General features: G+C 28.6%; 54 protein-coding genes, 2 pseudogenes and 2 riboswitches. Of the genes and pseudogenes, 39 read left to right on the top strand and 17 right to left on the bottom strand.

Features of this window, described 5'->3' with window-relative positions; genetic code table 11:
• The 7 genes from BUB83_RS16550 to BUB83_RS16575 all read left to right on the top strand — a co-directional run.
• On the top strand, window positions 1-1,592 hold a 1,592-nt coding region (locus BUB83_RS16550; protein WP_143160576.1), incomplete at its 5' end, for a right-handed parallel beta-helix repeat-containing protein.
• A gap of 248 nt (window positions 1,593-1,840) precedes the next feature.
• Window positions 1,841-3,067, top strand: coding sequence for a nucleotidyltransferase domain-containing protein (locus BUB83_RS16555; protein ID WP_073339787.1), 1,227 nt, complete (start codon window positions 1,841-1,843; stop codon window positions 3,065-3,067).
• 133 nt (window positions 3,068-3,200) lie between these two features.
• Window positions 3,201-3,482: a lasso peptide biosynthesis PqqD family chaperone gene (locus BUB83_RS16560; protein WP_073339789.1), complete on the top strand. Its 282-nt coding sequence runs from the start codon at window positions 3,201-3,203 to the stop codon at window positions 3,480-3,482.
• A 107-nt stretch (window positions 3,483-3,589) separates the two neighbouring features.
• Window positions 3,590-5,545, top strand: coding sequence for an asparagine synthase-related protein (locus BUB83_RS16565; protein WP_073339792.1), 1,956 nt, complete (start codon window positions 3,590-3,592; stop codon window positions 5,543-5,545).
• A gap of 155 nt (window positions 5,546-5,700) precedes the next feature.
• Window positions 5,701-5,835 (top strand): hypothetical protein, encoded by a 135-nt coding sequence (locus tag BUB83_RS22790; RefSeq protein WP_278336943.1) that lies wholly within the window; start codon window positions 5,701-5,703, stop codon window positions 5,833-5,835.
• Window positions 5,836-6,172: 337 nt separating this feature from the next.
• A complete protein-coding gene (locus tag BUB83_RS16570) occupies window positions 6,173-7,129 on the top strand; it encodes a phosphoenolpyruvate carboxykinase (ATP) (RefSeq protein WP_073339794.1) in 957 nt (318 codons plus the stop codon).
• Window positions 7,129-7,596, top strand: coding sequence for a lasso peptide biosynthesis B2 protein (locus tag BUB83_RS16575; protein ID WP_423231149.1), 468 nt, complete (start codon window positions 7,129-7,131; stop codon window positions 7,594-7,596). The genes BUB83_RS16570 and BUB83_RS16575 overlap by 1 nt, the downstream gene beginning before the upstream one ends.
• 27 nt (window positions 7,597-7,623) lie before the next feature.
• Here BUB83_RS16575 and BUB83_RS16580 read toward each other — a convergent pair whose 3' ends face one another.
• Both BUB83_RS16580 and BUB83_RS16585 read right to left on the bottom strand, forming a co-directional pair.
• Entirely contained in the window at window positions 7,624-8,511 is an 888-nt protein-coding gene (locus BUB83_RS16580) for a metallophosphoesterase (protein ID WP_073339800.1), read from the bottom strand.
• Window positions 8,508-10,223: an ABC transporter ATP-binding protein gene (locus BUB83_RS16585; protein WP_073339802.1), complete on the bottom strand. Its 1,716-nt coding sequence runs from the start codon at window positions 10,221-10,223 to the stop codon at window positions 8,508-8,510. Before BUB83_RS16585 ends, BUB83_RS16580 begins: the two co-directional genes overlap by 4 nt.
• Before the next feature lie 242 nt (window positions 10,224-10,465).
• Here BUB83_RS16585 and BUB83_RS16590 point away from each other — a divergent pair, with 242 nt between their 5' ends.
• From BUB83_RS16590 to mmsB, 21 genes are all read left to right on the top strand, one after another.
• Window positions 10,466-11,089 carry a TetR/AcrR family transcriptional regulator gene (locus tag BUB83_RS16590; protein WP_073339805.1) on the top strand — a complete coding sequence of 208 codons (624 nt, stop codon included), beginning with the start codon at window positions 10,466-10,468 and terminating at the stop codon, window positions 11,087-11,089.
• 12 nt (window positions 11,090-11,101) lie between these two features.
• Window positions 11,102-14,389, top strand: coding sequence for a glycoside hydrolase family 2 TIM barrel-domain containing protein (locus BUB83_RS16595; protein WP_073339807.1), 3,288 nt, complete (start codon window positions 11,102-11,104; stop codon window positions 14,387-14,389).
• Window positions 14,390-14,481: 92 nt separating this feature from the next.
• Window positions 14,482-16,884, top strand: coding sequence for an alpha-galactosidase (locus BUB83_RS16600; protein ID WP_084133640.1), 2,403 nt, complete (start codon window positions 14,482-14,484; stop codon window positions 16,882-16,884).
• A 308-nt stretch (window positions 16,885-17,192) separates the two neighbouring features.
• Window positions 17,193-18,233, top strand: coding sequence for a DUF7309 domain-containing protein (locus tag BUB83_RS16605; RefSeq protein ID WP_073339810.1), 1,041 nt, complete (start codon window positions 17,193-17,195; stop codon window positions 18,231-18,233).
• A gap of 163 nt (window positions 18,234-18,396) precedes the next feature.
• Window positions 18,397-18,484: riboswitch (cyclic di-GMP riboswitch) on the top strand.
• Between the two features lie 59 nt (window positions 18,485-18,543).
• On the top strand, window positions 18,544-18,888 hold the full coding sequence (locus tag BUB83_RS16610) for a DUF192 domain-containing protein (protein ID WP_073339811.1): 345 nt from the start codon (window positions 18,544-18,546) through the stop codon (window positions 18,886-18,888).
• Window positions 18,889-18,906: 18 nt separating this feature from the next.
• Window positions 18,907-19,077, top strand: a complete 171-nt coding sequence (locus BUB83_RS21715; protein WP_143160578.1) for a Flp family type IVb pilin — start codon at window positions 18,907-18,909, stop codon at window positions 19,075-19,077.
• 111 nt (window positions 19,078-19,188) lie between these two features.
• Window positions 19,189-19,707, top strand: a complete 519-nt coding sequence (locus BUB83_RS16615; RefSeq protein WP_073339813.1) for an A24 family peptidase — start codon at window positions 19,189-19,191, stop codon at window positions 19,705-19,707.
• Entirely contained in the window at window positions 19,704-20,084 is a 381-nt protein-coding gene (locus BUB83_RS16620) for a TadE/TadG family type IV pilus assembly protein (protein ID WP_073339815.1), read from the top strand. The genes BUB83_RS16615 and BUB83_RS16620 overlap by 4 nt, the downstream gene beginning before the upstream one ends.
• Before the next feature lie 95 nt (window positions 20,085-20,179).
• Window positions 20,180-21,133: a TadE/TadG family type IV pilus assembly protein gene (locus BUB83_RS16625; RefSeq protein ID WP_200801493.1), complete on the top strand. Its 954-nt coding sequence runs from the start codon at window positions 20,180-20,182 to the stop codon at window positions 21,131-21,133.
• Between the two features lie 8 nt (window positions 21,134-21,141).
• Window positions 21,142-21,855, top strand: coding sequence for a Flp pilus assembly protein CpaB (cpaB, locus tag BUB83_RS16630; protein WP_073339817.1), 714 nt, complete (start codon window positions 21,142-21,144; stop codon window positions 21,853-21,855).
• A gap of 28 nt (window positions 21,856-21,883) precedes the next feature.
• Complete coding sequence (locus BUB83_RS16635; protein WP_073339820.1) at window positions 21,884-22,729, top strand: CpaE/TadZ family protein; 846 nt, start codon at window positions 21,884-21,886, stop codon at window positions 22,727-22,729.
• Between the two features lie 76 nt (window positions 22,730-22,805).
• The gene (locus tag BUB83_RS16640; RefSeq protein ID WP_084133641.1) at window positions 22,806-24,239 is read left to right on the top strand and encodes a TadA family conjugal transfer-associated ATPase; all 1,434 of its coding nucleotides are present in this window, start codon (window positions 22,806-22,808) and stop codon (window positions 24,237-24,239) included.
• Between the two features lie 2 nt (window positions 24,240-24,241).
• Window positions 24,242-25,219, top strand: a complete 978-nt coding sequence (locus BUB83_RS16645; RefSeq protein WP_073339822.1) for a type II secretion system F family protein — start codon at window positions 24,242-24,244, stop codon at window positions 25,217-25,219.
• 13 nt (window positions 25,220-25,232) lie between these two features.
• Window positions 25,233-26,147: a type II secretion system F family protein gene (locus BUB83_RS16650; RefSeq protein ID WP_200801494.1), complete on the top strand. Its 915-nt coding sequence runs from the start codon at window positions 25,233-25,235 to the stop codon at window positions 26,145-26,147.
• Window positions 26,148-26,291: 144 nt separating this feature from the next.
• On the top strand, window positions 26,292-27,311 hold the full coding sequence (locus tag BUB83_RS16655) for a sugar ABC transporter substrate-binding protein (protein WP_073339825.1): 1,020 nt from the start codon (window positions 26,292-26,294) through the stop codon (window positions 27,309-27,311).
• On the top strand, window positions 27,301-28,830 hold the full coding sequence (locus BUB83_RS16660) for a sensor histidine kinase (protein ID WP_073339827.1): 1,530 nt from the start codon (window positions 27,301-27,303) through the stop codon (window positions 28,828-28,830). Before BUB83_RS16655 ends, BUB83_RS16660 begins: the two co-directional genes overlap by 11 nt.
• On the top strand, window positions 28,827-30,386 hold the full coding sequence (locus tag BUB83_RS16665) for a response regulator transcription factor (protein WP_073339830.1): 1,560 nt from the start codon (window positions 28,827-28,829) through the stop codon (window positions 30,384-30,386). Before BUB83_RS16660 ends, BUB83_RS16665 begins: the two co-directional genes overlap by 4 nt.
• A gap of 14 nt (window positions 30,387-30,400) precedes the next feature.
• Window positions 30,401-31,456, top strand: coding sequence for a sugar ABC transporter substrate-binding protein (locus BUB83_RS16670; protein ID WP_073339832.1), 1,056 nt, complete (start codon window positions 30,401-30,403; stop codon window positions 31,454-31,456).
• 177 nt (window positions 31,457-31,633) lie between these two features.
• The gene (gene chvE / locus BUB83_RS16675) at window positions 31,634-32,701 is read left to right on the top strand and encodes a multiple monosaccharide ABC transporter substrate-binding protein (protein WP_073339834.1); all 1,068 of its coding nucleotides are present in this window, start codon (window positions 31,634-31,636) and stop codon (window positions 32,699-32,701) included.
• A 187-nt stretch (window positions 32,702-32,888) separates the two neighbouring features.
• Entirely contained in the window at window positions 32,889-34,436 is a 1,548-nt protein-coding gene (gene mmsA / locus BUB83_RS16680) for a multiple monosaccharide ABC transporter ATP-binding protein (RefSeq protein ID WP_073339836.1), read from the top strand.
• A gap of 14 nt (window positions 34,437-34,450) precedes the next feature.
• Window positions 34,451-35,638, top strand: coding sequence for a multiple monosaccharide ABC transporter permease (mmsB, locus tag BUB83_RS16685; protein WP_073339839.1), 1,188 nt, complete (start codon window positions 34,451-34,453; stop codon window positions 35,636-35,638).
• Between the two features lie 79 nt (window positions 35,639-35,717).
• On the opposite strand, the gene BUB83_RS16690 is transcribed toward mmsB, so the two are convergent.
• Both BUB83_RS16690 and BUB83_RS16695 read right to left on the bottom strand, forming a co-directional pair.
• On the bottom strand, window positions 35,718-36,230 hold the full coding sequence (locus tag BUB83_RS16690) for a hypothetical protein (protein WP_073339841.1): 513 nt from the start codon (window positions 36,228-36,230) through the stop codon (window positions 35,718-35,720).
• Between the two features lie 16 nt (window positions 36,231-36,246).
• Entirely contained in the window at window positions 36,247-36,960 is a 714-nt protein-coding gene (locus tag BUB83_RS16695) for a YjjG family noncanonical pyrimidine nucleotidase (protein ID WP_073339843.1), read from the bottom strand.
• A gap of 401 nt (window positions 36,961-37,361) precedes the next feature.
• On the opposite strand from BUB83_RS16695, the pseudogene BUB83_RS22995 reads away from it, so the two are divergent.
• The 4 genes and pseudogenes from BUB83_RS22995 to BUB83_RS16710 form a co-directional block, all read left to right on the top strand.
• A pseudogene (locus tag BUB83_RS22995) lies at window positions 37,362-37,598 on the top strand (YkgJ family cysteine cluster protein); the annotation flags it as partial.
• Window positions 37,599-37,760: 162 nt separating this feature from the next.
• Window positions 37,761-37,853, top strand: a pseudogene (locus tag BUB83_RS23000) (SEC-C metal-binding domain-containing protein); the annotation flags it as partial.
• Between the two features lie 176 nt (window positions 37,854-38,029).
• Window positions 38,030-38,773 (top strand): MerR family transcriptional regulator, encoded by a 744-nt coding sequence (locus BUB83_RS16705; protein WP_073339847.1) that lies wholly within the window; start codon window positions 38,030-38,032, stop codon window positions 38,771-38,773.
• Window positions 38,770-39,291, top strand: coding sequence for a cysteine hydrolase family protein (locus BUB83_RS16710; protein WP_073339849.1), 522 nt, complete (start codon window positions 38,770-38,772; stop codon window positions 39,289-39,291). Before BUB83_RS16705 ends, BUB83_RS16710 begins: the two co-directional genes overlap by 4 nt.
• A 32-nt stretch (window positions 39,292-39,323) precedes the next feature.
• Here the strand turns inward: BUB83_RS16710 and BUB83_RS16715 are convergent, their stop codons facing one another.
• A complete protein-coding gene (locus tag BUB83_RS16715; RefSeq protein ID WP_073339851.1) occupies window positions 39,324-39,722 on the bottom strand; it encodes a DUF4363 family protein in 399 nt (132 codons plus the stop codon).
• A 19-nt stretch (window positions 39,723-39,741) separates the two neighbouring features.
• On the bottom strand, window positions 39,742-40,452 hold the full coding sequence (locus BUB83_RS16720) for a DUF421 domain-containing protein (protein ID WP_073339854.1): 711 nt from the start codon (window positions 40,450-40,452) through the stop codon (window positions 39,742-39,744).
• Between the two features lie 152 nt (window positions 40,453-40,604).
• A riboswitch (guanidine-I (ykkC/yxkD leader) is annotated at window positions 40,605-40,701 on the top strand.
• Window positions 40,702-40,789: 88 nt separating this feature from the next.
• Here BUB83_RS16720 and BUB83_RS16725 point away from each other — a divergent pair.
• Entirely contained in the window at window positions 40,790-41,176 is a 387-nt protein-coding gene (locus tag BUB83_RS16725) for an ACT domain-containing protein (RefSeq protein ID WP_073339856.1), read from the top strand.
• Window positions 41,177-41,267: 91 nt separating this feature from the next.
• Here BUB83_RS16725 and BUB83_RS16730 read toward each other — a convergent pair whose 3' ends face one another.
• Window positions 41,268-41,555, bottom strand: a complete 288-nt coding sequence (locus BUB83_RS16730; RefSeq protein WP_073339859.1) for a putative quinol monooxygenase — start codon at window positions 41,553-41,555, stop codon at window positions 41,268-41,270.
• 451 nt (window positions 41,556-42,006) lie between these two features.
• On the bottom strand, window positions 42,007-42,885 hold the full coding sequence (locus BUB83_RS16735) for a DMT family transporter (RefSeq protein ID WP_073339860.1): 879 nt from the start codon (window positions 42,883-42,885) through the stop codon (window positions 42,007-42,009).
• Between the two features lie 334 nt (window positions 42,886-43,219).
• Between BUB83_RS16735 and BUB83_RS16740 the strand changes: the two genes are divergently transcribed.
• A complete protein-coding gene (locus BUB83_RS16740) occupies window positions 43,220-47,218 on the top strand; it encodes an AAA domain-containing protein (protein ID WP_073339862.1) in 3,999 nt (1,332 codons plus the stop codon).
• A 97-nt stretch (window positions 47,219-47,315) separates the two neighbouring features.
• Here the strand turns inward: BUB83_RS16740 and BUB83_RS16745 are convergent, their stop codons facing one another.
• The 5 genes from BUB83_RS16745 to BUB83_RS16765 all read right to left on the bottom strand — a co-directional run bounded on the left by BUB83_RS16745 (window position 47,316) and on the right by BUB83_RS16765 (window position 52,315).
• Window positions 47,316-47,726, bottom strand: coding sequence for a bacteriohemerythrin (locus BUB83_RS16745; RefSeq protein WP_073339864.1), 411 nt, complete (start codon window positions 47,724-47,726; stop codon window positions 47,316-47,318).
• 212 nt (window positions 47,727-47,938) lie between these two features.
• On the bottom strand, window positions 47,939-48,913 hold the full coding sequence (locus BUB83_RS16750) for an NrtA/SsuA/CpmA family ABC transporter substrate-binding protein (RefSeq protein ID WP_073339866.1): 975 nt from the start codon (window positions 48,911-48,913) through the stop codon (window positions 47,939-47,941).
• A complete protein-coding gene (locus tag BUB83_RS16755; protein WP_073339869.1) occupies window positions 48,900-49,661 on the bottom strand; it encodes an ABC transporter ATP-binding protein in 762 nt (253 codons plus the stop codon). Before BUB83_RS16755 ends, BUB83_RS16750 begins: the two co-directional genes overlap by 14 nt.
• A gap of 1 nt (window position 49,662) precedes the next feature.
• Entirely contained in the window at window positions 49,663-50,412 is a 750-nt protein-coding gene (locus BUB83_RS16760; RefSeq protein ID WP_073339871.1) for an ABC transporter permease, read from the bottom strand.
• 307 nt (window positions 50,413-50,719) lie between these two features.
• Complete coding sequence (locus BUB83_RS16765) at window positions 50,720-52,315, bottom strand: methyl-accepting chemotaxis protein (protein ID WP_073339874.1); 1,596 nt, start codon at window positions 52,313-52,315, stop codon at window positions 50,720-50,722.
• Window positions 52,316-52,588: 273 nt separating this feature from the next.
• On the opposite strand from BUB83_RS16765, the gene BUB83_RS16770 reads away from it, so the two are divergent.
• A complete protein-coding gene (locus tag BUB83_RS16770; RefSeq protein ID WP_073339876.1) occupies window positions 52,589-52,798 on the top strand; it encodes a diguanylate cyclase domain-containing protein in 210 nt (69 codons plus the stop codon).
• On the opposite strand, the gene BUB83_RS16775 is transcribed toward BUB83_RS16770, so the two are convergent.
• A complete protein-coding gene (locus BUB83_RS16775; protein ID WP_073339879.1) occupies window positions 52,778-53,089 on the bottom strand; it encodes a nucleoside triphosphate pyrophosphohydrolase in 312 nt (103 codons plus the stop codon). The genes BUB83_RS16770 and BUB83_RS16775 overlap by 21 nt on opposite strands.
• Before the next feature lie 232 nt (window positions 53,090-53,321).
• A complete protein-coding gene (locus BUB83_RS16780; RefSeq protein WP_084133643.1) occupies window positions 53,322-54,026 on the bottom strand; it encodes an AraC family transcriptional regulator in 705 nt (234 codons plus the stop codon).
• 163 nt (window positions 54,027-54,189) lie between these two features.
• Between BUB83_RS16780 and BUB83_RS21375 the strand changes: the two genes are divergently transcribed.
• Window positions 54,190-54,366 carry a double zinc ribbon domain-containing protein gene (locus BUB83_RS21375; RefSeq protein WP_200801495.1) on the top strand — a complete coding sequence of 59 codons (177 nt, stop codon included), beginning with the start codon at window positions 54,190-54,192 and terminating at the stop codon, window positions 54,364-54,366.
• Between the two features lie 38 nt (window positions 54,367-54,404).
• A complete protein-coding gene (locus BUB83_RS16790; RefSeq protein WP_073339881.1) occupies window positions 54,405-54,590 on the top strand; it encodes a hypothetical protein in 186 nt (61 codons plus the stop codon).
• A gap of 60 nt (window positions 54,591-54,650) precedes the next feature.
• Here the strand turns inward: BUB83_RS16790 and BUB83_RS16795 are convergent, their stop codons facing one another.
• Both BUB83_RS16795 and BUB83_RS16800 read right to left on the bottom strand, forming a co-directional pair.
• Window positions 54,651-55,250, bottom strand: a complete 600-nt coding sequence (locus BUB83_RS16795; protein WP_073339884.1) for a hypothetical protein — start codon at window positions 55,248-55,250, stop codon at window positions 54,651-54,653.
• A gap of 126 nt (window positions 55,251-55,376) precedes the next feature.
• On the bottom strand, window positions 55,377-55,700 hold the full coding sequence (locus BUB83_RS16800) for a bacteriohemerythrin (protein WP_073339886.1): 324 nt from the start codon (window positions 55,698-55,700) through the stop codon (window positions 55,377-55,379).
• An 87-nt stretch (window positions 55,701-55,787) separates the two neighbouring features.
• On the opposite strand from BUB83_RS16800, the gene BUB83_RS16805 reads away from it, so the two are divergent.
• Both BUB83_RS16805 and BUB83_RS16810 read left to right on the top strand, forming a co-directional pair.
• Window positions 55,788-56,198 carry a molybdenum cofactor biosynthesis protein MoaE gene (locus BUB83_RS16805; protein WP_073339887.1) on the top strand — a complete coding sequence of 137 codons (411 nt, stop codon included), beginning with the start codon at window positions 55,788-55,790 and terminating at the stop codon, window positions 56,196-56,198.
• 59 nt (window positions 56,199-56,257) lie between these two features.
• The gene (locus tag BUB83_RS16810) at window positions 56,258-56,533 is read left to right on the top strand and encodes a protease inhibitor I42 family protein (protein ID WP_207649346.1); all 276 of its coding nucleotides are present in this window, start codon (window positions 56,258-56,260) and stop codon (window positions 56,531-56,533) included.
• The last annotated feature ends 369 nt before the right edge of the window (window positions 56,534-56,902 follow it).

Here is a 56,902-nt window from a genome sequence, read left to right on the forward strand (position 1 = left end):
CTCATGAATGGGGATGTGGAATTGTTTTTAAAGGTGGTAAAGACTTAGAAATGGATAATATAACAGTGACTAATGTTACTGGATATGGAATATATACAGAAAGTGGAACCAATAGTAACAGATTTGACGCAGTATATACTAAGAATGTAGTTTCAGGGTCTATATCAGAAAGTGGTATTATGATAGAAAGCAATAAAAATAGTAGAACTAAAGAAGTTTACAATATAAGTAAATGTGGTGAACAGTTTGAATTAGGATACACATTAGGATATCAGGGTTATCCATATCTAAAAAATAAAGAATACACTTCTTATTTCTATGATGAGAATATGAACTTTGTAGAAAAGAAAGATTGTATTCAATTCAAAAAAGTGGATATACCTAAAGAGGCTAAATATGTTCATTTTGTTTTTCCACAAGATAAAGTGGAAAGTAATCTAGGTTATTGTGCATGGATTTCGAATTTTAAACCGCCTAGAAATGTAATACTTCATGATTGCATAATAAAAGAAAATAGAAGCTTAGGATTAGCATTTTGTGGAGGGCAACAATGGACGATAGAAAATAATATTTTTGAAGGTAATGGAGGTAACGCTCCTAGTTTTGCGGTGAATTTTGAAGATGGTTGGGAGCTAATGCAAGATGTAATATTTAAAAATAACAAATTTATAGACAATGATAGAGACTTGGTAGTTTGTGCTGGTGATAATTTAAAGTTTGAAGAGAATAAATTTACAGAAAGAGTATTGATATGGCCTAGAGCTACCAATTATAAATTTGATGGAAATAATTTCAATGGAGGTTCAGTTAGCTATGGATCAAATGATGGTAAATGTATAATTAATGGTAACTATTATAATAGTACAAGTATAGGGACATCATCCGTAGCAAACAAAGTGATTAATTATATGTTGTTTAATGAAACTATAATTGATTCAACAATTTATTTAGCTAAAGGAACTAGGCTAATTAATTGTGATATAAAAGCTAAGAATACTAAATTTTTAATAAAAAATGCTTCTATTGAAAATAGTATTATAGAAGTTAAATCTGCTGATATTGATAATTCAAAATTTAAAAATAGTAAGATAACAGGTGCAAATTGGAATTTGAGATATAGTCATTATTCTGAAGACTGTGAAATAATAGATTCGAATTTTGATTCACAAGGTGATGATAAAATATACTTTAAAAATAGTAAGTTTACTAATAGTAAAATAAGATATAGTACTTGGGGTCCACCATCTGAAGTTACATTTGAGGGATGTAATATTTTAAATGATTCGGATGTTTCATTTATTGAATTATCTGCAGGTAGAGCAGAATTATTGACTTTAATAAATAATAAAATTAATAATAAATCTAGTAAACCAATCATAAGTATTTTTGACACTAGTTACACTACACCAAATGGTAATATAGTTTTAGAAAACAATGAACTTATTCAAGAAAATTATCCTTATATATTTAATGGGAGGGATATTAATAAGGGGATTGTAAATTTTACCGATAAAAATAATTCTATAACTGGGGCAGAAATGTTGAATCCTAAATATCTTAATAATCAGTATTTTAATATTAATAAAAACTAATATGTTGTAATAATATAATGTGGAAGCTAGTCGAGGGTAATTCCTCGACTGGCAAAAGCATTAGCTGTAATGAAAGATTATGAAATTATTAAATATTTAAAATTCCAGTTAATTTATATGTTTCAAATTAATGAAGGAATGTTATAATATATATATTTACATTTAATGTAAAAAAAGGTATAATTATTATGTTGTTTAACTATCGAGTTATTGATAATCCATTATCTAAATACAAGGGGAGAGTGAACATGAATGCTGCACAAATCCAACTTATAAACTTTTTATCTGCTGCTATACATGATGAAAGATTAGACATTGATCAAGTGAAAAAGATCAATTTCAAATCAATAATAGATGAAGCAGAAGCGCATAATATTAAAGGTTTGGTATACTCCGCTATTAATAAAAACAATATATCAAAATACATCGACAAAGAGCAATTAGAACAGTGGAAAAAAGAGACCTTCTTCACAGCTGTATATCAGATACAACATATCAAGCAGATTTCTCATGTATTAGAAATATTTAATAAAGAAAAAATTCCTGTAATAGTACTTAAAGGCCTTGTTATAAGAGATATATATCCTAAACCAGAATTAAGAACTATGTGTGATGCAGATATACTAGTGCATAAAGAAGATTTAGATAAAGTTAAAAAGCAATTATTAAAGCTTGGATATATAGAATATGGGATAACAAAAGCACATATCGTATTTGAACATATTAAGTATCCACCTATAGAAGTACATTGGTTTTTGACATATGAAGATTTTTTTAAGAAAAATGTCCTGTGTGAAAATGAAATATGGAAAAAAACAATGAAAGTTAAAGTTGGAGGGACAGAAGCATTATCTCTTTCATTTGAAGATATAGCGGTTCATTTATGTTTGCATATGGCAATACATAGTGCAAGTAGTGGTTTTGGAGTCCGCCAACTTTGTGATTTGGTACTGTTAGTTGAAAAAAAAGGTGATTTAATAGATTGGTCAAGCTTTGTTAATAAGATAAGAGAATATGGAATTGACAAATTTACTATGGCAATATTTACTATTTGTAGAATTTTATTTAATATGACTGTACCAGAAGAATTAAATAGTATTAAGTTAGTTAAAAGAGAACTTTTAAATTTATTGATTGATGATATTTTTGAATCTGGTGTTCATGGTAATAGAACCTTATCAAAAATGTTTAGTAATAAAATGGCTTATAATTCACATGATAAAGTGGGTAACAATAGTTGGGGTATATTAAAAAGATTTATAATGTTTGTATTTCCACCTATTAATAAACTATCAGATAGATATGCTTATGCCAAGAAATATATTATTTTACTACCTATAGCATGGATTCATCATTTTTTTAGTGGAGTTTTCAGTAAGGAATATAGTTTTTTTAGTAAGATAAAGTTCTTAGTATCAACAGTACATATTTCTAAGAAAAGAAATAAAATACTTAAAGGACTGGAGTTAATATAATTTACAGTAGGTCATAATTAATAAATATGATAAAACAAGAGCATATACGTAACTGTAAAAAATAACTAAATAAGTAAAAAGTTAAATAAATATTATGTGAATATGAAAACACTAGGAAGATGGAGGTATAAAAATGATTAATATTAGTATGAACACAATAGTTGAACAAAGGGAAGGAATAGATACTACAGATATAGATGGCGAAAAGGCCATGATGGATCTAGAAAAAGGACAATATTTTATGCTGGATAGCGTTGGAAGTAGAATATGGGAAATTATTAGTAAACCTTGTGCTGTAAAACAAATATTATTAGAATTAATGAAAGAATATGATGTTGATGAAAAAACTTGTGAAGAAGGTACAGTTGAATTTCTAGAGAAACTTAACGAGGATGGACTTTTAGTAACTAAATGAAAGGTTTTCTTTGAAAATAAATATAAGGTTAAGAATTTAACTAAACAAGAAAAATTGAAATTATTAGCTTAATAAACAAAAAATGAAGAGCATTAGGGGATGAGAAGATGTCTGCAATTTTCGGAGTTATAAACTTTAATGGAGATAGTGTTTCAGAGAATGTAGAAATTGGAATGACTAATAGATTAAGTAAATATAAATTAGATTCCATAAAAGTTATACATAGAAAGGGTATGCTCATGGGTTGTGGAATGCAATACATTACAGCAGAATCTCTAAATGAAGTCTTACCTTATTATGATGAAAGTAGTGGACTAGTAATTACTGCAGATGCAATTATCGATAATCGCGTAGAATTGTTCTCTTTACTCAATATATCTAATGATATTCAAAACAATATATCAGATAGTCAATTGATTTTGATGTCATTTAAAAAATGGGGACATAAATGCACAAAGTATTTAATTGGTGATTTTACATTTGCTATATGGGATGAAAAAAACAAAAATTTATTCTGCGCCAGAGACCATGTTGGTAAAAGGACGTTTTACTACTACTATGGAGAAGATTTTTTTGCTTTTGCCACAGTAATTAATCCTATATTTGAAGTTTTAAACAAAAGACCTGATTTGAATGAAAAATGGATTGCAGATTTTTTAGTTCTACCACTAGTTGTTCAGGAAATACAGAATAATGAAACTGTGTATGAAAGTATTTATCAATTACCACCAGCTAGTCATCTTGATTTGCATAATAAGGAAATTACTATACATAAATATTGGAATCCGCTAGAAGAGATAAAACCATTAAAATTAAAATCAGATAAGGAATATGTAAAGGCTTTTAATGAAGTGTTCTATGAGGCTATTAATTGTCGCTTGCGTAGCACTGCTGAAGTTGGGGTAATGATGAGTGGGGGATTAGATTCTGGTTCAGTTGCTTGCATAGCAGCTAAACAATTGAGTAAAAAAAATAAGAGGTTAAAAGCTTTTAGCTCAATCCCTATGAAAGAATATAATAATAATTTACAAAATGGTATTATTGCAGATGAAAGTAAATATATTAAATCTATAGTTGATTTATACAATAATATTGATTTGACATTGTGTAGAAGCGAAAATGAAAATTCTGTCACTAATATTGGATTCTTAATTGATATTTTAGAACAGCCACACAAGATTATAGAAAATTTATTTTGGTACAACCATATTATAGAAAATGCTTGTAAAAATAATTGTAAAATACTGCTAAATGGACAGTGCGGTAACATGACTATTTCCTATGGGTATTTTATGCCACATGTTCTCTCTTTGTTTAGAAAAGGGAAAATATTTAATGTTATTAAAGAGATAAATGGGTATAGCAATTTGTATAGAATACCTAAAAATCATGTTGTAAAAAAAACACTTAAAGCTGTTATGCCTTATAGTATAAGAAAGTTTATGACTAAAAACATTTATAAAAATAAAGACATATTTGAAATGAGTCTTATAAATCAACATTTAATTAGTAAATGGAATTTAGAGAGTCGCATAAAAGATAATGGATACTATAATTATCCATTTAGATATATTGATAGTAAAGAATTGCAAAGAAACGTAGTTGATCCTGTAGCGCTATCACAATTGGCATTAGTAGAAACAAAACTTTCTTTAGCTCATGGCATAGTAGAAAGAGATCCAACATGTGATAAGAGAGTTATAGAGTTTTGTCTTAGTTTGCCAAGTGGACAGTTTGTAAGAGCAGGAAAGGAAAGAACTCTTATACGTAGAGCAACTGAAGGTGTTTTACCAGATAAGATAAGACTTAATTATGAAGAAAGAGGACGACAGGGCGCAGATTGGGTACAAAGGCTACAGCCACATTGGCAAACAATTAGTGATCACATGGCAAACGCGTTAGACAATGATGCAATTAGTAAATACATAGATGTTGATAAAACAAGAAAATGCTTAGATTCTATTGGCAATTGTATGGATGAAAAATCTTCTCAAAATGTAAGAATGCTTATAATTATTCTCATTTTTTCGGAATTTATAGATAAATATTTTGACGACAATTAATTATTTAATAATACCTATAGCTTGTTATATTTTTAAATATTATTTGAATTATGATAAAGAATATGTATTTAAAATTTAGCAAGTTTATATAAAATTAAAACGACATAGTAATATAGTTGATAATATACTGTGTCTAATACAAAGGAGGTGCTAAAATGAAAAAGAAAGTTTGGTGTAAACCAGAAATATTAGTATTAATGGCTAAAGATACACAACATGGAGGACAAAGATACGATCATCCAGATGGACCATGGACTGGAGAGAACAAGGATACTAGATCATTCTCGTAATTAAATTATTTAAATATACCCCAAAGTCATAGAATTTTGGGGTGTATTTAATAATCTTCTGTAAAATAGTTGCTATTTACACACCTAATAATTACAAAAATATCATTATAGAACAATTGAGATTTTAAAATATTTTTGTGGTTTATTATTATTTAAACTTAATGGAAAAGTGATACTAAAATTAAGTAGATAAATTATAAAAGAATTAGCAAATCTAATATTATGTATTAAATATATAGTAATAAAATGTGTAGTCATAGATAATGGGAAATCAGTTTTGTAATGATATTTAATTTAATATATTAGAACATTAATAAATGTTAATGGAGAAATTTAAATGAATTTAAAAGATGGAAATATAAATGTATATAACTATAAAGCTTATGGATTGAATATCCAATCTGAAATTATGCTACCAGAGTTATTGTTATCTGATAATAATCAATATATTGACGTAAATATATTATACGGAGTATTACCTCAAGAAATATCCAAAGAAATAGATAATGGTAAACACTTTGAGTTTGGAAAAGAAAAAATGTGGTTCTGTATAAATAATATTGCAAAATATTATATATCTAATGGAAATACAATAATAGTAGAACCTTTTGAAAATGCAAATCAGCATAATGTGAAAGCTTTTTTGCTTGGCAGTGCATTTGGTATGCTATTAATTCAAAGAAATACAATAGCTATTCATGGAGGCACTATTGTAATTGATGGACAAGCGTTGGTGATTACAGGAAACCAAGGAGCGGGTAAATCCACATTAACTTCTGCATTTAGGGATAAAGGATATTCTTTTATGTCTGATGATGTTTCTGTTTTAGGCAAAAGAAAAGATTTAACCCATATTATTTATCCAGGATATCCACAACAAAAACTTTGCAGAGACGCTATGGAAAAAATGAATTATCATCTTAAAGATTTTAAGAGAATAGATGAGGGAAGAGACAAATACGCTATACCTGTACATAAAAACTTCATAAAACATACTGTGTCGTTAGGAGCAATTTGTGAAATAACTATAGGGGAAAAGGAATATGTAGAAATTGAGGAGATTACAGGAACAGAGAAGCTTAAATTACTTTTAAAAAATATTTATAGAGTAGAAGTTACACAATATACTGGAATAAATATAGATTATATGAAAAATTGTATATACATTGCTAAGGAAATTCCTTTCTTTAAAATTAAAAGGCCAAAAGATAAGTTTTCTGTTGAAGATCAAATTACAGTTATAGAAAAAGCTTTAATAGAGAAAAATAATGTGATAGAGATGGTTCAAAGATGATGACCTTATCCACACTAACTAGAAAGTCAAAAAGCTTTCTAAGTATAAGGTGGTCAGATAAACTATTGTTCTTCAAAGCCTATATTATAACGGGTATAGCAAGAATGGCAATTTTATTTTTAAAATTTAATATAGTTAAGAAATATATGGGTAACCCTAAAACTGAATCGCCTTATATTCTAGATAAAGAAGTATATCGAAGTGCTAAAAAAGTTTCATGGGCTGTAAACCAAGCAAGTAAATATACTCCGTGGGAAAGTAGATGTCTAGTTAAAGCTATTACAGCCCAAAGATTACTTAAAAAGAAGGGGATTTATAGTACAATTTATCTTGGCGTAAATAAAGATGAAAGTAATAAAATGAATGCCCATGCTTGGTTAAGGTGTGGAGAGTTATTTGTAACTGGGGGATATGAGAAAAACGATTTTAAGGAAGTAGCAAAGTTTTCAAACTATAGTCAAAAATGACTCTAAATAAGATGGTAAAATACCAAATTATTTAGAGTCATTTTTTAATTTAATCACCACTAATTCAGGCCTATTAAAAATTCTTAAATTTATAGAACTATTTCCAAGGCCCCTACCTACAATCATCGTTGAATCATCAATTTCGTATTTACCACCGTAGTATTTTGGGAAAAATTCTACATCAGGAGATAAAAGCCCACCTACAAAAGGAATATTTACTATACCTCCATGTACGTGACCTGCCAATACTAAATCTGCGCCCCAAGTTGAGTATTCTTCAAAGTAAAAGGGGGTATGTGCAAGGACTATATTAAATTTATCCTTCTTTAATTGAAAATAACTGTTTTGAAGATCTTCAGGTGTAAGTTGAACTGCTACATTGGGATTATTTCTATATTCTTTATTATAATAGCTCATGGGTAATACTAAGCCATATAAATTAATATGTTGTTCTTTTTTTATAAGTTCTATTTTTGAGTTGTTTAGAATAATTACTCCTAAATTTTCAAGTTTTTTTATATATTCATTTAACCAATTATCATTAAGTCTGTTTAATCTCATTTCTAGTATTTCTTCATGATTACCATATGTATAATAGATAGTATATTTTTGAGTTAAATTTTGGCACAATTCTAAAAATACAGTACCATCATCATTAGAAGCATTTAGCATATCACCTGTTACCACAATAATATCAGGGTTTATTTTATTTATTTTTGATATAAGCCTTTTATTATTTGTGCCAAAGCTTTTACTGTGTAAATCAGTTAATTGAAGAATTTTCATATCATTAAATTCGCTAGGTATTTTATTAGACTTAAGAGTAAAAGTCGAAATTTTCAATCCATTATTTGAAAACCAATAGAAAATTAATATAATAGCTATGAAGGAGATTAAGCGAATCATACTTTTCATACTGTTTCTACTGCAACTTCAGATTCTTGGAATTCTTCAGAAACTTTGGTATTATATGATACACTCAAAATACCGTCTTTTAGGGTTAATATTTTGTTACAAATATCTAAAGCAGAAGGTCTGTGGGTTATTATCAAGCAAGTGGGTTTGTTTTTTAAGTTTTTAATGGATTGAAGCAGCTTCATTTCGGTATCACCATCTAAAGCGGAAGTGGCCTCATCTAAAATGAGTACAGGTTTCTTACGTATCAAAGCTCTAGCAATAGCGATTCTTTGAACTTGTCCTTCTGAAAGGCCTACTCCTCTCTCTCCAATTTCTGAGGAAAATTTGTCTTCAAGATTTTCAATAAAATCTAAGGCGCAAGCTTGTTTAGCAGCTTCATAAATTTCGGAGAACGATACAGGGTTTATACCATAACTTATGTTATCCTCAATGGAGCCAGAAAATAATGTATTTCCTTGAGGAACATAGGAAATCATATGTCTAAAATCCCTATTGACATTTAATTTTTCACCATTTTGATTTATTAATAGTTCACCATCTGTAGCATGTATAAATGATAGTAATAATCGTATTAATGTGGTTTTACCTTCCCCAGAAGTACCTACTAAAGCAACTATATCCCCTTGATTAATTTTAAAAGATACATTTTTTAGAATAGGCAAGTTTTCTTTGTATTTAAAGGAAACATTTTTAAATTCCATGTTCATAGGTTTATCTATTTTAAACAGATTTTCTATAGTTGTATCCTCTAAAGTCATTTTTTCAATATCCATCAATCTTTCAGTAGCACCATAGGAGTTAATAATTTGTGGTAAGGAGTAAGCAAACATTATAAAGGGACCTTGAATGTTACCAAATAGCTGTAATAGTGCGGTTAAGGTTCCAAAAGCATCAGTACCTTTAGAAAGATTCATTGCACCCCAATAGAAAACAGCAAAGTATCCACCCCATGCACCTATTTGAATAAATGTGTTGGAAAAAGCATTGATTTTACTTCTTTTTAATAATAATTTAAGTTTTTTATTTTGAAGATTTTTTAAAGATAACATATTATTTTTTTCTTGAGTGAAGGATTTTACTATGGTTATATTTTGTAATGTTTCTTGAATGAAGGTTCTGTATTTAACCTCTTGGTCTTGTATATCAATGTAAACTTTTTTTTGTCTTTGTCCATAAAATTTACCTATGAAAATACAAACAGGAAAAATTATTATGGATAATATTGCCATAGTTGGTTCTAAAAATAACAGAGTTGCAAAGGCGGTAATAAGCATGACGAAAAAAGATATCATACTAGGTAGAGTGTCTGTAAGCACAGAGGATACAGTTCCCACATCATTAGTTATTTTTGTCAGAAGGTTCACGCTATGATGTTTTGAGTGTTCTATCCATTCACTATAGGTAACATGTTGATAAAGCGTTGATTGAGTATTGTTGGATATCTTACCTGAGCAATAAGTAGTAAGTATAGAGTTTAAAGTACTAAAAGCAATATCACTACATAGTAGCATTGCAAAAATAATTATCCATTTAATAATTAATTCTTTGTTTCCTAAAGTTGCTGAATCAATAAGTGATTTAGAAACTACAGCTCTATATACATTCAATATTGATGAAACTGAACCAATAAGTATAATCAGTATTAAGTTAAATTTAACTGGTTTTACTTGCGACAAAAGCCATTTTGTTTCTTTTAGTATTTTTTTCATTAATTTTCTCTCCTTTTAGAATAATGTACAAAAACAGCTATTGAATAAAAAAGAAATTATACCATTTAATGGTAACATATTTTTGCTTTTTTTCATATATCTTTTAGAAAAAATGAGATATATTATTCAAGGTAATAATTTAAACCTACTGATACTATCAATTTGTATCTGTATATGATAGAATTAAATAAAATGATAGTGATACTATCATTTGTGCAATAGACAATGAGGTGAGATTAGCTATGAAAAGTAATAAAGAAAAAAGACAAGATAATATTAAGGAAGAGGCACGAAAACTCTTTATTAAAAAAAATATAGAACAAGCAACTTTTGCAGAAATTGCTAAGAATTCTAAGGTTGGAGAAGCAACTATTTATAGGAATTATCCCAATAAAGGAGAATTGGCTATGGTCGTTGCTATGGATTATGTCACAGATTTAGTTAATGATTTAGAAGAAAGACTTTCAAATAAAAAAGATACACACATAGTTAAATTTGAAAAATTACTAGATTATTATATTGAAGTGTTTATTAATAAGCCTGACTATTTTATTTATATGGAACATTTTGACAATTTTATAGCTCACAGTAGTGAAAAACCTAGTGATTTTAATGAGTATGAAAAAAGTTTATATAATATTGTAAAAGTTCTTTGTGATGTTTATTCCGGTGAAAAGTTAGACAATAGTATTGATGCTAATATAAATGTTGAGATGGCAGTGTATACTTTTAATATTACATTTATAAGTCTTTGCCAAAAATTATTATTAAGGGGTAAAATAACATCCACAGATTTGAGATTCGATGCTATTGATGAGTTGAAATTGATGAAGAAGATTTATATAGATTATCTTAAAGTTAAATAAAGGAGAATTGCCATGAAAAAAGATTGGAATAATCCAGAAATTATCGGCATAAACAAAGCTAAGCCTAGGATGGAGGCACAGGGATATGATTCTATTAATTCATATCTGAAAAAAAAGAATGATAGAAAGTTTTTAAATGGAGTTTGGAAGTTTAATTATTGTAATAATTATAAAGAAAGACCAGAAGATTTTTATAAAAAAAATCTTGTAGTTAAAGGATGGGATGATATTAATGTTCCAAGCGTATGGGAGACACAAGGGTATTCAAAACCTTATTATTTAGCTTTTGATTATCCTCCAGTTTTAGATAAAAGAAAAAAACATATACCAAATTTATTTGAAGATAAAATTCCGGTAGGGATTTATAGAAGAACATTTGATATAAATAAAAATTGGTTGAATGATTACGTATACATACATTTTGGGGCGGTAAAATCTGCTTTTTATCTTTATATTAATGGAGAAAAAGTAGGTTATTCTCAAGGGTCTATGACACCGGCAGAATTCTTGATTAATGATTATGTGGTTGAAGGAGAAAATCAAGTTACAGTTGAGGTGTACAAGTATAGTGATGGAACTTATTTAGAAGATCAGGATATGTGGTTTTTAGGGGGAATATATAGAGACGTATACTTGTACCATGAATCAAAGGAAAGAATATGGGATATTTATCTTTATAATACCTTTGATGATGAATATAAGAATGCTACGCTTTATGCAGAAATTTTGGTTCAAAATAAAGGTCCTGTCCCCGCTAAATGTATCATTTCTAGAAAAATTGAAATTTATATATCCACTAATAAAAATGAACTTGGTTATAAGTTGATGGAAGATAAATTCAGTTATTTACAATCAAAGTTAATAAATAATGAGGAAATTGGTGAAAAACAATTAGTAAAACTACGGGGACAGGTACTGAATCCTTTAAAATGGAATCATGAAACGCCCAACTTATATTATATAACAGTGGTTCTAAAAGATGAGAATGAAAAAATATTACAGGTAAAGGGTAGCAGATTTGGATTTAGAGTGGTTGAAATAAAGAAGTGTAAATTTCTTATTAATGGAGAACCAATTATTTTTAAAGGAGTTAATAGGCATGAATTTAGTCCTGATACTGGTTGGTATGTGGATAAAAAGTTGAGGGAGAAAGATATTAATATTATGAAACAACATAATATTAATGCTGTTAGAACAGCGCATTATCCAAATGACCCTCATTTATATGAATTATGTGATGAATATGGACTTTATGTAATTGATGAGGCAGATGTTGAAACTCATGGGGTTAGACGTAAAAACATACCAGGGGACAATCCTATCTGGACAAAAGCGGTAGTGGATAGAATGAATAGAATGGTTTTTAGGGATAGAAATTATCCTTGTATTATAATGTGGTCCTTGGGAAATGAAGCTGGCTACGGAGAAAATTTTCACATTATGAAGCAAGAGGCTATGAAAGTAGATGCCACAAGACCTTTTCATTATGAAGGGGATATGGATTTAAAGGTATCAGATGTATTGAGTTTAATGTATCCTTCACCAGAAAAAGAAACTAGATTTGGTGAATTAGAAGATATAAAAATTAGTTTATTTCAAAATATTTTAAATCAATTAGCTGCGGATCAAAAGGGTTTTACTAAAGACCAATATAAGGATAAACCTATTATGAATTGCGAATTTGCACATGCAATGGAAAATAGTTTGGGGAATTTTAAAGAGCATATGGATGTATTTGAAAAATATGATAATTGGTGTGGGGGATTTATTTGGGATTTTGTTGACCAGTCTATTAGAAAAAAACAACAAAATGGTAAAGATGTTTGGACCTATGGTGGGGATTATGAGGAAGAAAAACACAGTGGACAATATTGCGCAAATGGTATAGTAAGTGCAGATAGAGAGCTACACCCATCTATATATGAAGTGAAAAAAGTTTATCAAGATTTTTCTATTTATAAAAGTGAAGAAAAATATATACTCAAAAATAAAAGATTTTTTACGGATTTGAATTTGTATAAACTACATTATTATTATTTAGAGGACGGGAAAGAAATCTTAAGAAAAGAAATTCTATTACCCAGTATTCAACCATCAAAATTATTTCAACTAAACATTGATTCTATTGAAATGAAAAAAGACAAAACTTATCATATTATTTTTTCTATGACATTAAAAGAAAAAACTCTTTATGAGGAAAAAGGTTATGAAGTTGGTTTTGAACAATTTGTGCTACAAGAAAAATTTGTAAATTCTAAAAATTATGGGGGACAGGACCTGGTATTTAATAGTGGAAATCAACGGGGACAGGACTTAACAATTAATAAGAAACAGCAGAATCAACGGGGACAGGTAATAGTGATTGAGGATGCCAAGGAGTACTCTATAAATTCAAATAACACGGAATATACAATTAACAAAGAAAATGGATTGATTGATGAAATAAAAATCAATGGAAATATAGTGGTGAACAATCCAATAAAGATGAATTTTTGGAGACCCATTACGGATAATGATATAGGATTTGGTAATTTTAATCCTATAATTAGAAAAATGTATGAGGAAGGACCTTTCAAAAAACTTACTTATAATCCTCCTAAAGTTCATAAAATTTTAATAGATGAAAAGGTAGATAAATTAGATAAATTAGATAAAATGGACAACAAAAAACATATTTTCAAAAATATAAGTGAAAATATAAGTGGGGACAGGTCTTTTAGGATAAAAGTTATATATAAACACAAACTTTTCAAAACATTAGCTTTGATCTACACAATAGATAGCTCAGGAAAAATAAATATTACAACTATGGCTGAACCTAAAAAAGAAATGATACGATTAGGTTTTACTGCTCAGTTAGATGAAAAATATAATAAAGTTGAGTGGTTTGGTCGAGGAGAGCATGAAACTTATTGTGATAGAAAACTAGGTGGTAAATATGGTATTTATTCAAAATCTGTAGAAGAAATGCATCACGAATATATGAGACCGCAAGAAAATGGACTAAGAACTGATATTTACAATTTATCAATATCAAATAATAGATACAAGCTAAATGTAAAAGCAGTAGATAAAAAAATTAGTTTTAGTACTTGGCCTTATAGAATGAAAAGTATAGATGATGCAACTCATTCTTATATGCTAGGAACAGAAGATGTGGTTACTTTGAATATTGATGGATTTCATCGTGGGGTTGGCGGAGATGAGCCAGGACAGTTATGTTTATTAGATAAATACAAATTACATAAAAACAAATTTTATACTTATTCGATAGAGTTAAGTATAAGTGAAAATAAATAATAATTCTGATTTGAATAATAAATTTTAATTAAAATTAATCAATACAAATCAATACTAATCAACACTAATTAATACTAATGGGGGGAATTATAATGGCAATAATTTTTAATGAAAATAATAAAGAGTTTCATTTAATAACAGAAAATACAAGCTATATCATGAAGGTATTAGAAAGTGGACACTTGGGACACTTGTATTATGGAGAAAGATTAAGGCACAAAAGCAATTTTGATAATTTGTATTTAAGTTTTTCGCTTGATATCGGCAACTCTGTTTCTTATAGTTCTGAAACAAAAGATTTTAATTTGAATGTGGCATTACTTGAATATCCTACTTATGGAAAAGGAGATTACCGTAGTCCAGCACTTGAATTATTATTTGAAAATGGAAATTCCACAGCAGATTTTAAATATGAAAGTCATAGTATTAATGAAGGAAAATCTCCATTAGTACAATTACCATCAACTTACAATAATGAAAAAGATGCAGAAACACTTCAGATTAATTTATACGATTATGTGGAGGATGTAAGACTTGAAATTTCTTATTCTGTATTTTCAGAGGCAGATATAATAACTAGAAATGTTAGAATTATTAATGGAAATAAGCAAAAAGTAAGAATAAATAAAGCTATGAGTATGAATTTAGATATGTTCACTGAAGATTATTCAAATTATGAAATCATAACCTTAGACGGGGCTTGGATTAGAGAAAGACATATTAATAAAAGACCATTAAGCCAAGGTATTTTTAAGATAGATTCGAAAAAAGGAGTAAGTGGTTCTGATCACAGCCCATTTATTTGTATAAAAAAATCAGAAACAAATGAAGAAAAAGGAGAATGCTATGGATTTGCATTAGTTTATAGTGGAAATCATGAAGCATCACTGGAACTGTCCCCACATCTTTTAACTAGAATGCAAATGGGAATCAATTCTTTTGACTTTAATTGGTTACTAGAGCAGGGACAGGACCTTCAAACTCCAGAAGTTGTTTTAACTTTTTCTAGTGAAGGAATGAACAAAATGAGCCAAAACTTCCACAACATAATTCAGAACAATTTAGTGCGAGGAGAATGGAAGCATAAAGAAAGACCAGTGCTTATAAATAATTGGGAAGCAACTTATATGGATTTTAATGAAAAGAAAATTTTAAATCTTGCAAAGGAATCTAAGAAATTAGGAATAGAATTATTTGTATTAGATGATGGATGGTTTGGAAAAAGAAATGATGATAAATCAAGTCTTGGAGATTGGTTTGTTAATAAAGACAAGTTGCCAAGTGGAATTGATGGATTAGCAAAAAAAATAAATGATATGGGACTTCAATTTGGTATTTGGGTAGAGCCGGAAATGATTTCTTATGATTCTCAATTATTTAAAGCACATCCACACTGGGTTATGAGATTGCCTGAGAGAGAATTATCCATGGGAAGAAATCAAGCAGTACTAGATTTAGCTAATCCAGAGGTATGTGATTATATTTACGAATGCTTGGCCAAATTATTTAAAGAATCTAATATTTCATATGTAAAATGGGATATGAATAGAAATTTTTCTGATATATATTCAAATTATTTACCAAAGGAAAGACAAAGAGAGATTACTCATAGATATGTATTAGGCTTATACGGAATTTTAGAGAAATTGAATAATGAATTCCCTCATATTTTATTTGAAAGTTGTGCTGCTGGGGGAAATAGATTTGATATGGGGATGCTTTATTATATGCCTCAAACTTGGACAAGCGATAATACAGATGCAATTGAGCGGGTTTATATTCAAGAGGGAACAAGCTTAGTATTTCCTCCATCAACTATGGCAGCACATGTTAGCGGTAATGTAAATCATCAAGTAATGAGAAGTACTCCAATAGAAACAAGATTTAATACTGCAGCCTTTGGTTTGCTTGGATATGAACTTGATGTAACTAAACTTACTAATTTTGAGAAGAAAATTGTTACAAAACAAATAGAGTACTATAAAAAACATAGGAAACTTCTACAATTTGGTACTTTTTATAGAGAGAAAAGCTTTTTTAATAGCAAATGTACTAGTAACAGCAATAGTAGTAGTGATAATGTAGCTATTTGGTCAATGGTATCTAGGGACAGGGATGAAAGCTTTATAGGGTATTATCAAAAATTAGCTAAACCTAATCCAAGCTATGAGAAAATTTATCCTCTAGGATTAAAGGATGAAAGTTATTATAGGGTAGAGAATAGAGAACAATATATTAACGTTAGAAGTTTTGGGGAAATGATCAATAATTTTCTTCCAGTAAAAATAAAAGAAAATGGATTGATTCATAATACTATTTCAAATAATTATTTATACAAACTTCCATCAGAAAGTATGGAAGGAAACGGTGATGAATTTATGAAGGCAGGTATAAAATTAAATCATCAATTCACGGGGACAGGTTTCAATGATAATGTGAGAGCAGTACTGGATTATGGATCTAGAATGTATTATGTAAAAGAAAAAATTAATTAAAAATATATGTCCAAAAATATATGTCCTGTCCCCGTGATATTATAAATTACGGGGACAGGACACTTAATTTGGACACTTAATTTATACCTACATCAGTATATTAACGATTGAATTAAATATATTAATTGTATATAATTTAATAATGAATTTAATGATATGGGTATCCTAGTTTAACTATTAAGTTATACTTGTCCAAAACTCCTAGAAATATGGAGCTTTTGGAAAATTATTTGGTGCGTCTAGTTTTTAGAACAAGTGTAAATTAAGTTTCACAGGAGGAGCCTTATAGTGATAAAGGGGAAAAAATTATGAATAATAAAAATATAAATAAAGATATAAATAATAATTTTGAGGAATTATTTCAAAAGGCTAAAGAATTTAATGAGGTGAAACCATGGCAATGGCTTGGTGGAACTGATGTTTTTGGAATAAAACTTCATGATATGGATGAAATAGTTTTTTGCTCAGTAATGGGTATGGGGGAAGAATTATATGGCATGGCTATTTATAAAGGAATCAGAGGAATAGAAAGTTATTTTAAAATGTTAGATAGAGATTATGATTTAGATGAAGAGGCTATACATATTCAGCAGGCCATAACTATTGATTTTGTTGATAGGAATGAAGTTACGAGCCAAGACTATGAATTAATAAAAGATTCAGGTATTAAATTTAGAGGAAAGAAACAATGGCCTATTTTAAGGGAATATGAGCCTGGATTTATTCCATGGTTTGCAGAAGAGGAAAATTTGATTTTAATGGGAAGAATTTTAGATAAAGCTAAGGATTATGTTCTTTATTTAAAAGATAATATGGATAAAGCAGCACTTATGCAAGAAGGAAAATGTCATGTTAGAGAATTCTATGAAGACAATAGTTTCAAAGAAAAAGTTGTTGATTATATAAAATTAAATGAAGAGTATGATAGTTTGATAGAGATTCCTATAGTTTATGATGATTTAAGCATTAGAAGAATAAAGAAACAATGCAAAAAAACAAATGTAGTTTTGGAAATAGATGCTTTTTATGATTTGATGCCTGTTGAAGAAGAAGATCAAGTTCCTTATTTCCATGGAATACTTATGATAGTAGATGTGGATGAAGAATATATAATAGGAAATCACATTACTCACCCTTATAATATGGCGGAAGAATTTCAGAGGTATTTATTAGAATTTTTTAATGAAAAAAATGAATTACCTAGAAAGGTTCTTATTTCAAATTTTAATTTATTGACTTGGGTAGAAGATATGTTTGATAAGCTAGGAGTTCAGGTGGAATTTGTGGATCATTTAAGTTTAATTCCAGAGATAAAAAAAGAAGTGTTGGATGAGATGTTTGAGGAATAGGTGGGGAAGAGGTAGAAGAGGTAGAAGAGGTAGAAGAGTTGGAAAGTTGGAAATTTTGAGTAAAATTTAATTTTATTTAAAACAATATTAAAAAATACAAAAAAAACAGTTGAACTTTAGCGAAGTATGTTATATAATATATTTATAGACAAACAGATATAAAACTCGATAATAGCAAAATTAGTGAAAGCTAATGACGCAAAACTACAGGGACTAACATGTTTTTAACATAATGTCAGCCAGTTGCCGAAGGTTTGAAAAAAACTCATTCCTTGTGGATGAGTTTTTTTAATTATCAGGAGGTAGAAATTTGCTTTCTTTAAAAAATTTAACTAACAATAAGATAATAGCTCATAATGTGATTGAGGCGGATAGTTTTTTTAAAAGATTAAAAGGATTAATGTTTACAAAGGTCCTGTCCCCGCAATCAGGAATGTTTATACATCCTTGTAATGGAATTCACACTTTTTTTATGAACTATGTTATTGATGTTTTATATCTTGATCCTAATAATAAAATCATTGCTATTGATGAAAAAATGAAGCCCAGCAGATTCGGAAAGATTCATAAAAAAGCAGTGGCCGTAGTTGAATTGTCAGAAGGAATGATAGAGGAAACTCAAACAAAAGTTGGACATGTAGTAGAATTCATTTAAAAAAAAGGAGAGATAATTATGTTAAAAAAAATGAAAAATCTATTTGTTGAAGAACAAGGACAAGGTATGACAGAATATGGTTTAGTACTAGGAATTATTGCTGTTGGAGTAATAGCTACACTAGTTTTATTAAGAGATAAAATTTTAGCAGTAATAACAAGTGTAACAAGTGGTTTAGGTACGGAATAAAACTATAAGATAAGATGCTGACAAATACATTAATTTGAGAATATAATAAATCCCACATCTAAAAAGGCCTTCCATAAAATGGACGGCCTTTTTACAAAAGAGGTGAAAATATTGATTTTGAATATAATACTAATTTTAGTTTTAACTATATGTTTTATCACAGATTTAAAAGAGCAAAAAATATATAATAAAGTTATTTACCCAACCCTTATTTTAGTTGTAATAATTCAATTTATTTCAAATGGTTTAAGTGGATTACAAAGTTCACTATTAGGCTTTGTAGTAGGGCTAGGTATTCTATTAATACCATATTTTCTAGGAGGAATAGGAGCGGGAGATGTAAAACTCTTGGCAGTTATTGGAGCGATGAAAGGGAGTATTTTTGTTTTGAATACAGCTTTATATATGGCTTTAATAGGAGGAGCTATAGCATTGATAATTATTATATCCCATAAAGAATTTGTAAATTTTTTAAAAAAGTTAGGTACTTGGATATTTGCATTATTTAATGGAGCCACATATAAGTTAGAATTCCCTACCACGGCTTTAATTAAAAAATATCCTTATGGGGTAGCTATTGTAGGAGGAGCATTCATTTGTCTTTTGTTTGAAGGAGCTTGGATAATATGAAAATAAAAAAAGGACAAGCAATGGTAGAAATTGCAATAATTCTGCCTATATTTTTACTTCTTTTATGTGCTGTACTAGACTTTGGAAGGATATTATATGCATCAATAAATTTAAATATGATAACTCAAGAAGCTGTTAGAATGGGTGGTTTGGGTAAAAGTGATTATGAGATAATGCAATATGTAAATGAACAGGTTAAGTTGCCTGATAAAGACACAATGATAGTAAATATTAACCCAAGTGATTCATCAAGAGATTCTGGTGATTACCTTACATTAAAAATTACCTATGAAGTTAAGTACATCACTCCCATTATAGGTAATGTTATTAATTCACCCTTTCAAGTTGTGACTCAATCTACTATAAGAGTGGAGTGATAGAAAATTTAATAATAAATAATTTGATAATACTCAATGAACAATACTCAATGAACAATACTCAATGAACAATATAAGTTCATAGGAGGAAAAGTATGATGTTAAAAAAATTGAAAATTCTAAAAGAAAGATTTATAAAGAACAGATTTATAAAAGAAGAAAGTGGTAATGCCATAGTACTTTTTTCCTTTTATCTTGTTATCCTTATAGGAATATCAGGTTTAGTTATAGATACAGGGGTTTTATATTTAACCAAAACTCATTTAAAGAAAACGGCTAATGCAGTGGTTTTGTCGGGAGCACAGGAACTTACTAATAGTAGTGCTGCAGTAAATGCTGTTGTTGCAAATATTTTAAATGCTCATGGAGAAGAAGCAAGCTTAAAGGAGATATCAATAGTAACAACCTATCCTTATAGAATCTCTGTAACTTTGGAGAAGGAAGTAAAATTATATTTTTTAAAAATTTTTAAAATGTATAGCGAAAAAGTAAGTGTAACCTCCTCAGTACAACTAGCGCCTATGAAATCAGGGACAGGTGCTGTACCACTTGGAATTGATGAATCTGTACCACTTGAATATCTTAAAGAGTACACCTTAAAGGTGGATTCTGGAGATTCTGAATACGGTAATTTTGGGGTATTAGCTCTTCAAGGGCCAGGTGCAAAACTTTATGAACAGGATTTAATGTATGGATATGATGGAGAATTAAAAGTTGGAGATATAATTAATACTCAAACAGGAAATATCGCTGGAAAAACAGTAAATGCGGTAAATTATAGAATAAATTCTTGCAGCCACTCTATAAATGACTACAATAGTAGAGATTGCGATAGAATTATTTTAGTTTTAGTATACGAGCCCTATGCATTCAATGGAAAACAACTAAGTAAAGTGAAAATCGTGGGATTTGCTTATTTTTATTTAAAAGAGCCTGTAAATCAACAGGATTCTACAATCAAAGGGTATTTTATAAAAAGAGCTGGAACGGGCTTTGGAAATGAAAGTTTAAGAGATACAGGGGCTTACACAATAAAACTATCAGAGTAGGTGAAATTATGAAATTAAGAAATATACTTATATTAACATTGGTAATGGCATTTATAACCACTATCCTATTTAATAATTATTTGAATGATTTAGAAGAAAAATATAAGAAAAATGAAAATAAGATAAGTGTTGTTGTACCTAAAATAGATATCACTAAAAATGAAAAAGTTACTGAGGAAATGTTAGAAACAAAAGAATTTTATTTAGAGTCAGTTCACCCAGAGGCAATAAAAGAAATACAAGATGTAGTAGGAAAATATGCAGCTACTAATATGAAACAAGGAGAAATATTGTTTGCTAGTAGATTTGTTGACCAATTTGCAGCAGAAGATTTTTTAACAAATAAAATAAGAGAAGGGTATGGAGCAGTATCTATTGAGGTTAATTATGTAGAATCTGTATCAAACTTAATTGAACCTGAGGATTATGTGGATGTTATATTTAGTGAAATTATTGAAAAGGAAAATGAAACGGATGAAATAATAACTGAAGTGATATTAGAAAATGTAAGAGTATTAGCTGTTGGGAAAAGACTTAATGAAAATTCACCACAAGTTGACTCCTCAGATACCACTAGTCAGTCACAGATTATTGAAGATACAGGTGTGGAATATATATCTGTAACCTTAGAATTGAAGCCAGAAGATATGGTTAAAATAGTGAATGCAGATGAAAGAGGAAATGTTAAATTCACACTAAAAAGCGACATATTCCCCAAATAAACAACCAACAAATCAAGAAGGTGAGATTATGAATACATTTAAAAATAATGTGGATACAACAAACAATAATATTAATGATGAATCAAAGGGAGAAATGATTGTTTTTGTTGCTGCAAAAGGAGGGGTAGGAAAAACAGTAATTTCTGTGAATACAGCTGTTACCATGGCTATGAAAGGTTATTCAACTTGTATTATAGATGGTGATTTTCAATTTGGTGATGTAAATATTGCTTTAGATATGCAACCAAAACTTACAATAAGTGATATGGTTGGTGATGTGGAATCTTTAAATAATGAAGTGATCTCAAATTATATTCAGCAGCATGAAAGTGGAGTTAAAATTTTATCGGCACCTTTAAAGCCTGAATATGCAGAGTTAATAACACCTAAGGCCATAGAAGTTATATGTGATAAACTCTTAGAACAAAATAAGTTTTTGATTGTAGATTTGGGGACAGGACTTACGGAACACAACATTAATTTCATAGAAAAAGCTGATAAAGTGTTTGTTATTACAGATCTTGAAATGACAACTTTGAAAAACACAAAAATCATGCTTAAAACGCTAAAATCCTTGGAAATTTCAGGAAAAGTAAAAGTTATTGTAAATAGGGCAGATATGGAGAGTGTAATAAAATTTAAAGATGTTAGGGAAATACTTGGTATTGAAAATTTAATTTATATATCAAACAATTTTAAAATAGTATCTAAATCTTTGAATATAGGAATACCTTTTGTAATTAACAAACCAAAGGAAAAAATAACCAATGAAATAATTAATTTGGTTTATGAAATTACTGAGTATAAAAAATCCCATAAAAGAGGGCGAAGAAGAAAGAAAAGTTCAACAGGGTTTTTTAAGAAAAGCAAATAATAAGTAACAAGGGTAAGTAAGAAACGTAAGTAATAAACATAAGTAAGAAACATAAGTAAGAAAAGGGGGGAAAAGAATGGGCCTCATTGATAGACTTAATAGTATAAACAATAATAACGTTGATTTAAATGATAAAAAAGAATTGAAAAATAACAGTATAAATGAAATAGAAAAAGAAACAGAAAAGGAAAAACAAAAACAAAGTGAAAAAACTCATCTACAGAAGATAGTTTATAATACCTCAAACAAACAACAAACAGGCAAGGAAAAAGAACTAAAAAATAAAATACAGAAAACTATATTAACTCAATTTAAAAATGATGATGTTGAAAAAATAATATCAGAGATAGATTCAATCGCTCTTGAAATAATAAAAAAAGATGGAGAATATTTAGGTGATATTGACAGAAAAGCAGTTATTGATGAGATAATAAATGATTTAACAGGGTTTGGACCTATAACCCCCTTGTTAAAAGATGAAGATATAAGCGAAGTAATGGTAAATGGCCCCCATAGAGTATATGTAGAAAGAAAAGGTAAGGTAGTTCTTACAGATGTACAATTTAGAAATGACGAACACGTTATGCATATTATTGAGAAAATTGTTTCACCCCTAGGAAGAAGAATAGATGAAAGCAGTCCTATGGTTGATGCAAGGCTCCCAGATGGATCAAGAGTTAATGCTATAATTCCTCCATTAGCCTTAAAAGGGCCAACCATTACTATTAGGAAATTTTCAAAGGACCCTTTTACAATTGAAAATTTAATAAGTTTCGGAACATTAACAAGAGATATGGCTATTTTTATTGATGCCTGCGTAAAAGCAAGGCTAAATATTTTTATTAGTGGGGGGACAGGTTCCGGAAAAACCACCACCTTAAATGTTTTATCCTCATTTATTCCAGATGATGAAAGGATAATAACCATTGAAGATGCAGCGGAACTTCAGCTTGGACAAGACCATGTTATTTCTTTAGAATCAAGACCGGCAAATATTGAGGGGACAGGAGCTATAACTATAAGAGATCTTGTAAAAAATTCCTTGAGAATGAGGCCAGAGAGAATTGTTATCGGTGAGGTTCGTGGTGGGGAAGCTTTAGATATGTTGCAGGCTATGAATACTGGACATGATGGTTCTTTAGCAACAGGTCACTCAAACAGCCCAAGAGATATGATAGCTCGTCTTGAAACCATGGTTTTAATGGCTGGAATGGAGCTACCAGTAAGAGCTATTCGGCAACAAATTTCTGGAGCCATTGATTTGATAATTCAGCAATCAAGACTTAGTGATGGTTCAAGAAGAATTGTAAGTATAACAGAAGTACAAGGTATGGAAGGGGAAGTGGTTGTTCTTCAAGATATTTTCACATTTAAACAGCAAGGAAAAGATCAAAATGGGAAATTAATTGGAAAAATGATTTCCACAGGCATACGTCCTAAATTTTATGATAAGCTTTTAGCATCAGGGATACAAGTGCCGGATTCTATATTTCAAATAGAGGAGTGGTAATTATGAAAGCTATGGTTTTATTATTGATGTTTTTGCTTTCCTTTTTATCAGTTGTATCAATATTATTTAGCTTTATTGTTTCAGATAGAAGAATAAAAAAGAGAATTGATTATTATTTAAAAATTGAAAAACACAAGAATAAAAGAAAAAATGATAAAACAAATTCAAAAAATACTTTGGATAATAATACCCTAAAAAAATTAAATAAAATAATTAGTGAAAAATTATCTCATATAAATAATGATGATACGGAACAAATGCTTATAAGTTCTGGCTTAGAAATAGATGTGGAAGAATATATCATGGCTAAGTGGATATTAGCAGCAATCATGGGAGGAATTTTATACTTTATACTAAATAATTTTATCTTCCTTTTTGTGGGAGGGGTACTTGGATATATAACGCCTAAGTTTTGGGTTAAAGGTAAGATAAAGAAAAGAATAGAGAAATTCAATAAAGAATTACCTAATATGATAAATATTATAATTGGTTCTTTAAAATCAGGTTACAGCTTTCCACAGGCTTTAAAAACCGTAGTAGAAGAATGTGATTCTCCCACAAAAGATGAGATTGGAATATTGATGAAGGAAATGAGCTATGGTATAACCATGGATGATGCTTTGCAAAATTTAAATAAAAGAATGCCCTCGGATGATCTAGAATTATTAATACAAGCAATATTAATTCAAAGACAGGTTGGTGGAAATCTAGCTGGGATTCTTGAAATAATAGTTGAAACCATAAGAGAAAGAATAAGAATACAAAGGCAAGTTCAAACATTGACTTCTCAGGGAAGGCTTTCAGGAAGAGTAATTGGAGCATTACCTGTAATATTGGGTGGTATGATTTATTTAATGAATCCAGAATATATAAAACCTTTATTTTCAAACAACATAGGACGAATTCTTGTTGGATTTAGCATTTTATCAGGAGTAATTGGCTTTATATTAATCAATAAATTGACAAAAATTCAGGTGTAAGGAGGGATGAGCTGTGATAGTAATTTTCTTTTTATTAACTATGGTATTATTTTCACTTTATGTAGTTCTAAAAATATTTGAAATTAATACAAAAACAAAAAAAAGGATAAAAACTTTTATAAACACAGAAAAATCAATTTATATAAAAGAAGAAACAAAGAGCAAAGATAATGTAAAAGAAATTATGGAATATCTAAGAGATAAATTTAATATATACTTTGGTAAAAAGATTTCTTCAAATGAAGAGCAAAGTATAGATAAAAAACTAACTCAAGCAGGGAATCCCTTTGGCATGAGTACTATTGATTTTCACATAATAAAGATTGGGTTAAGAGTATTATTACCAGTAATTTTTGCTCTTTATGGTAGATTATTAGATGTAGGTTTTGGTGGGGTTATTGTGCTGGCAGTAATAGGATTAAGTTTAGCCATAGTAATACCTAATTATTATTTGAATATAAAAATTAGAAAAAGATATAAGCAAGCCATTAGAGAATTACCGGATTTTCTTGATATTTTAACTGTTTGTCTTGAGGCTGGACTAGGATTTGATTCAGCGCTAAGCAAAGTTATATCAAAAAAAACAGGAGTTTTATCTAGTGAATTTCATATTTGCCTAGAAGAAATTCGTTTAGGCAAAACAAAAAAAGAGGCACTAACAAGAGTTAAAGAACGTCTTGATTTTGATGAATTTAGATCTTTGATTAATAGTATACTTCAAGCAGAAAAACTAGGTATTAGTTTTGTTAAAATATTCAGGGTCAGGTCTCAAGAAGAAAGGGAAAAAAGAAAACAAAGAGCTGAGGAAGCTGCAATGAAAGCTCCAATCAAAATATTATTTCCTCTTGTTTTATTTATATTTCCCAGTTTATTTATTGTATTGCTTGGCCCAGCTATCATACAATTGATATCAGAGTTTAGTAAGTGATATTGAAATTTAATATTTTTATAAAAAACAGCAGATTTTATTTGTTGTTTTTTGTTTGCATAAAAATATTTCTCATACTATAATTATAAATAGAGTGAAAAATAATGTGCATATAAAAAAGAATTTAACATAAGGATGAATACAATGAGAAAACGTTTAATTAATATAATAACATTTATACTAGTTGTAATCTTAACCGGTATAGGAGTAGCATCTATATTTAATTCCGCAAAACTTAGTCGGGATACAATAACTAATTTGAATTTCACCAAAGAAAATCCTCCTTTGTATCATTTCATGGTTATAGTAGATGGAGCCGATGAAAGTTATGTTGAGAAGTTTAAAAAAGGTATTACAGAGGCTTGTTTAGATAATTCTGTTGCTTTTGAGTTTTGGGATTTTAAAGGGGATGGGAAAGAAGATAAGATTTTAAGACAGTTTGATATTGCTATTGAGTCAAAGGTTGATGGCATAATCATTCAGCCCTTTGAAGATGATAGATTTGATGAAATTTTAAAAAAAGCAAATGATAGAAATATACCAACTATTACAATTGATATTGATATTCCTACAAAAGAGAAAGTTTCTTTTATTAGTTTTAATAGATACCAAATCAGTACTGAAATAGGTAAATTATTAAATAGTGAATTGAATGAAAAATCTATTGAAACAGGAACTATTGTTGTAATTCAAAATGATCAAAATTATAATTATGATGAAGTTATAGCTTTAAATGAACAATTAGATGATAAATACATTATTAAAGCAGAGGAACTAAATTATTCAGGGGAAAATGCTTTGAATGCGGGGGGACTTACTAGAAATATAATTGATAAATATGAAGATTTAGTGGGAATTATATGTTCTAGTGGAGAAGAAACTTTGGGAGCTATTCAAGCATTAAAAGATACAAATAAAATAAATGATGTGGTGGTATTTGGTTTTGATAATTCAAAAGAAATATTGGATTATATAGATAGAGAAGTAATACTGGCAACAATTGTAGCACAAAATGAAAAGCTAGGATATGAAGCAATAGATAATATGGTTAAACATAATAAGGGTGAGTTTGTTTCTATGTATAATGATATTTCTATTGAAATTATAACAAAAGAAAATTTAAAAGATTATATCCTTGAATCGGGTGAAAAAAATGATAATTAAAAAAGTATTCTTAAAGAAAATCAACTCCATAAAAATAAAAACTACTTTTTATTACATTATTATGATTGTTTTTATGAGTATTATAAGCATATATTCCTTGAGTATTACTAATAAGTATAAAGAACAAATAGATTCCTTATTTGCTAGAAATCTTATTTTGAATAATCTCTCAAATCAATTAACATTAGTGGATAAAGAATTAGTTATGTATTTATCTACTAAAAATTCAACAAACTTAAATAATTATATGAGAAATGCAGATGAGCTACAAAATATTGCAGGAAAGCTTTCAAATCAGGTTGTAAATTATACGGAAGAAGAGTTAATGTTTAAAGATATTGAGAATATGGTGAATAGTTATATTGCTCAAACAGAAAAAGCCGTATATGAGAAAAGAAAAACTGATATAGCAGCTTATACTAAAACATATAATGATTTATTAAACACAATGAGCTATATATCTGATTATATTTCAGAGCTAAATAATAGACAACTTTATAGAAATGCATCTAATTATACATACATGTCTAAACAAATTTCAATGGCTAATGTTTTTAATTTAGGATTAATTATTGATTTGATTTTCCTTTCTATCGTATTGGTTTATAGAATGACTAATAACATGATTAAACCATTAATAAAACTATCTCACTCAGCAGAGGATATTTCAAAAGGTAATTTTGAAACAAAAGAAGTTATAGTTCAAACTAACGATGAAATAGAAATTCTTTCAAATGCTTTTAATAAAATGAAGAAAAGTATTCATGCTTATATTGAAGAGTTAAAAGAAAAAGCATCTATGGAAGTGAAAATTAAAGATCAAGAAATGGAAAATTTTAAAATGCAAAGTCTTTTGGACAAAGCACGTTTATATGCATTGCAGTCGCAAATGGATCCACATTTTTTATTTAACACCATAAATGCAGCAGTACAATTATCTGTTATGGAAGGTGCTGATAATACAGGTGAGTTTTTGGAAAGAATGGCTAGAGTTTTTAGATATAATATAAAGCAAATTGATTCAGAAGTAACTATATCTCAGGAAATTGAGAATATAAAAGATTATTATGAATTGCTTAATGTACGCTTTGGAGATTTAATTGAGTTTCATTTTGAAATAGATGAAAGTGGATTAGAATTCAAAATGCCACCGTTGATAATACAGCCAATTGTTGAAAATGCTTATATACATGGATTAAGTAAAAAAGAAGAGGGAGGGAATATTTGTATAAAAGTAATAAATAAGTTAGCAGAAACAGAAATTATAGTAGAAGACGATGGTGTAGGAATGCCGGAAGAAACAATAGATCTTATATTAAATATAGATAATATTAAAACACCAAAGAATGAATTTAAGTATAAATCCACTAAAGAATCCCCACAAATTGGAATGAATAATGTTATTAACAGGTTGGAATTGTTTTTTAAAGAAAAAAACCTTGTTAAAATTTCAAGTACCCAGGGCATTGGGACAAAAGTAATTATTTCAATTCCGCATAGTAAAGGAGATTTAAAATGATAAAAATAATGATTGTAGATGATGAACTTATTGTAAGAAATGGATTGAAGTTTATAATTGAGACAGAGTTTTCAGATGTTTTAAAGATAGTTGCCATAGCAAAAACAGGGAGAGAAGCTATTGAATTATTTGAACAAGAAAGACCGTTGATTGTATTAATGGATATTCAAATCCCAGGCATAAATGGAATAGAGGCTATTAAAGAAATAAAAAACATCAATCCTAAAATAAAATCCGTAATCATTTCAGCTTATGAGCAATTTGAATACGCTAAACAAGCTTTGGATATTAAGGTTTATGATTATTTATTAAAACCTATTACAAAAGACAAATTAAAAACTGTATTAAATAAAATCATACTAGAGATTGAAAAAGAAAAAGAATTAAAAAGAAAAGAAATTGATATAAAAGAAAAATTAGATAAAACAACTTCTATACTTGAATATGGATATATAAATTCAATTATAATGAATACTCATTTTACAGAGGAAATTGAGGACTACCATAATTTATTAAATATAAGAAAAGATTATGGTTATATTATGATAATTGAATTTCAAGAAGAAGTAATATTGGCGGACTTAGAAAGCAGAATAAGAAATTCTATTAAATACAAGTGTAAAGCAGTGGTAGGGCCACTTATGGGAAATCGTATAATTATTTCTGTTCACGAAGATGAAAGTATAAGTAATAGTGAGCAAAAGAAAAATATTATTCGTTTGGCAGAAGAAATTCAACGAAATCTAAGAAATATTTTAAATGCGGATATAAAGATAGGTATTGGAAATTGCTATAAAATTGATAATTTTAATTCATCTTATCAAGAAGCTATTAAAGCTTTAAGATTAACTGAAAAAAGAAGAGTTTTACATATTGAAGATGTTGTAGAAAGTTTTGAATTAAAGGATTCAAGTACATATATTCATTTAAAGAATGATGAAGAATCTATTGTTAATAGTATAAAAGAGGGTAATATTTGCGAAGTAGAAAGGAAAATGAAAAACTTTTTTGATAAAATATATAAATGTTACGGAAATAATGAAAAAGCTATAAAAAACATAATCATGGAGCTTATGGTGTTGATTAGAATGACTGCTTATAGGGAGGGAATCATAAGTAAAGAAAATAATCAAGCAACTTATATGGATGACTTAAAAAATCTCAAAGAGCAGCATAATCTAAAAAATTGGTGTATTGCAAAAACCAAAAAAATAACAGAGGCTATTAGATTACAGAAAGAAAATAATACTTCCGGATTAATATCCGAGGCAAAAGATTATATAAAACAGAATTATAATGAAGAACTTCATTTAAAGGATGTAGCTATGGCGATATGTATCAGTCCACAATATTTAAGTAAAATATTTAAAGATGAAGTAGGAGTAAATTTTATAGATTATTTGACAACAGTAAGAATTGAAGAAGCTAAAAAAATGCTTAAGGAACAAAATATATCAATAAAAGAAATATGTTTTAAGATTGGATACAACGATCCAAATTATTTTAGTAGATTATTCAAAAAAATAGTGGGGGTATCACCAACGGAATATATTTAAGGAGATGGTGAAGTATGTTTCAATTTAAAGAAAAAATATCAATTAAAATTATGGGTATTATTATTTTATTACTTTTAATTATAACAGCAATAAGGATTGTCACTAAAGATGGGAATAATAAAACAAATACTGAAACAGAAGATTATAAACCAATGATAGGCATAAGCGCAGATTCTTTAGTAATAGAAAGATGGCAAAGAGATGTAGAAATTTTAAAAAATAAGGGTGAGGAAGCGGGCTATAATGTAGAAGTAGTTAATGCTTATGAGGATGCAGATAAACAAAAACAGCAAATAAAATCTCTCATAGAACAAAAAGCAAAAGTTATTTTTATTATTGCTTATGACAAAGATTCTCTTAGTGAAGTCATTGAAGAAGCAAGAAGAAAAAATATAATAATTATTTCTTATGATAGACTTATCAGAAATGCAAATGTAGATGCTTATGTTTCCTTTGATAATGTGGCAGTAGGAGAATATATGGCTAAAGCATTAGTAGAGAAAGTTCCAAAGGGGAATTATGTTATTATTAACGGTTCTTCAAAAGATAATAATTCTACAATGTTTAATGAAGGCTACTATAATATTTTACAAGAATATATTGATAAAGAGGATATAAAAATAGTTAAAGAAGTATGGGCGGAAGATTGGAGAGAGGAGTTTGCTTATGATGCGGTAAGTGAACTACTTGAAGAAGGAATTAAAATAGATGGGATTATTGGTGCTAATGATAGATTGGCGGAAAGTTCTATAAGTGTTTTATCTGAATACGGTTTAGTGGGTAAAGTTCCTGTGGTTGGGCATGATGCAGATATCAGTGCTTGTCAAAATATTATAGAAGGAAAGCAATTAATGACTGTATATAAACCAATAAAAAATTTGGCAGAGGGAGCTTTTAAAGTAGCTATGAGTTTGCTAGCCAAGCAAGACCAGAAATCAGAAGAAACAATATTTGATGGAACTTATGATGTTCCATATTTTAAATTTGATGCAATACCAGTAGATGCTAGTAATATGAAAGAAACTGTTATTGCAGACCTATTCCATAAAGAAGAAGACATATATAGATAGAAGGAAAAATTTAAAGCATAGTAAAATATTAATATTAATATTTTGCTATGCTTTTTTAGTTATACTCAAAAATTATAAAAAAGTGAAGAATAGCATAAAGATAATCCATTCAACAAACGTTTACAAAAGGATATAATTTCATTGTAGTTAAATTTATTAACAGGGGGTATTTATTAAATGAAAAAGATTACATCAATTTTAATGGTAGCAGTACTTATGTTTGCTTTAGTTGTAGGGACAGGTTGTGCGAAAACTAGCGACAATATGATAGGTGTTGCTATGCCGACAAAATCTTTACAACGTTGGAATCAAGATGGTGCAAATATGAAAGAAAAACTTGAAGCAGCTGGATATGATGTAGTATTAGAATATGCAGATAATAAAGTTGAACAACAAGTATCTCAAATTGAAAATATGATTACAAAAGGTTGTAAAGTAATCGTTATCGCATCAATAGATGGAACAGCTTTAAAAGGTGTTTTAGAGCAAGCAGCAAAAGAAGATATAAAAATTATCGCTTATGATCGTTTGATAACTGATTCTGAAAATGTTGATTATTATGCAACATTTGATAATTACTTAGTTGGGCAAATTCAAGGCGAATATATAGTTAAAGCATTAGATCTTAAAAATCAAGCTGGTCCATTTAACATGGAAGTATTTGGTGGATCTCCAGACGATAACAATGCATATTTCTTTAATGGTGGAGCAATGGATACATTAAAACCATTTATAGAAGAAGGTAAATTAGTAATAAATTCTGGACAAGTAGAAATGGAACAAATAGCTATTCAAGGATGGAAACCAGAAGGCGCTCAAGAAAGAATGGATAACTTATTAACAGCTAATTATGCTGATAAAAATGTTGATGTAGTTTTATCTCCAAATGATAGTTTAGCTCAAGGTATTGTTGCATCATTAAAAGCGGCAGGATACGGTTCAGGAAGCAAACCATACCCAATATTAACTGGACAAGATTGTGATACAACAAACGTTAAAATGTTAATTGCTGGAGAGCAATCAATGTCAATCTTCAAAGATACAAGAACATTAGCAGATCAAGTTGTTGAAATGGTTAAAGCAATAGTAGAAGGTAAAGAAGTTCCTGTAAATGATACAGAAACATATGACAATGGAGTTAAAGTTGTACCTTCATTCTTATGTGAGCCAGTATTTGCTGATAAAGATAACTATAAAGCAATATTAATAGATTCAGGATATTACACTGAAGACCAAATAAAATAATCCTCTTGTCACAAATATAATCTCAACTATATAAGCTGTGGTACAAAATATCACAGCTTATTATTAAAACTAAAGACATACCACTTCAACTATAAATGTATTCAAGTTTAAAACTCATAAATACCTGAGATTTTGACATGAATAAATTAAGTTTACGTAAGGTATGCCTATAAAAGGAGTATTTCATATGTCTAACAATATTCTTGAAATGAAAGATATTATAAAAGAGTTTCCGGGAGTTAAAGCATTAAATCATGTTAATTTTAAAGTGGAAAAAGGGCAAATACATGCTTTAGTAGGAGAAAACGGTGCAGGTAAATCCACTCTTATGAAGGTTTTAAGTGGTATATATCCTTATGGAGAATACACTGGGGATATTATATATGAAGGAGAAGTATGTCAGTTTAAAAATATTAGAGATAGTGAAGCAAAAGGCATAGTTATTATTCATCAAGAATTAGCTTTAAGTCCTTATTTAACTATAGCTGAAAATATATTTCTTGGAAATGAGCAACAAAAAAAAGGAATTATTAATTGGGACAATACAAATAAAGAAGCAGCAAAATTAATGAAAAAAGTAGGTCTTAATATTCCTCACGATTTATTGGTTAAAGATATTGGAGTTGGTCATCAACAATTAGTAGAAATCGCAAAAGCTTTAGGAAAGAATGTTAAACTTTTAATTTTAGATGAGCCTACAGCGGCTTTAAATGATGAGGATTCAGACAATCTATTGGAATTATTGATTGATTTAAATAAAGAACAAGGAATAACAAGTATTATTATTTCTCATAAATTAAATGAAGTTACAAAGGTATCGGACAAGATTACAGTATTACGTGATGGTGCTACTATAGAAACATTAATAAAAAGTGAAAATAATATTTCGGAAAATAGAATAATTAAAGGGATGGTTGGTAGAGAGTTAGTAGACAGATATCCAAAACGTGACCCTAAAATCGGAGAAATTGCTTTTGAAGTGAAAGATTGGTATGTTTATGATCCTTTAGACGAAGAAAAATTAAGACTTAAAAATATTAATTTCAATGTTAGAAAAGGCGAAATTGTTGGTATTGCTGGATTAATGGGTGCTGGTAGAACAGAACTTGCTATGAGTATATTTGGACGTGCTTACGGTAAAAACATCAAAGGAACAATCATAAAAGATGGAAGAGAAGTAAATCTTCATGATGTACCTACTGCAATAAAAGAGGGCTTGGCTTATTTAACTGAGGATAGAAAAGAAGCGGGACTTGTATTAATTGATGATATTAAAAATAATATTACACTTGCTAATCTAAACAGTATTAGTAAACATGGTGTTGTTAATAATAACGTGGAAATTAAAATAGCAGAAGATTATAGAGAAAAATTAAGAATAAAATCCTCCAGCATTTCCCAAAAGACAGGTAATTTATCAGGGGGAAATCAACAAAAGGTTATTATTGCTAAATGGTTATTTTCTGAACCAGATGTATTGTTCTTAGATGAGCCTACTAGAGGAATAGATGTAGGAGCTAAATATGAGATATATAATATCATTAATGAATTAGCTGAACAAGGTAAATGTGTTGTTGTAATATCATCTGAATTACCTGAAATCTTAGGAATCTCAGATCGTGTGTATATTATGAATGAGGGTGAAATGGTTGGTGAAATGCCAAGAAAAGAAGCTTCACCAGAAAGTATTATGAAATGTATTATTCAAAGTACAAATAAAAAGAAAGCAATATAGGGAGGATAATAAATATGGAAAAAATTAAGCAAAAGTTAAATCAAAACATGAGACAATATGCCATGTTGGTAGCTCTAGTTGCTATTATGATACTTTTTCAAATGCTAACAGGTGGAATTTTGCTAAAGCCAATTAATGTACAAAGATTAATCATGCAAAATAGTTATGTATTAATACTTGCAATAGGTATGGTTTTATGTATTTTAACTGGAGGAAATATTGACCTTTCCGTTGGATCTATTGTTGCTTTAGTAAGTGCAACTTCAGCTTTATTTAGTGTTAAAATGGGATTACCAGTTATTATAGCAATTATATTATCTCTTGGATGTGGTATTTTAGCAGGGATGTGGCAAGGATATTGGATTTCATATATAAAAATACCATCATTTATTGTTACACTAGCAGGTATGCTTGTATTTAGAGGAATTAATAACCTAATCTTAAATGGTGAAACTATCAGTTTACCACAACTTTATGTAACAATGGCATCAGGTACTATGCCAGATTTTATAGGTGGAGCAAATAGTAGCATTCACATTACAACAATTGTAATCGGATTTATATGTTCTTTGCTTTATGTTTACACAAAATATGATAGTAGAAAAAATAAAATGAAGCATAACTTTGAGGTTTCAACTTTCAATGGATTTTTATTAGAATCTTCTATATTATTTATAGTAATTAATGTTTTCTTTTTCTGGTTAGCACTTGCAGAGGGATTACCATATGTAGTAATTTTACTTGCAGTATTAATTCTTATATATTCATTTATTACAAATAAAACAGTTCTAGGACGTCATATCTATGCATTAGGTGGAAACGCTAAAACAGCAGAATTATCTGGTATCAAAACTAAAAAAATATTATTCTTGGTTTATGCAAACATGGGTCTTTTATCAGCAGTAGCCGGAATTATATTTGCAGGACGTTTAAATTCAGCTTCTCCTTTAGCAGGACAAGGATTTGAACTTGATGCCATTGCAGCTTGTTTCATTGGTGGCGCATCAGCAACTGGTGGAGTAGGTACAGTTATGGGTGCTATGATTGGTGGTCTTATTATGGGGATACTTAATAATGGTATGTCTATTATGGGAGTTAGCACATTCTGGCAAAGTATAGTTAAAGGTCTTGTATTATTAGCAGCAGTTGCTTTTGATGTATATTCAAAATCTAAAACAAAATCAAAAGCTAAAGCAGCATAATAAATGTAGTGGACAGTGGATAGTGGATAGTTAAAGAGTTTTCGCAGATGCGAAAGCTCTTTTTTAAATTCTTTATAAATTAATCAGCTGAATAATACCATTCAAAGCTATAACTTCCATCAATTGATTTCTTTAATTTAGTCCATTGTACGTTGGGATTATTAGTATCAAAAAACACTTCATATTCATCTTCGTTTGCCTTAAATGAAAATTCATTGATATCACTATATTGATTTTTAACACTTAAAACAACTAAATAATCTTCTTTTTCAAGGTTATTTATGATAAAGTTGCTTAAATTATCATTAGGCCAGGTTTCTGAGAGTGTGCTTTTATAATTCATGTTTTTATCTCTACGAAACTCAATTACTGAGGGTGCATCATTACTTAAGAAGGCTACTACACGGTGGTCACCAAAATCTTTAATATCTAAGATATTTATTGTCTTTCCTTTGTATAATTCATTTGAATTAATAACCTCAATTATGGAGTTTTGATCATTTCCATATAAAGGTTTGTTTATTGTTTTGTAAACTACTGTGAAAATTATTACAACTAATAATACGATGAGTATCAAATATTTCTTCTTCAATATCAATCACCCCTTATTAATCCATTTCAATTGTATTTCTATTGGTGCTAAGTATTTCTTTAAGTTCTTTAAAATCAGAAATTTCATAAGTTGGTTTAATTTTTGTTGTATTTACAAGTTTATTAGGATTGTACCAACAGGTATCTATGCCAAAATTAATACCCCCTCGTATATCTGAGGTTAAGCTGTCCCCTACCATTAAGACCTTGCTTTTGTCTGTGTGATTAATATTATTTAAAGCATGTTCGAATATTTTAGGGTCAGGTTTTGCAATTTGAATTTCTTCAGACACTACTATATCTTGAAAATATTTTGCTATAATGGATTTTCTTATTCTTTTATCTTGCACATCTTTGAGCCCATTAGTGATTATTGTAAGCTTATAATCTTTATGAAGACTTTCTACAAGCTCTATACTATCATCATATAAAAATGATGCATTAGATAAATGATTCATATAGGATTTTGCAAATTTATTTTCATCAAATTTAATTTCTAATTTATCAGATAATCTTTTAAATCTTTCAATCTTTAATTTTTCTTGAGTAATAAGACCTTTCTCAAACTCTTTCCAAATAGCTGAATTTATACCGTGATATACTTTTAAATGATGGTCTTCATCATAGGCTACATCAAATTCAAGCATGGTATTTTTAAAAGCATCTCTTTCAGACATTTTAAAATCAAACAAAGTTTCATCGGCGTCAAATATTATTATTTCGTATTTCATAATTTTTCCTCCATGTAATTAATTGATTTAATTATAACATAAATACTTTTGATAAAAAAATATTCCAGAGGAAGTGCTTTGTTTTTAAAGTATTGGAATTATAACCTTGAAATGTTGTATAATGAAGGTATGTATTTGCTTTATCCTTTGTAAATTTTTGAAATGCGTACGGTAGAAAGTTTAGAAGAATTTATTGATAATATTAAGTAGTAAACATTGATACATATAACAAATGAATAGTTAAAGAGGAGAGAATATAAATGATTTCACCAGAGAAAGTTAAAGAATATGCGGAAAAAGTTGAAAAAGAAAATTATATTTTTAGAACATTTCTAAAAGGTCAAGATGGACAAGAGTTAGATAGGATTGTTAATAAACTTCATGAAGATTTATTTAACAAAATGGATTGTAAAAAATGTTTAAATTGTTGTAAAGTTATAAGACCAGTACTTGATAATGATGATATTGAGAGAATAGCTGCTATTAAAGAACTATCAAAAGAAGAATTTATATCTGAATATTTAGAAGAATCAGAAGGAGAATTATTTTTGAATGCGTGTCCCTGCAAATTTTTAGGGGAAAATGGATGCACAATTTATAAAGACTGTCCAACGGTATGTAAAGAGTATCCATTTACACATGAAGAAGATATAATGGGTAGGCTTTTGAATCTAATAAATATTTGTAAAGTTTGTCCTGTGGTTTATGAAATATTTGAAAAACTTAAGGTTATATATGAGAAAGAGTTTGAAGAGTATAAGGAAGAATATAGTTATTTTTGGAATGAAGAAATAGATATGCCAATAAAAAAGGAACCTAAAATCGGCCGTAATGAACCTTGCTTATGCGGGAGTGGCAAAAAATACAAGAAATGTTGTGGTAAAACTATATAATTAACAAAAAAGCACTAAATCCTAAATAAGATTTAGTGCTTTACAATATATATTGAAACTTTGAAGATTTTAAACAATACAGAAAAATTAAAAGAAAGTCAGGAAAAAAACGAAAAAACATTTGACTCTCCCGTAACGTTATAGTCTACAATATACTTAAGGAGGTGGGGAAAGCAATGAATCTTACAGTTAAGCAAGTAGCAAAGCTTACTGGAATTACAGTTAGGACTCTTCATTATTACGATGAAATAGCACTACTAACGCCAGCCACGATTACAGAAGCAGGGTATAGACTATACAATGATGAAAATCTTGAAAGATTGCAACAAATATTATTTTTTAGGGAAATTGATTTTGAATTAAAAAATATTAAAGAAATCCTTGATAATCCTGATTTTGATAAAGTAAAAGCTTTGGAAAAACACAAGAAGCTACTAGAACTTAAGCGAAATAGAATGGAAAAATTAATCACACTTGTGGATAAAACATTAAAGGGGGAAAAAGAAATGAGTTTTAAAGAATTTGATATGAATGAAATAAATAAAGTGAAAGAGAAATATAAAGAAGAAGCCAAGGAAAGATGGGGCGATACAGAGGCTTACAAGGAAAGTAACAGAAAAACCTCTAAATACGGTAAAGAAGATTGGGAGGAAATTTCAAAAGATAGTGCAATAATTTATAAAGGTTTTGCAGATAATATGGATAAAGAAGTGTCCTCACCAGAAGTACAGCATTTTGTTCAAGAGTGGCAAAATCATATAACAAAATATTTTTATAATTGTACAAAAGAAATTCTAGCTGGTTTAGGAGAAATGTATGTGGCAGATGAAAGATTCACTAAAAATATTGATAAATATGGTGAAGGACTTGCTGAATTTATGAGTAAAGCTATTTATTATTATTGTAGGGCACACAAATGATTTTATTAGTTGTTGATACACAAAAATTAATAACAAATGAAAATTTATATAATTTTAATTTGTTTATATCCAATGTAGAAAAAATAATTGATACTGCAAGGAAAAATAATATTGAAGTAATATATGTACGCCATGATGATGGTGCTGAAAGTGAGTTAACCAAGGGAACTGATGGGTTTGAAATATATGAAAAGTTTAAGCCATTTAAAGAAGAAAAAATATTTGATAAACAAGTAAATAGTGCTTTTAAAGAAAGTGGATTATTAGAATATTTAAAAATCAAAGAAGAAAAAGATATAATTATTGTAGGACTTCAAACAGACTATTGTATTGATGCTACAATAAAATGTGGCTTTGAACATGGATTTAATATGATAGTTCCAGCTTATGCAAACACAACCGTTGACAATAAATTTATATCAGCAGAACAAACATATAAATACTATAATGAATTTATGTGGAAAGGAAGGTATGCAGAATGTATTTCGTTGGATGAAATACTTAAAAGAATGAGGTAAATAAAAGAGAAGAATAGGTACAAAATTGTTTTTTAATCTTTAAAAGGTTTTTCACCAAATAGTAAAGTATCACCTAACTCATACCAATGACCTTTCATTTCATTTAATTCTATTAAAGCAGAGGATTTATCCTTTGCTTTAATACAGCCTTCAAGTCTTAATAAATTCACTTCAATTCTTTTCATTTGATCTTTTTCTACACTAAATTGAACTCTTTTCTGTACATTTTTCCATGCAAGATCTAATACTTTTAAAGCATCATTTGCTTCAGTCCAATTTTCTATAGATAATTCTTTTTCTAATTTTTCAACAGAGAGAGACACATTATCCTCACTATTAAAGGAGTTTTTTAATAATACGCCAGAATTCATTAGTAATACAAATAAGCTCATAATTAATAATGGAAGTATGAATCGTTTGATTTTTTTCATCACAGTCACCTTAAAATTATTATTTAAATATATTTTTTTCGCAAATAATATTATTTTTATATGAAAAAAGCTTAAAATTATTATGAGAGTCTATAAATCCATAAAAAACTTCTGAGGGAGAATCTATATTCTGGTTTTTTAATTCATTTAAAAGCCAATCAGTATCTAAAGCTAATTTTGCCAAATTATCATCAATAACCATACCACTAAAAATCAAATCATTATTAGTATTATAATCACTAAGAAAAATGTCCATGGAGGAAATTATATTATTAAAAGCTTCATATTTTAAAACAGATACTTGACCGTTTGCTTCAATTATTGCAAATTTCACTTCGTTAAAGTCAAAGATATCTTTAAGTCTAAGCTCTTCTATAAGCTCAGCAAAGGTATATTTGATTTTTTTTAAATTTTCGGCTAAGACTTTTCCATCATGTAAAACAATAATAGGTTCATCATTGATAGATGTAGCTATTTTCCTTGATTTTAAGGAAATAGATTGCATTAAAATACCAAGTGTGGACCAAGTTAATAAGCCTACCCAATGTGGCCATGCAGCAGTACTTAAGTCAATTGTAAGACTAGCTGCAAAAGCTCCTAGAGTTATGCCTAATATATAATCAAAATAAGATATTTCTCCTAATTGTTGTTTGCCCAAAGCTCTTGTGAAAATAAGAAGGGAAAAAAAACCAATTATCCCTCGAAAACAAACAACTAAAGCTTCATTCATATAAGTCACCGCCTTAAGCTTTATTAATTCTAGTATTTACTAAGTTCTGTAAAATATGAATTTATATCTTTAATAAATTATGTATAATAATCTAGACTGACAACAATTCCTATGATAATATTAATATATTAGTATTGAAAATTTAAAAGTTCAAAATAGTTTTCTAGGGTTCCACAGTTTGTAACTGGATAGGTCCAAGAGAAAACACACAGTTCTCTGTGTACACGGAAGGATAAAAGCCTGGGAGATATTAAAATAATATTTCTATGGGCTTTTTTTATTTTTACTAATTTTCAAAAATGTACTAATGATTAATAAAGAAAGGTGGAAATAAAAAATGTCAAAAAAAATATTAACAATGAAATTATTAAGTGAAAAATATGGAGTTTGTAGGTTGGATAAAAAAGATTTAATTCCTGCTTGGGCACAAAAAGGTGAGTTTTTTTCAATAACAAGAACATTAGATGAATTATCAATTGTATGTGTTGAAAATAATATTCCTAGTGATATAAAATGTGAAAAAGATTGGAGAGTTTTAAAGATTGAAGGACCATTAGATTTTGCTTTAATAGGAATTTTAGCTTCAATTAGTACAATATTAGCACAAAAGGGAATAAGTATATTTGCTATATCTACTTATGATACAGATTATATACTTGTTAAAGAAAGCGAGATAGATAATGCTACAGAAGCATTAGTTAATGAAAATTATGAAATTATATAGGAATCCCACTGTGAAACTTGATTTATAGAAAATATAGTTTATTTTTAAAATATAGTAGCAAAGGACAGCCCGTTGGGCTGCCCTATTGCTACTATATTACTTTTGTATATACGTTTATATCCCCATCTTTAAGCATAAATTCACCGAATTCAGGGATTATTCTAGTGAAGTGTTCTGACGCCATATGTTTATTTAATGCTTCTACATCAACCCATTCTTCTATAAAAGTTAAAACATTGGGTTCATTTACATCTTGGAATAATTCATATTTTATGCAGCCCTCTTCTTTTCTTGTAGCATCTACAAGCTCTTTACATAATTCAATAACTTCTGCTATCTTATCTTCTTTAGGAAAGTTTTTTGCTACAACTTTAATCATTTAAATCTCCTCCAATATTTTTTTTGCTTTACAAATTTTAAATTCAACAGATAATCCTATAATTGAATTTACATTGAATTGCAATAATGAATACAAAGATAATTATATCACCAGATAAGCATAATTAGAAATTATAATAATTGTTGGCTTTTGCTTTGATGGGTGTTGATATGGAATTTACTATGGTTGCAAATTTGATAAAAAATGAGAATTATTAAAAATGACTATTTCTATGTTTTTTAAGAATCTTAATATCTATTTCATGGGATCCGGTAATATCTTTTTCTCAAGTAAATCGTAAACTTTAGTATCCATGCAATCCACTCCACTCCTTATTTATATTATAACAAAAATATGTTGCCATAAACAAAATAAAATAAGAATGATAAATTTTCTTGTGTTAGTAGTATTTGTATAATTCAAAAAAAATATGCAAACTTCAGTTCTTAAATTAGCTTTTTTGGCAGATAAGTACTCCAACTATAATCAAGGCAGCTGTAAATACTTTTATAATTAAAAGTTGTTCATTCAATATTACTACAGATAAAATAATTGAAAAAACAGGAACTAAATTAATAAATATAGAAGTTTTAGCAGGACCTATTTCCTTAATAGAATATTGCTGAACTAAGTATCCAATAACTGAAGGAAATATAGCCATATAAATAACTGCCATATAAGCTTTGCTTGGAACTGAGGGCAGAAAACTTAATGGATTTTCATAGATTACAAAGGGAATCAAAAATACAGTACAAAACAAGAAACTATAAAAAGTTAAAGTAATAGGAGTGTAGTTTTTCATTACCATCTTACTAAATACTGAATAAGAAGCCCATAAAAGAACAGCAACCAGCATAATTAAATCTCCTTTATTGAATGAAAGAGATTTAACAATTTCTAAATCTGCATTTGTTATAGTTAAAACCACTCCTGTAAAAGAAAGAATAATACCCAGCACTCTTTTGGTATTGAGCTTGTCCTTTAAAAAGAAAAGTGAAATTATAACTGTGAATATGGGATTTGATGCGCCTATCAAGGAAGCATTCACAGCAGTTGTGTATTTTAAAGAAGTAAAAAATAAAACATGATAGCCTACCATTCCCAATATGCCAGTAAATAAAAATACGGGTATATCTTTTTTTGTAAGTCTTTTTATTTCATGATCTTTGATTTTGCAGAAAAGAAATAGCACTATGGTTGCAATAGAAAATCTTAAAAAAGTAAGAGTGAAAGCGGGAATAAAAGGAGAACAGATTTTACCCGCAATAAATGCACCAGACCAAAATAATGAGCACAATATCATTAAAAAAATAATTTTTTTGTTTTTCATGAAACTTCCTCCAAGAATATTTAGCATAAGACTATTAATCCATAAAATTAATATAAAGTCAATAAAAGTTATGAGTATGCAATAAAAACTAATAGGTAGAAATACAGTTAAATGTATAATAAAGCCAAGATATTTTAGAAGATTATACAATAAATAATTATGTTATGGAAAATTATTATTAATATAATAATTTTGTGATAAAATGAGATAGTATAAGGCTTGAAGGATTAATTGTGGTTTATTTTTCTAAAAAAGGTTAATAAAATAATTTTGTGGCTATAATAAAAATAAATGAAAAAACATATAATTAAGGATTATTAAATGAGGTGAAGGCATGAACGAAATATTGAGTAAATATAAAGAAAGATTGATAAATTTAAGTGGAAGAAATCGAAGTTTAGTTAGCAAAACTTTGCCTAAAATTAGAGCTTTTGATTTGTTTAAGGTAGAAGAGTTTTCTCCAGGGTTCATGCAAAAGTTATTAAAGTTTATTATTCATAGACAATCAAAAGAAATTAAAATTCTACCAGATTATACGGTTTATCATAGTGAAGCTATGTTGCAGTTGGAAAATAAATTATTAAATGAAGAAAAAGAAGAATTAGAAAAAGTTAAAGAAATAATAGAGATAGAAATGGCAAAAGAGCAAGAATTACATGAAGATAGCAAAACAGAATATAATAAAAAAGAAGAAAAACTAATTGAAATTAGAAATAAATATGCAGAAAAATTAGAAATAGAAAAAGAAAAACTTAATGGGGAAAAAGAAAAATTAATAGAATACTCTCATTCATTAAGAGCTTTGCAGAGAGAAATAAAAAGCATAATTAAAGAAACAGGTAGAAGTGAATTATATGTGGGTTATCCTTTTGTGGAAGGGAGTTTAAAAGATGGAACTTTTGTAAGAGCACCTTTATTTATTTTTCCAGTGGATTTAATGAGAGATGGGGATAGCTATAAATTAAACAATAAAGATGAAAGCACCATTTTTCTTAACAAAGTACTTTTACTTGCAATAGCTAAGCATAATGAGGTTAAAATTAATAATATAGAAACTGAATTTAATGAAATAAATGAAAATTTTATAGAGGATACATTAGAAATATTAAAAGAAAATAATATAATTATTGAAAAAGATAACAGTGAATTAATTAAATTTAAGGAATATAAGAAAGAAAATATGCCAAGCTTTCAGCTAGGACAGTTAAAGCTTTCATTCAATTTAATATTAGGTCAATTTCCTATAGCAAATTCAATTTATGCTGATTATGAAAATTTGCTTGCTATGGATACAAGTAATAAACTTCTACAAGATTTATTAATAGCAACACCAAATGATGAAGAAAAATTATTACAAATAAACGAAGCTCATGGAAAACTATCTTTTAATGAAGAAGAAATTAATTTAGTTACCAATTTAGATTATAGTCAAGAAAAAGCGGTTAGATTGACAAATAACATTGATAAATTAGTTATTTACGGGCCTCCAGGTACGGGTAAATCTCAGACTATAGCCAATATAATTTCCAATGCTTTAGCAAATAACAAAACAGTTTTAATGGTATCTCAAAAAAGAGCTGCCTTAGATGTAATTTATAATAGACTTGCTAAACTTAATACAAAAGCTTTGCTTATTCATGATACAGAGGGAGATAAAAAATCATTTTATAATGTGGTGGCTCAATCATTAGAAGTTCTTGGAGAGGATTATGAAGAATATGAAAAAAATATTTTGAGTATTTCCAAGGAAATAGATGAAAAAATTCAATATCTAGAATTACTAGCTTTGTCTTTACACAAAGAAAGAGTTTTTGGTTTAACTCTTCAAAGTATGTATGCTAAAACCAAGGCAATTAAAAATAGGGAAGATGAAAGATATTCATATTACGCAAGTTTTAGACAAAAAAATGTATTTAAAGATGTTGTGTATAATGAATTGAATGAAGCTATTGAAGGATTAAAAGAAAAAGAAATAAAAAGTTATAAAATTTACAAGGAATTATTAAGTAAAAATCCTTTTATAGATGATTTGGATTTGAATATGAATTTTATGGACATAGATGAATTATCAATAAAAGTTCAAAATATTATAGCACCAATAAAAGCCATTACAGAAAAAGCTAATACGGATGAAGCTATTTATCATAAATTAATGGATAATCTTAAGGATAATTGCTATGTATTAAGTGAGGAAAAATTAGAAGTTTTAGCTGAAAAAATAAATTTAGAAGCAAATAAAAATCTACTAGAACCCATTAATGATGGAAGATGGTGGAGTTTGAAATATTGGATGAATTATTCAGCTAACAAAAAAATAGAAGAAGCAAATGAATTGGAATTTAGAAATAGGTTTATGCAAACAAAGGAAAGATTGATCAATTTATATAAAGATATAAAAATAGCTTTTGATGATATTTTGATTGTAAAAAAAGCCTTAAACGAAAGAGTTTACAATATTGTAGTGGAAGATTTGCTTAAAGGAGAAGATTTAACAGAGTATTTCAATGATGTTATAAAAGCACTTTACGCCATTGAAGAATATAAAATTGAATTAAAAACCAGCAAAAACTTAACCAAGCTTCAAAGAAAAATCATGGAGTATGCTTTTGATTTGGAGGGGAATAACAATATTGATGATAAAACTAATAAAACGGAATTTGCAGTGAATAGTTTAATGGAATTTGTTATTCTTTATCATATTGGAGAAATAGAAAAAGAAGAAGAAGTGCAAAAAGCTGTGGAATTCTTATCTCAATATAAAGAACTTGTGGATAAAGTTAATGTAAATATTAAAACCAAAGAAGATATGGTGGAACAACTTATATTAAACAAATGGAATAGTAATATTTCTTTAATTGAAGAAGAAAAATCTTTTAAAGAATTTAAAAGGCAAGCTAATAAAAAAAGAGCTTTGTGGCCAATTAGAAAATATATAGAAGAATATAGCCATATGATATTAAAAGTATTTCCATGCTTTTTAGCAAGCCCAGAAACAGTTTCGGAAATACTACCTTTAAAAGAAGAATTCTTTGATATTGTAATTTTTGATGAAGCTTCTCAAATGTATGTGGAAAATGCTATTCCAACAATATTTAGAGGCAAGCAAGTAATCATTGCAGGAGATGACAAACAACTTCGTCCAAATGGAACTTTTGCCAATAGATTTGTAGAAGAGGATGAGGAATACCAAGAGGAGATGTCAGCAGCATTAGAAGAAGAAAGTGTTCTTGATTTAGCAAAAATAAATTACAAGGGAATAAATTTAAGTTATCATTATCGTTCTAGTTTTGAAGAATTAATCAATTTTTCCAATTATGCTTTTTATGAAGGAAGACTGAATATTTCGCCAAATGTAAATATTAATAGTGATTGTGGTGGCCCTATAGAAAGAATAAAAGTTGAAGGAAAATGGACAAATAGAGCAAATATTGAAGAAGCTCAAATTATAGTTGAAAATGTGGAAAGAATATTAAAGGAAAGAAAAAACAATGAAACTTTAGGAATAATAACCTTTAATATCAATCAAAGAACTTGTATAGAAGATATGCTAGAAAAAAGAGCAAGAGAAAATCAAGAGTTTAAAGAATTATATACCAAAGAAATTGATAGAGTTGAAGATAACGAGGATGTAAGTTTATTTGTTAAAAACATAGAAAATGTACAAGGTGATGAAAGAGATGTAATTATTTTTTCGGTAGGTTATGGGAAAAATGAAGACAATAAAATTTCAGTAAACTTCGGTTCTTTATCCCAAGATGGTGGAGAAAACAGATTAAATGTTGCCATAAGTAGAGCAAAGAAAAAGATATATGTGGTAACCTCTGTAGAACCGGAAGAGCTTAAAGTTGAAAACACCAAAAATCTAGGGCCAAAATTATTTAAAAAATACTTACAATATGCAAGAGCAGTGTCTAATAGTAACAAAGAAGAAGCTCAAAATATATTATTATCAGTATTGGATACAAAATCTAAAAATAAAGAAGATGTTCAATATAATAAGGATTTTGAATTAGAAGTTGGAAAAGCTTTAAAGAAAAAAGGGTATGAAGTTCACACAGAAGTAGGAGTATCCAGTTATAAAATTGATTTAGCTATTTATGATCCAATAAAATCACAATATGTTTTGGGAATAGAATGTGATGGAGCAACCTACCGCAGCTTTAAATCAGCTAGAGAAAGAGATATTCATAGACAAAGATATTTTGAGGCTAGAGGATGGAAGATGGCTAGGATATGGAGTTATGATTGGTGGAGCAATCCAGAAAAAGAAATTGAAAAGATATGTGATATAGTAAAAAAAATAGACGAAGAGTTAGCTGCAAAATTAGCTTGAAATTAAAAAAATAATGGCAGTCACATAAGTTATAAATATGTGGCTGCCATTATTATAGGTATCCTAGCTAAACTATTAATTATGAAATAAAAGTTTATTATTCCATTTTTAAGTTTTTCTCTTTAAAAAATGTAGCATATTCTTTGTCCATTTTCATAATATGCACTAATAGCCATTCATTACATTTATTAAGTACATTTAATAAAACAGTTAAATTTGCACCTTCTTCATTATATTGTTGGATGGCTTGTCTTATCTCTTCTGTAAATTTATCATGACTTCTTTTTTGCTCTTCATATTTAGGGTAATGATTATCAAGCAACAACTTTTCTTCATCTTTAAAATGTATTTGAGTGTATTTATAAAGAAAGATTAAAGTAGGTTCAATTTCATCTTTTCCTTTTCTTTGATTACAAGCTTCCATTAGTTTGTCAATTGTATCGAATAGTTTTTTATGTTGATTGTCAACAGCTAAGCTTCCTACCGATATGTCATTTGTCCATTTCATGATTTATAATACCTCCCTATGGATTTTAGAAAAATTATTAAATAATAAAGTTTATTATCAAAACAAAATATAATTATATTGTATCTTAGGATTTTAAAATGGTCAATTAAATTTAAAAATTATATAGTTGGGTATATTAACAAATTTATGGTTTGATTTATAATTTTTTTGACTTTGTGTAAATGAAAATATTTATTGATTTTTAGGGTTTTTTATTTTATTTCTGCAATTAAGCTATTAATATCTACTGTTTTAGTAAGCATTTCATTTTCAACTAAAAAATCTTGAGTTTTCTCTAATTCTTTTATATCATTTTCAGAGATAGTAGGATCAAAATTATATAAGGCGTACATATTTTCAACTTGCTCTAGAGAAAGCTCAGTTTCAGTAGAAGTTAATTCAAAAGTCTCCTCAGGATTTTCTTTCATAAATTCAAGACTTTCAGCGTGAACTTTTAGGTATCTCTTAACTATGTCAGGATAAGTATTTATAAACTCACCACTAGCTGCTATTACTATGGTTGCATCTAATATACCTTCTCCAGTAGTAATAACATGAGCACCATTCTCTAAAAGATTATCAGTTGCCGAACCAGCCACAAGAACTGCATCTGCATTATCTGACAAAAGAGCAGATACTCCACTTGATATATCCATATTAATAAATTCCACATCATCAATAGTTAAATCTTCTTTTACTAAAGCACCAATTAGCAATTGGTGAAGTATTGTACCTTTTGGCCCTACAATTTTTTTGCCTTTTAAATCTTTCATACTTTTTATGTTTGGATCTTTAGCCATTATAGTAAAAGCTTTTGGAGCTCTGCTATAAACCCCAATTATTTTTATATCCACCCCATTAGCTGCAGCAAGAATAACAGAAGTAGCACCTATAGCGTTACAAAAATCTAAAGAACCGCCTGCAACCGCTTCTGTCATTTTTGACCCTGATGTTATTTCAGGATAGTTGATTTCTATGCCATCGGATGAAAACTCATTTTCAAAAAGTTGTTTGTTTTTTTCTACAATGGAAGGTACATTTAAAGGAGCTTTTACATAAGAAATATTTATTTCTTTTGGTAGTTTGGTTTCATCGGATGTTGAAACCTGATTTTTGGAGCACCCAACAGAAGATAGTGTAAATAATAAAGTAGTTAGTAATACAAAACTTTTTTTAAAGAAATTCATTTTTTTCCTCCTTGGAAATATTATTAAAAATATTTAAAATATATTTTTTTAAGTTTAAAAACTGCGTACTGCTAGTATCTCTTAAATAATCCATATGAATATCTACTACTTTTGTTAAAAGACCATTATCCATAACTACTATTTTTTGTCCCAAATAAATAGCTTCTTCCACATCATGAGTTACAAATAGAATTGTTTTACCAGTTTTAAGAAAGATATTAACTAATTCATTCTGTAATTTTTGTCTATTAAAATAATCAAGAGCACTCAAAGGCTCATCCATTAAGATAATTTCCGGATCATAACAAAGGGTTCTCCCTAAAGCCGTTCTTTGAGCCATTCCTCCTGATATTTGGGAAGGGTAGGCTTTTCTAAAATCATAAAGACCAAGTAAGTTTAGATGTTCTGACACTATTTGTTTTACATAAGCTTTATCTTTATGATTTTGAAGAGAAAAAGCCATGTTTTGTTCAACGGTAAGCCAAGGCATAAGCCTAGGTTCTTGAAATACTATAGCGATTTTTGGTGATTTGTTTTTTTCAATATGAGTATACTCTATAGTTCCAGAAAAGTTTTTTTCTAAATCACAAAGTATTTTTAACAAAGTACTTTTTCCACAACCACTTTTCCCAACTATAGTAACAAAACTTCCTGGCGAAACAGTTAAATCTACATTCTTTAGTGCAGTGATTTTTTTATTATCAATTTCATAGGTTTTAGATAAATTTTTAAGTACTAATCCAGCCATATTACAAATCCTTTCCGTAAGAAGTTAATATGTTTTTTGTTAATCTTATAAATAAATAATCTACCACATAGCCTAAAATCCCAATAGATAGTATACCTACTATTACTATATCTGGCCTAGAAAGTTGCTCCGCATCTATTATCATATAGCCAATACCAGAAGAGGCGGCTACAAGTTCTGCACCCATTAAAGCTCTCCAACTGTAACCAAGCCCTAATTGTATTCCTGTTAAAATATAAGGTAATGCTTGTGGAAATATTATTTTTATAAATTTATCCCAGTCACTTAAATGAAATACCTGACCTACTTCTAAAAGTTTTTCATCGTAGTTCGTTACCCCTGTTAAAGTATTAGAGAAGATAGGAAAAAAAGTAGCTAAAATTATAATTACGATTTTAGAGGATTCACCAATACCAAGCCAAAGTATTAATAAAGGAATAGTTGCTATTGGCGGTATATGACGCATAAATTCTAAAAATGGTTCCACATAAGGAAGGGCTTTTTTGCTTATTCCAAGAAAAATAGCTAAAGGGAATGCAATAAAAAAAGTTATTATAAATCCAATCATAACCCGGTTTAAACTTACAATTAAGTTTATAATGAGTTTTCCAGACTTAAGAAGTTGTATAGTTGTTATTAATATTGTTTTTGGAGATGGTATTATGTAGCTGCTAAAAATATTTAGCTTGGACACAATCATCCATACAAATATCAGTAATAGAGGCAATAAAAATCCTTTTAATTTTTTCATATTTATCCTTTCCCAGCAAAATAAAAAAACTTTCCTTTAAAGGAAAGTTAGTATTTACAAAAAAATCTAGTGCTTCTTTTTATTTTTTAAAAGCATAAGAATTATTATATATCTAATTTCCTTCCAGATTAGAGCATTCTTTTCTGTTAGATTTAGAATTTGATTATATTTTTAGAAACAAGTAGAAAAACAATTAAGTTTTAACATTTGAATCATCTTATTGATTGTAGCAATCTTTTAAATAAGTGTCAAGAATAAGAGTACTTCATAATAGATCCAGGGTACAATATGGCAGTTAAATTTTTTGCTAATATTTTCTTAATTCTTCTTCAATTAAATATTTTTGGCTATTGTTTTTTAATTTAAATATGTTTACTTGACTCTTTAATAGTTCTGCTTGGCTAGAAAGTTGTTCACTAGCAGAGGCGGTTTCTTCTGATGTTGCAGAAGTAGCTTGTACAATATTTGCTATTTGAGTAATTCCTTGATTAACTTGAGCTACTCCAATTGCTTGTTCATTAGAAGCTATAGCTATATTTCCAACTAAATTACTTACTTTAGTCACACCATTTACAATCTTTTCAAGTGCTGTTGCAGTGGCATTAGCAATATTAGTACCACTATTAATTCTCTTAATAGAATTTTCTATCATATCGGTAGTTTCTTTTGCTGCATTTGCTGAACGAACGGCAAGATTTCTAACCTCTTCAGCTACCACTGCAAATCCCTTTCCATGTTGTCCAGCTCTGGCTGCTTCAACCGCAGCATTTAAAGCTAATATATTTGTTTGAAAAGCAATATCATCAATAACTTTAATTATTTTAGAAATATTATTAGAAGAATCATTAATTCCATACATAGCTTCTAACATTTCTTTCATTTGTGAATTACCTGTAGATGCATCTTCTTTTGCCATATCAGCAAGTCTTTTTGCTATATTAGCATTTTCAGCATTTAATTTAGTTTGAGATGCAATTTCTTCCATAGAAGCTGTTAATTCCTCAATGGAACTTGCTTGCTCGGTAGCACCTTGTGACAAAGATGTACTTGAATCTGATACTTGTTTAGAGCCGTAAGCAACTTGTTCTGAAGCAGAGCTTATATTGAGCATTACATCATTAACATTATTACTCATATAATTAAAAGCATTTGCTAACTGACCAATTTCATCTTTAGACTCTATATTTAAAGTAGTATTTAAATCTCCATCTGCAATTAAATTTGCAGAATTTAAAATTTTCTCAAGTGGTTTGCTTATGATAAACCTTGAGATAAAGATGCCAAGAACAATTGCTAATAAAATACCTAGAATTATAATTATGATCATTTTTAGAGAAGCATTGGATGCAATCGACTTATCCTCTGTATTTTTTGCAGCTGCATCTTCAACCTTCATAGATGCCAAAGAATCTAAAATTACTCTTTCAGCGTCTGCAGTAACTTTCATATCTCCTTTAATTAGTTCAAAAGCTTCATCATCTTTATTTTCTAAACATAATTGATGCAATTTATCAAGGTTTGCACCAAATGCAATATGTGCATCAGTAAACATATCAAAAATATTTTGCTCTTTTTCAGAGAAGATAGTTTTTTCATATTCTGTAGACAATGTATTTAACTCTTCAAGAAGAGTAGTAATATCATCATATCTTGCATTTATAACACTTAAATCATCTTCTAAAATCATTTCTCTTGAGTTCACCCTAATTATTTGAAATGATTTAGCCATTTGTCCAGAAGTTTCTACAGGGACTGTCATATATTCATACATTGTAGTACTATTTTCCGATAGGGTATACATTTGAAACAAGCCGATTAATCCAACTATCCCGGCAATCATAGCTACTAAAACAAAGGCACTAATAAGTTTAATTGAAATTTTTAAATTTTTGAACCATTTCATCTTTTCTTCCTCCAGAGTATTTTATAATAGCAGATTTGCTATTTCATCTTTTGTAAATTTTTTTAACTAGAATAAGCATTATATATTATTCTAATTCGCTATGTATTCAATACAAACATTTATATGTATACATAATTTTACTGACGGTATATATAATATCATTTTTTGGTATTGAAAGCTATATTTTCAACAAAAATTTATAATAAATCCAATAGTTTAGAATATTACGTTAATTGTGTAATTAATTTTAACAAAAAATAAATAGAAAATATCATGAAAAGTGAATCCAGAGATGAAGATATTTTGGTAAGAACTGGTGGAGATGAATTTGTTATGTTACTACCTAAAACAAATTCTATTGAAGCGGAATTGATTGTTAATTCGAGGATTGAAAAAAATCAAATATCTGTGAAAGCAAAAATATTAAGTGTGGCGGAAACTTATGATTCTATAAAAAAGGCATTAGTCATAAACTTTTTCTAAAACTATATTTTTAGAAAATCCCCCTCGGGATTCTAATTTTAAAAGTTGAGCCTTTATCAATTCTTCTTGAGAATAACCAAGATTATTAGCTAAAGAAATAACTACTTCCAGAATGTCAGCTAACTCTTCTAAATTTTTATCTTCTTTAAATTCAAGAATTTCTTCATCTAGTTTTTTTAATAGAAGAGAGTAAGCTTCAGATTTGTCTGCAATATGGCAATCAAAGTCTTTCCCAGCAGCTTGAATCACGTTAGGAATCTTATCACGTACTAGCTTATTGTAGATTTTCATGGGCACAGCTCCTTTTAATTAAATTATCAATATAATAGAATTTTAAAACAAATTAGAATTATTGTAAACAATAAGGAATAATTTTGACGTTTAAAGAAAAATATGTAAGATTATTATAGACAAGTAGTTTAATTAAATGAAGGTAAATTAATTATTGTGGATGGAGTATTTAGTATGGAAGGTGATATAGCTCCATTACCCGAAATTATTAATATAGCAAAAGAATATAATGCTAGAGTAATATGGTTGTGGCTTGCTTAAATTTACGGTGGAATACGGCTCTACTCATCCCAATCTGTGTGGCCATATCTTCAATGGAAACGGCTTTATCTAAATTAGATGATAAATATACAATAGAGCGTGATATTTCGTTACCTATACCAAATGCACGCATTGCGGATTCCACTGCATCTCCTTTCAAAACAGCGTAGTATAACTCTGGGAGCCTACTATCTCCAAGTATTGCTGTATCCATAGGGCTATTTCCTAATTGTAGTAAGCGCAATAGTGCTTCAGTAAATATATCCTCCCAATGAGAGAAGGCCATTCCTTGCGGGAGAGGACTACCTTTTGGTTTTTTGATGGCACCAGCAGCACTTTCCATTTCAATTGCCAATTCGGTCATTACCTTTGTGTCAAGTGATATATAGACACCAAGGAGTGGATTTTCTGGAGAGGCTTCTGGTGTACCTGCTTCCACAGGCATGGACATTGTACAACACATGTACTTACTGCTGTCATATTTATAGGACTTACCGTCTAAAATAGCTTCTTTGTTCCCATTTACGATAGCTACAACAGTAGGTTTATATACCGCAGGTGCACAGCGAAGAGAATCGCTAACTCGGAAGAGCTGTATACCTTTTATACCAGTTTCCATTATGCCATCTTTTGTAATTCTATTTTCGATTATTTGTTTTATTTGTTGTTTACTCATAGATGTATTGTAGCATAAAAAAAATGTAGAATACAATAGTGATGATATAATTAGGCAAGTTTTAGCGATGAATAGCTATGGTTATATTAATTATTGAGAGTTATAATATATTAGGATTTATTATTTATTTAGTGGTTCGTTCAGGGAAAAAAGAAGAGCTTAAATGCCCAAATTGTGGAAAAGTGTGGATAATGAATATGTAAAATGTCCTTATTGTGGAAAGATGTTAAAAGGAACTTGTTCTAAATGTGGAAAAGCCGTTAATCCAGACTGGGAAAGTTGCCCATACTGTTCAACTAATATAGATAAAAGCACATCTCAATATTCAGAAGGATTTTAAGGAAAAATAAACTATGCTGATGTATAAGTTACTCATCAGTGGTAAAAGATGGTGAGCTTAAAATTAATTTATATGGTAAGGAAAATAATCTTATAGAAGAATTACCATCAAATGTTGAGGAAACTTATGAAATTACCTTTGGCGGTGATGGATCATATGTGATTGAATTAATAGGAATAGATACAAAAGGAAGTTATTCCATTGAAATTGAAGGTATGGAATAAACCAAGATTCACAATATAATAAAAAACTGCCGAAAATGGCAGTTCTTTTAGTTTACTGTATTAAAACGCATGGCTATTTCTATGTTTTTTAAGAATTTTAATATCTATTTCATGAGAACCAGTAAGGTCTTTTATAACATCTATAGTTGACAATAGTTCATTTACAGAGTGGGAAGTATCGGTAACAGAAAGTTCAATAATATCTAAGCGTTCTCCGAGGGTTTTACCATCTTTATCTTTTGATCTATCAAGTTGTTCAGAGAAAGAAGATTGAACCTCAGCAAGTGTTTTAATTTTAGTATCAAGATTTTCTAGAAGCACTGTATTTTTATCAACTTTATATTTAATATCAGAAGTAGTATTATCTAAATCTGTGAAACGTTGATTAGTGTTTTCTTCTAATCTTGTGAAACGTTGATTAGTGTTTTCTTCGAAGCTTGAGAAATTTCCTTCTAAATTTGAGAATTTTTCTTCTAATTTTGTGAAACCTTCATTAGTATTTTCCTCTAAGCTTGAGAATTTTTCTTCGAAGCTTGAGAATTTTCCTTCTAAGCTTGAGAATTTTCCTTCTAAGCCTGAAAATTTTCCTTCTAAGCTCTCAAAACGTTGGTTGAACTCAATATACATCTTTTCTAGTAAATCGTAAATTTTATTATCCATATAATCCACTCCTATATTTATATTATAGCAAAAATATGTTGATATAAACAACATAAAACAAGAATGATAAATTTTCTTATGTTAGTAGTATTTACAAGATTTCTAGAAATATACAAACCTCAGTTCTTACATCTTTAAATTTTTTTCTTTAAAAAATGTAGCGTATTCTTTGTCCATTTTCATAATGTGCTCAAGTAGCCATTGGTTGCATTTATTTAAAACGTTCATTAATACAAGTAAACTAGCACCCTGAGTACTGTATTGTTGAAGTGCTTGTCTTACTTCTTCAGTAAATTTATCTTGGCTCATTTTTTGTGCTGCATATTTAGGATATTTATTATCTAGCAAAAGTTTTTCTTCATCTCTAAAATGTGTTTTTGTATATTCGTAAAGGAACATCAAAGTGTTTTCGATTTCTTCCTTTCCTTTTCTTTGATTACATGCTTCCATTAGTTTATCAATTGTAAATTAGTATTAAACAAATTTTTATAATTTCAGGAATATGATATAATTATTACTAAAAAGGGACGTGTTTTTATGTTTAATGAAAAAATTAAAAAAGTATCACCATCCATGGATCAATGGCTGAAAGAGGCAAAAAGCCATGTAGAAGCTTTACAAGAAGGAATGTTTTTAGTTCATAATGGAGTTGTACGCCAAACACCAAAAGTCAAAGTACGTCAAGGAATTGATGATGGTTCTTTGGTAAATGGCATGGAGTTTTCTTATGATGCAGCAAAAGTTGATGAAGCCATTGCTGAAACTTATAAGATGGAAGGAATATTTCATGTAAGGGCTTGGCTCAACGAAGGACATCTTGAGCTTGGTGATGATATAATGTATGTGCTAATAGGGGGAGACATAAGACCACATGTTATAGATGCATTACAATACTTAGTTGAAAAAATTAAAAGTCAATGTGTTACTGAAATTGAACAAAAATTGTAATCAACTTAATTTTTTTTAGGATGGCAGGGCATAACTCAAAAAAATACGCTTTGATAGGAATGATTATAGCAGGAGTGGCTATAGTTAGTATATTTGGATATATGGGGATAAAAAAAGATATGTTAGAGGAACAGGCAATTATTTTAGTTGAAGAAGGTGAACTTCAAAATCAAGATCAAAATAAATCGGATATGGTAGGTGTTGGAAATGAAAAATGTTGGATTTTTCAAACACTGAGAAAAGGGAAATATACGCTAGAATTCACTTATAAAAAATCATGGGAAGAAGATAGCACACAAGATACAAAAAGTGTTTATACAATATTAGTGGAGTAAAGTGATATTATGATATTTGTATGATAATTTTTGAAAATAACTGATTAAAGTAAGATATATAGACTCTCGGAATAAATTGAAAATAACATTAAAAAAAGTAATAAATTAACTGGGAATTCTATTTGTGTTCTAAAAGTAGCTTAATTTAGTATTCAATTTGTAAAAAAGGGCATGGCAAATAAACCTACGAGGTTGAATTTTTTTTAAATTCTTTAAAACCATAGATTAGTTAAAAATAATTTTTTTAAGATCTAAAGAATCATTATTATGGCTCTGCCAAGCATCAATGTGCTGGCACATCATGATTGCATAAGTACGGATATACCACATTTTAGTAGAACGATGGCGACCATCTTCTAAGTGATAATC

Origin of the sequence: Clostridium grantii DSM 8605 (assembly GCF_900129965.1) — a bacterium.
In the GTDB taxonomy this organism is placed as follows: domain Bacteria; phylum Bacillota; class Clostridia; order Clostridiales; family Clostridiaceae; genus Clostridium_AF; species Clostridium_AF grantii.

Coding starts and splice junctions, on each gene's coding strand:
- BUB83_RS16755 (WP_073339869.1), bottom strand. CDS start 49,661: ATGGCTGGATTAGTACTTAAAAATTTATCTAAAACCTATGAAATTGAT.
- BUB83_RS16730 (WP_073339859.1), bottom strand. CDS start 41,555: ATGATTAAAGTTGTAGCAAAAAACTTTCCTAAAGAAGATAAGATAGCA.
- BUB83_RS16750 (WP_073339866.1), bottom strand. CDS start 48,913: ATGAATTTCTTTAAAAAAAGTTTTGTATTACTAACTACTTTATTATTT.
- BUB83_RS16720 (WP_073339854.1), bottom strand. CDS start 40,452: ATGAATGAAGCTTTAGTTGTTTGTTTTCGAGGGATAATTGGTTTTTTT.
- BUB83_RS16735 (WP_073339860.1), bottom strand. CDS start 42,885: ATGAAAAACAAAAAAATTATTTTTTTAATGATATTGTGCTCATTATTT.
- BUB83_RS16590 (WP_073339805.1), top strand. CDS start 10,466: ATGAAAAGTAATAAAGAAAAAAGACAAGATAATATTAAGGAAGAGGCA.
- BUB83_RS16665 (WP_073339830.1), top strand. CDS start 28,827: ATGATAAAAATAATGATTGTAGATGATGAACTTATTGTAAGAAATGGA.
- BUB83_RS16565 (WP_073339792.1), top strand. CDS start 3,590: ATGTCTGCAATTTTCGGAGTTATAAACTTTAATGGAGATAGTGTTTCA.
- mmsB (WP_073339839.1), top strand. CDS start 34,451: ATGGAAAAAATTAAGCAAAAGTTAAATCAAAACATGAGACAATATGCC.
- BUB83_RS16645 (WP_073339822.1), top strand. CDS start 24,242: ATGAAAGCTATGGTTTTATTATTGATGTTTTTGCTTTCCTTTTTATCA.
- BUB83_RS16745 (WP_073339864.1), bottom strand. CDS start 47,726: ATGAAATGGACAAATGACATATCGGTAGGAAGCTTAGCTGTTGACAAT.
- chvE (WP_073339834.1), top strand. CDS start 31,634: ATGAAAAAGATTACATCAATTTTAATGGTAGCAGTACTTATGTTTGCT.
- BUB83_RS16695 (WP_073339843.1), bottom strand. CDS start 36,960: ATGAAATACGAAATAATAATATTTGACGCCGATGAAACTTTGTTTGAT.
- BUB83_RS16770 (WP_073339876.1), top strand. CDS start 52,589: ATGAAAAGTGAATCCAGAGATGAAGATATTTTGGTAAGAACTGGTGGA.
- BUB83_RS16810 (WP_207649346.1), top strand. CDS start 56,258: ATGATTATAGCAGGAGTGGCTATAGTTAGTATATTTGGATATATGGGG.
- BUB83_RS16605 (WP_073339810.1), top strand. CDS start 17,193: ATGAATAATAAAAATATAAATAAAGATATAAATAATAATTTTGAGGAA.
- BUB83_RS16705 (WP_073339847.1), top strand. CDS start 38,030: ATGAATCTTACAGTTAAGCAAGTAGCAAAGCTTACTGGAATTACAGTT.
- BUB83_RS16795 (WP_073339884.1), bottom strand. CDS start 55,250: ATGGATAATAAAATTTACGATTTACTAGAAAAGATGTATATTGAGTTC.
- BUB83_RS16660 (WP_073339827.1), top strand. CDS start 27,301: ATGATAATTAAAAAAGTATTCTTAAAGAAAATCAACTCCATAAAAATA.
- BUB83_RS16805 (WP_073339887.1), top strand. CDS start 55,788: ATGTTTAATGAAAAAATTAAAAAAGTATCACCATCCATGGATCAATGG.
- BUB83_RS16625 (WP_200801493.1), top strand. CDS start 20,180: ATGATGTTAAAAAAATTGAAAATTCTAAAAGAAAGATTTATAAAGAAC.
- BUB83_RS16670 (WP_073339832.1), top strand. CDS start 30,401: ATGTTTCAATTTAAAGAAAAAATATCAATTAAAATTATGGGTATTATT.
- cpaB (WP_073339817.1), top strand. CDS start 21,142: ATGAAATTAAGAAATATACTTATATTAACATTGGTAATGGCATTTATA.
- mmsA (WP_073339836.1), top strand. CDS start 32,889: ATGTCTAACAATATTCTTGAAATGAAAGATATTATAAAAGAGTTTCCG.
- BUB83_RS16765 (WP_073339874.1), bottom strand. CDS start 52,315: ATGAAATGGTTCAAAAATTTAAAAATTTCAATTAAACTTATTAGTGCC.
- BUB83_RS16595 (WP_073339807.1), top strand. CDS start 11,102: ATGAAAAAAGATTGGAATAATCCAGAAATTATCGGCATAAACAAAGCT.
- BUB83_RS16725 (WP_073339856.1), top strand. CDS start 40,790: ATGTCAAAAAAAATATTAACAATGAAATTATTAAGTGAAAAATATGGA.
- BUB83_RS21375 (WP_200801495.1), top strand. CDS start 54,190: ATGCCCAAATTGTGGAAAAGTGTGGATAATGAATATGTAAAATGTCCT.
- BUB83_RS16775 (WP_073339879.1), bottom strand. CDS start 53,089: ATGAAAATCTACAATAAGCTAGTACGTGATAAGATTCCTAACGTGATT.
- BUB83_RS16580 (WP_073339800.1), bottom strand. CDS start 8,511: ATGAAAAGTATGATTCGCTTAATCTCCTTCATAGCTATTATATTAATT.
- BUB83_RS16740 (WP_073339862.1), top strand. CDS start 43,220: ATGAACGAAATATTGAGTAAATATAAAGAAAGATTGATAAATTTAAGT.
- BUB83_RS16620 (WP_073339815.1), top strand. CDS start 19,704: ATGAAAATAAAAAAAGGACAAGCAATGGTAGAAATTGCAATAATTCTG.
- BUB83_RS16760 (WP_073339871.1), bottom strand. CDS start 50,412: ATGAAAAAATTAAAAGGATTTTTATTGCCTCTATTACTGATATTTGTA.
- BUB83_RS16585 (WP_073339802.1), bottom strand. CDS start 10,223: ATGAAAAAAATACTAAAAGAAACAAAATGGCTTTTGTCGCAAGTAAAA.
- BUB83_RS16555 (WP_073339787.1), top strand. CDS start 1,841: ATGAATGCTGCACAAATCCAACTTATAAACTTTTTATCTGCTGCTATA.
- BUB83_RS16800 (WP_073339886.1), bottom strand. CDS start 55,700: ATGGAAGCATGTAATCAAAGAAAAGGAAAGGAAGAAATCGAAAACACT.
- BUB83_RS16560 (WP_073339789.1), top strand. CDS start 3,201: ATGATTAATATTAGTATGAACACAATAGTTGAACAAAGGGAAGGAATA.
- BUB83_RS16640 (WP_084133641.1), top strand. CDS start 22,806: ATGGGCCTCATTGATAGACTTAATAGTATAAACAATAATAACGTTGAT.
- BUB83_RS16600 (WP_084133640.1), top strand. CDS start 14,482: ATGGCAATAATTTTTAATGAAAATAATAAAGAGTTTCATTTAATAACA.
- BUB83_RS21715 (WP_143160578.1), top strand. CDS start 18,907: ATGTTAAAAAAAATGAAAAATCTATTTGTTGAAGAACAAGGACAAGGT.
- BUB83_RS16715 (WP_073339851.1), bottom strand. CDS start 39,722: ATGAAAAAAATCAAACGATTCATACTTCCATTATTAATTATGAGCTTA.
- BUB83_RS16635 (WP_073339820.1), top strand. CDS start 21,884: ATGAATACATTTAAAAATAATGTGGATACAACAAACAATAATATTAAT.
- BUB83_RS16570 (WP_073339794.1), top strand. CDS start 6,173: ATGAATTTAAAAGATGGAAATATAAATGTATATAACTATAAAGCTTAT.
- BUB83_RS16780 (WP_084133643.1), bottom strand. CDS start 54,026: ATGAGTAAACAACAAATAAAACAAATAATCGAAAATAGAATTACAAAA.
- BUB83_RS16710 (WP_073339849.1), top strand. CDS start 38,770: ATGATTTTATTAGTTGTTGATACACAAAAATTAATAACAAATGAAAAT.
- BUB83_RS16575 (WP_423231149.1), top strand. CDS start 7,129: ATGACCTTATCCACACTAACTAGAAAGTCAAAAAGCTTTCTAAGTATA.
- BUB83_RS22790 (WP_278336943.1), top strand. CDS start 5,701: ATGAAAAAGAAAGTTTGGTGTAAACCAGAAATATTAGTATTAATGGCT.
- BUB83_RS16655 (WP_073339825.1), top strand. CDS start 26,292: ATGAGAAAACGTTTAATTAATATAATAACATTTATACTAGTTGTAATC.